Raw genomic sequence first — 57,298 nt, forward strand, 5'->3', positions numbered from 1 at the left:
GGCCCACGAACTGGACGCCCAACCGCTCCGGGAGGGGGACAAGAGGCGCACGGCTGCACAGTGGTACGGCGTGGACCTCAAGCCGCTGGAGGTCGGAGAGATCCTCCGTGGGGAGGAAGGCGAGTTCCCGGCGGAGGCCTCGCCCCTCCGCTGGCTGCATACTCCCGGCCATACCCCGGGCTCCATTTCCCTCTACCTGAACAACGGCCTGTACACGGTGCTTTTCGGGCAGGACATCCACGGCCCCTTCTACGCCTCCTTCGGTTCCGACCTCGACGCCTGGGCGGCTTCCATGCGCCGCCTACTGGAGCTGCAGGCCGACATCCTCTGCGAGGGGCACTTCGGGATCATCCGTCCCGCCTCCGAGGTGCGGAGGTACATCGAGGACTACCTGAGGAATTACGGGCGCCTTTGAGGACTCCTGGTCACCGCGGAGGGCCCAGAGCGGTAGATCACGAAACCCTCTCCTATCCCGCCTCGTTCGTATCGGCGGCGCGGCCAAAACCGGCCGGCTGGCACCTCTCCCGCTCTGTTTCGGCTACAGGGGCTCTGCAGAGGTTGCGCGGAGGGGGGATATGCGATAATATATCGTTATGATATATCGATATGATATATCGCCTCGATATCTCCGAATCGGATGACGTAGTAGATAATAACGCCGGAAGGAGAGGGTGTAAAGGTGCTCGAACTGGCCATATTGGGCGCTCTCAAGGAAAAACCCATGCACGGTTACGAGCTGAAGAAGCGGCTCTCTTTCCTCCTGGGGCACCTGTGGAAGATAAGCTTCGGGTCCCTTTACCCGGCCCTTAAGCGCCTGGAGGCCAAGGACGCCGTGGAAAGGGCCTACACGGTCAAGGAGAAGACCCGCAACCGCTACGTCTACCGCATCACCCCCAAGGGGGAGGAGATCTTCCGAAAGCTCCTGGAAGACACCGGTAAATCCTCGGAGATCACCGATTCCGACAAGTTCAGCCTCCGGCTGGCCTTCTTCCGTTACATGGAGCCCGAACTCAGGCTCTGGTTGCTGGAAAAAAGGCGCAACTACTTGGCCGAGAGGCTCGAGGAGATGAGCGGGACCGGGAAATCCCGCTATAAGGAGTCGGACAGCTATCGCCTGGGGCTCTACAGGCACCGCCAGGAACTGCTCCGCAGCGACATACAGTGGCTGGACGAACTCATCGAACAGGAGAGGAAACAGCTTCTGGAAAAGGAGCGGGGAGGGGGCTCCCCGAGGAAGGGGGAGAAGGGGGGTGAAAAGTTGCTGCTGGAAGGCGAATCGCTGGAGAAAGCCACGCCCATTCAGGCCTGACGGCCGACGGCGTGAACGGAGAGGAAAGCCTATCCCCAAGGGGATATGAATATAAGGAGTTAAAGGGAGGTTGAACATATGGGAAAGGTGAGGACGGCCATAATAGGCGTGGGGAACTGCGCCTCTTCGCTGGTGCAGGGCATCCAGTACTACCGTGACGCCGAGGAAGGCGACCTGGTTCCGGGCCTCATGCACGTGCGCATCGGGCCCTATCACATCCGGGACATCGAGATCGTCTGCGCCTTCGACGTGGATGCGGACAAGGTGGGCAGGGACGTCTCGGAGGCCATCTTCCGGGGCCGTAACAACACCATCAAGATAAGCGACGTCCCGCCCCTCGGGGCGCCCGTCTACCGCGGGCACACCCTGGACGGGTTCGGGAAATATTACCGCCAGGTGGCCGTGGAGGACGCCTCGGAGCCGGTGAACGTGGCCGAGACCCTCGCCCGGCACCAGGTGGACGTGGTCATCAACTACCTGCCGGTGGGCAGCGAGAAGGCCACCCACTTCTACGTGGAAGAGGCCCTCAAGGCGGGCTGCGGGGTGGTGAACTGCATACCCGTCTTCGTCGCCAAGGAGGAGATCTGGCAGGGACGCTTCCGCCGTTACGGCCTTCCCATCGTGGGCGACGACATCAAGTCCCAAGTGGGAGCGACCATAGTGCATCGCGTCCTGGCCAAACTCTTCAACGACCGCGGGGTGGTCCTGGACCGCACAGCCCAGTTGAACATCGGCGGCAACATGGACTTCATGAACATGCTGGAACGCGAGAGGTTGGAGTCCAAGAAGATCTCCAAGACCGACGCCGTGATCTCGCAGCTCAACCACAGCATCGACAGGGACGACGTGCACATCGGGCCCAGCGACTACGTGGCCTGGCTGCACGACCGCAAGTGGGCGTACATCCGTCTGGAGGGGCGCGAGTTCGGGGACGTACCGGTCTCCCTGGAGTTCAAGCTGGAGGTGTGGGATTCGCCCAACTCCGCCGGCATCGTCATCGATGCCGTTCGCTGCTGCAAGCTGGCCATGGACCGCGGGCTCTCCGGGGCCCTCATCGGGCCCTCCGCCTATTTCATGAAGTCGCCCCCGGTGCAGTATTCCGACGACGTCGCCCGGCAGATGGTGGAGGACTTCATCGCCGGCAAGCCGGAGGGGTTGCTCACCACCGCGGATTTCGGCAACGGCAAGGACCTGGAGAGCGCGCAAGGCCTCCTGTCCGGCCGCCCCAATCCCGGCGAGGATTGAATCCCATGCCTTGCCGCGAGGCTCCGAGTCCACTGGCGGGCGAATCCGAACTTCCGCTCCTCTCCTCAATGCCAGCGGAGCGAGCGCTCATGGGGTTGACTCTACCCCTCCGGGTGTTGTATTAGGCATAAGCAAGACATGGTGGGTGACGGAAACAGGGTTCTGGAGGATGGGGCCTTGAGCGAGACCGTGGAGATGTGGTACCCCGTGACCGAGGAAGCCAACTTCCCCGTCCAGGTCAAATGCTACTCCGGGTTCAAGGCCGACGAACGCCCCTTGAGCTTCGTGCTCAGCGGCCGCGAGCTCTCGGTCATGGACATCGAGGGAAGCTGGTTCGAGGAGGACGAGACCAGCCGCGAGCGGAGGGTCTGCTTCCGGGTGAGGGCCGACGACGGAGACCTCTACCTGCTAAGCCATCATCCGGAGGAGGGTTCCTGGATATTGCGCCGGGTCATACGGCTGGGCGGCATGCCTTGAGCAGGCGAGTCAGGACCGCGGCTGGATCATGAAGGTGGCCGTGGCCTTGGCCACCAGTTTACCCGAGGAATCGTAGAGACAGGACTCCCCGACGGCGATGGACCTCCCCTTCTGGATGACCTTTCCTTCCGCGCTCAGCTGACCGTCGCGCACCGGGGCCAGGTAGTTTATCTTCATCTCCACGGTTATCATGCCCTCCCTTTCCAGGTCCATGAGGGTGGCCAGGGCCGCGGCTATGGAGGCGTCGGCCAGGGAGGCCAGAGCCCCTCCGTGGACCACCCCCCCGGCGTTGAGGTGTTTTTTCTCCACCGGCAGGACCAGGCGCGACTTCCCCTCCTCCAGTCCTTCCACCCTCATTCCCAGGAGGGCGTAATAGGTGGAGGGGTCGGAGCGCAAGCGTACGATCCTTTCGTAACGTGATTCCCTGTCCTCCAACTCGTCTCCCTCCGCTCGTCACTTCTGGAACCATTCGACCGTGCGGCGCAGCCCTTCCTCCAGGGCGGTCGAAGGTTCCCATCCCAGAAGCTCCCGCGCCCGGGTGAGGTCGGGTTTCCTCCTGCGCGGATCGTCCCTGGGGAGGGGCATGAAGGTTATCCGCGAAGCGGAGCCCAGCATCTCCCTTATGCGATGCGCCAGCTCCAGCACGGTCATCTCCCGGTCGTTGCCCAGGTTGATGACTTCCCCCACGGCGCGCTCGCTGCGCAGGGCCAGACATATCCCCTCCACCAGGTCGTCCACATAGCAGAAGCTCCGGGTCTGGGAGCCGTCCCCGTAGACGGTAATGGGCTCGCCGGCCAGGGCCTGCTGGATGAAATTGGGAACGACCCTCCCGTCCTCCCGCCGCATTCGCGGGCCGTAGGTGTTGAAGATGCGCAAAATGACCGTCTCCGTCCCGTAAAGACGCCGGTAAGTCGAGGTGAGCGCCTCGGCGAACCGCTTGGACTCGTCGTAGCAGGCCCTCGGCCCCACCGGGTTGACGTTCCCCGTGTATTCCTCGTCCTGAGGAACCTTCAGGGGGTCGCCGTACACCTCGGAGGTGGAAGCCAGGAGAAAGCGGGCGCCGTTCTTCCTCGCCACCTCGAGAGCCTGGTAGGTGCCCACGGAATTGGCCATCATGGTCTCGACCGGCAGCCGCTGATAGTCGACCGGGCTGGCAGGGCTTGCCAGGTGAGCCACGGCGTCAACCTCGAGGGTCAGGGGTTCGGCCACGTCGGCCAGTATGAACCGGAAGCGGGGGTGCTCCTTGAGTCCCTTCAGGTTCTCCAGGCTCCCGGTGCACAGGTTGTCCAAGCACCAGACCTCGTGCCCCTCCTCCACCAGGCGTTCGCATAGGTGGGATCCGATGAATCCCGCGCCGCCGGTTACCAAAATCTTCAATACAACACTCCTCGCGTCCTACTACCGAATCTCCCGGCGCTCAAGAAAGCACCAGACCTCGTGCCCCTCCTCCACCAGGCGTTCGCACAGGTGGGATCCGATGAATCCCGCGCCGCCGGTTACCAAAATCTTCAATACAACACTCCTCGCGTCCTACTACCGAATCTCCCGGCGCTCAAGAAAAAGATTATAACAGGACCCGCGACGCACGGTAACCGCGTTCCGGGCATCTCGCCTCCTCCATAGGCGCGAAAACGGCCCGGGGACCGTCTTTTCATGGGGAGGCCTCCTCGGCCATGAAGAACCGGGCCCCCGAGGCCTCCAGGAAGGGGAGCGAACTTCCAGGGTCCATAGCCTCTTCCGGGGTGTAGACCCCCGGAGGGGGGTCGGCGAGCCGCAGCCACGCGACGGCAGCGGCGGCCACGGCGCCGGTGACCCGGTAATAATCGCCGGCGGCGGCCAGGTGCACGCGATACGGCCTCTTGCCGCGAAAGCCCTCCGCCGTGACCCGGAGAAAGGAGGGGCACGGCCTCTCCTTCTTCGAAGCCATGGCCTTTCCCGCAGCCAACTTCAGGAGATCGAGCAACAACTCCGCGTATCCCTCCTCCCCCAGCCGGGAAATGACCTGAAGGAGGAAATCCTCCCCCCTGCCGCTCAACCCCCCCTTGAAGAAGGACTCCCTCACTCCTTCGACGGCGCGGGTGAGGGTGAACGGCTCCGGCCTGTGCATGTAAGCCGCGATGCCGGGCCCCGCGGGTGGCGGGAAGTCCACCGCCTCCGCCCATCCTCCGGCCCTCACCCGCTCTTCCCGGCCGTCCCGGATGACCGCGGCTTTTCCGGATAAGGAACGAGCTAGGTGCCGGATGGTGGCCCATCCCAAGGCCGACAACCCATCCAGGCGCCAAAAGAAGCGCAGTCGGTCCACCCGATCCAGCCGGGAAGCGGCCCGGAGCGCCAGGAGGTTGGAGAGCCCGGGGGCCATCCCGCAGCCGAGGAGCACCCGCAAACCGCGGCCCGCGGCCTCCTCCCGGCGGGACAGGAGTTCCGCTGTGGCCTGGGCGTCGTCGCAGAGGGAGAGGTAGTCGCACCCCGCTTCCAGAGCAGCCTGGAAGACACCGGCCTCGTGAAGGTGGAAGGGGCCCAGGCATCCCAACGCCAGGTCGGCCTCGGAGAGGCGTTCGCGCAGGCAACGGTGATCCGCGGCCTCCAGGTATCGCATGTGCAACGGGAAGGGAGCGGGTTGCGAGGCCATCCTGGTGAGGGCCTCGACGTCCCCGTCGGCCAGGAAGACCGCCTCCACCCCGGAAAGCGGGAAGAGGGCGGCGAGCACCGCCCTTCCCGCCCGGCCCGCGGCGCCCAGGATGACGATCCTCATGGCCTTGCCCCGAATATCTCCGCCGCGCTCGACTCTTTCCAGGGAAGTGGGGATAACCCGGCAGCGTCGCTACGACGGCTTCTCCTCGATGCCCCGGCGCAGAGGAGGGCCAGCACGGCGAGGACCGAGAACGTGAGGAGCGCTTTCCCGCTCAACGGCCGCCCGCGCAACGGCCTCGAACGGGGGAGGAGGTGGTTGCGGGGCCAGAGGTTCATCACTTGCTCAGGAGGTCTTCCTCCACCTCCAGGCCCAGCTGCTTCACCGCCAGGGCGAAATCATGGGGGTTGGTGGCCGCCGACAGGGCGGTCTTGAAGTCCACCAGACCATAGCGGTAGAGATCCACCAGGGACTGGTCGAAGGTCTGCATCCCGTAGAACTCGCCCTCGGCTATGATCTCCCGGAGCACGGTGGTGGGCTCCTCGTTTATCAGGGCCTCGGCCATGCGTCCGGTCATGACCAGCACCTCCACCGCGGGCACCCTCCCGCTGTGATCCTTGAGAGGAAGGAGGCGCTGGGAGATGACCCCCTTGAGGACGCTGGCCAGGGTGAGGCGGATCTGCTTCTGCTGCTGCGGGGGGAAGAAGTCGATTATCCGGTTCACGGTCTCCGTGGTGTCGATGGTGTGGAAGGTGGAGAGCACCAGGTGCCCGGTCATGGCCACGTTCATGGCCGCGGTCACCGTCTCCGGGTCGCGCATCTCTCCAATGAGTATGACGTCGGGGTCCTGGCGGGTGATGTACTTCAGGGCGTCGGCGTAGCTCTCGGTGTCCGTCCCGATCTCCCTCTGGTGGATGATGCTCTTCTTGTCCACGTGCAGGACCTCGATGGGGTCCTCGATGGTGATGATGTTCAGCTGCTCGTTGCTGTTGATGTAATCGATGATCGCCGCCAGGGTGGTGGTCTTGCCCGCTCCGGCAGGGCCGGTGACCAGTATCATCCCCCTTCTCTCCATGGCCAGGCGCCTCAGCACGGGAGGAAGTCCCAGCTCCTCGAAGGAGGGCACCGAAGTCGTGAGCACGCGGCGTATGGCGATGCCCACCGTGCCTCTCTGCTTGAAGATGTTGGCCCTGAACCTGCCCAGGCCGGCGATGCTGTATGCGAAGTCCACTTCGTTGCGCTCGGCGAACTTCTTGGCCTGCTTCTCGTTCATCAGGGCGTAGGCGGCCTCCACGGTATCCGTGGGAGAGAGGCGCGGGAAGTCCGATTTGACCAGCTGGCCGTCGATGCGGAAATAAGGCGGGCCTCCGGCCTTGATGTGCAGGTCGGAAGCCTGCTTCTCCACCATGTACTGCAGAAGCGTCTGGATATCCATCTCCATCCCTCGCCCTTTTCTCGCCCAACCGTGCCTCTCGGCCGCCCTCCAACGAATTCATGATAGCACAGACCGAGCCCTCAACGGCAGGCGGGGAGATTCGCTTGCCGGCCTTTCCGCCGGTCTGATTGTTGGTTATATCTTCCAGTAAGGGCGGACGGCCCCCAGCACGGCCTCCACCACTTCCAAGCCCCGCTCGGAGGCGGGCAGCCCTCTTCCCGTGACCTCCTCGTCCTCCACGCGCAGCTCGTCTCCGGCGAGCACGGCGACGGTGTTGACGATGGACCTGGCCACAGCGGTGAGGTTGTACCCGCCCTCCAGGCAGACCAGCATCCTGCCGCCGCACACCTCCCCGGCCAGCCTCTTCAGTCTTTCGGCCATCTCCGCGTATGAAGTGGACTTGAGGAGCATGGAACATAGGGGGTCGCTGAAGTGGCCGTCGTAGCCCGCGGAAACCAGCACCAGTTCCGGCTGGTAGCGGAGGGCCAGGGGGACTATCACCCTGTCGAAGGCCTGCAGATAGACCTCCTCGCCGGTACGCGCCGGCAGTGGGAAGTTCACCGTGTAGCCCTCTCCCTTCCCCTCCCCCATCTCCCTGTAGCTCCCAGTGCCGGGATAATGCGGGTACTGGTGAAGGGATACGTAGAGCACCCGGTCGTCCCGGTAGAAGATGTCCTGGATGCCGTTGCCGTGATGGGCGTCCCAATCCAGGATGAAAACCCTCGATATGCCAAATCTTTCCATGGCGAACCTGGCCGCCACGGCATTGTTGTTGAAGAGGCAGAACCCCATGCCCCGGGTGGCGGTGGCGTGGTGGCCCGGCGGGCGGGCCAGGCAGAAAGCGTTGTCGATCTCGCCGGAGAAGATGCGCTCCAGCCCGTCCAGGGCCGCGCCCGCCGAACGCAGGGCGGCCTCGTAGGAGCGCGTGCCCACGTGGGTATCGGGGTCCAGCCACCCTCCACCGGAATCGGCCACCCTCTTCACGCTGTCGATGTAAGCTCTCGGGTGGACCAGCTCGATCTCCTCCACGGTGGCGTCCCGCGGAGAGAGCACGCGCACCTTGTCCACCAGGCGCGTGCTCTCCATCAGCTCCATGGCCCTTTCCAGCCGTTCCGCCCTTTCCGGGTGCCCCAGACCGGAGTCGTGTTCCAGGTAAAGGGGATCGTAAAATACGGCCGTGCGACTCATCTTATTACCCCCCGTGCCGTCTATTCCTCCCGGTATCGGCGCGGCGAAGCCGCCAGCGCCACCAAGTCCTCCGCCACCGGCGGACGTCACCGGCGTCCATGCAATCTCCCGGGACCTGGTACGCTACACCCCGTCAAGACGACGAGCGGTCAGACTCCGCAACGTGGCTCGCCAACAAGCCTGCCCGCCCCTTAGGGCTCACCTGGTGATGCGCACCGCCCCGCAGAAATCCCTTCTCCTGCCCAGGTCGGCGATGCGCACCACGTCCCCCGTGCGGGGTGCGTGGATATACTGCCCGTTCCCGATGTACAGCCCCACGTGTCCGTAACCGTGGAAGAATACAAGGTCCCCGGGTTGCAGCTCCGAGTAGGATACGGGCACGCCGCAGCGGGCCTGCATGTAGGAACTGTGCGGCAGCCTTATGCCCACCTGTGCGTAGCAGTACATCACCAATCCCGAGCAATCGAAGGCGTCGGGGCCGGCCGCCGCGTAACGGTAAGGTTTTCCAAGTTGAGCATATGCTACTTTGACCACGTCCGGAGCGTAGGGAGGAGCCGGCGGCGGGGGGGTGCGGGGACGGGTTGTGACCGTCGGTCGGGCCACGTTGACCGCCGCCCTCCGGGCTTCCTCCTCGGCGATCAGGCGGTTGACCTCCGCCTCCACGCCGGCCAGGAGCTCTTTTCTCCTCTGCAGGTCGGCTTCTATCTGTCTCTTCTGGTCCGCCAGCCGGGCCATCTCCGCGTCCAGGGCCGCGCGGTGCGTTTCCAGCTCTGCCCTGGCGGCCTCAACCTCCTGACGGGAGGAGATGAGGGAGACCAGGATATCCACGTCGTTCCCGCTGATGCGCCTGGCCCGGTCCAGGTTGGTATAGAGGTCGTCCACTGTCCGGCACTCGGTGAGGACCTCCAGGATGTCAGCGTTCCCCGATTTGTAGAGTTCCCTGACCCGCTGTCCCAGGATGTCCTTCCTTCTCTCCATCTCCGCGGTCAGCGCCGCCAGGCGCCTCTCCTTCTCCGCTATGGCCGCCCTGGTCTGCTGTACGCGGTAATTGGTCAAATTGTACTGCTCGACCACCGTCTCCAGCCTGGCGTCTATGCGCTGGACTTCCTCCTTTATCCGCTCCAGTTCCCGCCTCTTGTCCTGTACCGGGTCGGCCGGCGAGACCGCGGCGGTTAGGAGAAACATCACGGCGGCCAGGAGCAAGGCCGTCGCGCGATACGCCCCTTTCAGCGCGTGCTTCCTCCTAATCCCTGTATTTTCCATCTCCGGGCTCTTCATCAAACAACAACCTCCCAATAACAATTCAGTGAAAATGATAACATACCCTTCAACGGTATCGGAAATCAGGTGATCGCCGGAGCGCGGAAATCACAGCGTTTTGCCGCATTTCAAGCCGAGGTTGACGCCCTCTACCATGGAACGGGGGAAACCCTCCCGCGCCTTCGAGCGCAGCGAATCCCGGACGAGCACGGCTCTACCGTTTCCGGGTCGCGGCCTAACCCCGCCTCCCCCTCCGGCGTGCCGTGAAGACCAGGGTGACCTCGTTCCCCTCCCGGTTGAACCTGAGCTCGTCGGCATAATGCCTCACGATCATCAGGCCCCTCCCCCGTTCTGAGAGGACACCGGGAGGTTCCTCCGCCCTCGAGGCCAGCTTGCGGTGGTCGAAGCCCTCCCCCTCGTCCCTCACCCTGATCACCGCCCGCTTGGGTTCCGCCTTTACGGTTATATAGACTTTTTTCGTCCGGTCGCACCGGTTGCCGTGCTCCATGGCGTTATGCAGGAGCTCCTCGAGGCAGAGCCGGAGGATGAGGGGGTCGCTGAGGCCCTCGAAACCGCGTAGGGTCTCGAGCACGCTGTCGATGACGTATCTGATCTGGCGGACATCCGTTCCCACGGTCATGGTCAGGTCGTAGAGCTCTTCCAGCTCGAGTACCATGAGGGCGATGTCGTCGGGTTGTGGGGCATCGCCCGCGAAGAGCATTATCTCGTCCACCAGGGCGTCCAGGAAGTTCTCGATGTCCTCGCCGCCGTGCTCCAGCATAAGTCTTACCAGTTTTTTCCTCCCCAATACCTCGCCCCGCGCGTTGAGCGCCCCGGTAAGTCCGTCGGTGTAGAGGAGTAACCGGTCACCCCTTTTCAACCTGACCGTCCGCTCCTGGTATCCCCCGTCGTCCATGAGGCCCACCGGAAAGCCTTCCCCCTCCAGCACCTCGATCCTCCCGCCCTCCTTCCTCCACAGCAGGGGAGGCTCATGCCCCGCCCTGGCATAGGTCAGCGTGTTGTCGTTGTTGTCGTAGAAAGCGTAAAAGAGAGTGGCGAACCCGTACTGCGACTCGGAGAAGAAGCGGCGGAAGGCGGTGTTGGTCTCGTCCAGTATGGTACGCGGGGAGATATGATGCCTGCCCAGTTCGTAGAGCACGGTGGTGAGAACGGACATGATCAAGGCGGCCGGGAGGCCCTTGTTGGCCACGTCGCCGATCATCAACCCGAACTTCTGGGGGCAGAACTCGGTGCGCAGTTTCTGGCACCTGTCCTGCGTCTCCGGGGAACAGTAGAAGCAGAATCGCGAGTCCCGGGCCAGGGGTATGACGCTGAAGAAGTCGCCCCCCACCGCCGAGGCGGGCATCAGCCGTGAGACCATGCGCACCGAGGCGCAGGGCACATGGGTGGAGATGATGGAACGCTGTATGCGGCTCGCCAGGCGCAGCTCCTTTCCCACCTGTTCCTGTTCCCGCTTCAGTTCCCGGTAGAGTCGCGCGTTCTCGATGGCCACGGCGGCCATATCCGCGAAGGAGAGCAGGTGCTCCAAGTCCCGGCGGTTGAATCGGCGGGTCCTGGTGCGGTTGGAGACGTTGAGGACTCCGATGATCCTGTCGCCTGCCCGCAGCGGAACGGCCAGAGCGCTCCTCACCGAAGGGTCGGTGCCCTGAAAACGCCGGTCGGCCACCGCGTCCTGGAGGACGAGGGGTTCACCGCTCTCCGCCACCCACCCGGATATGCCCTGACCCAGAGGGACACGGATGTCCCGCTCCCCGTCCAGGCCACGGGCCGCCCTCACCACCAGCTCCCCGGAATCCTCCTCGAGGAGCATGATGCTACCCCTTTCCGCCTCCAGAAGCTCCATGGCCTGGTCCAAGACGCGGTCCAGCCGGTCCTCAAGGCTCAGAGCGGGGTTCGAGAATCTGCCCAGGCGAAATCCGGCCCCTCTCTCCACTGGGGACTCGCGCCCTCCGTGGACCTTCCCATCTTCCTCGCCTGGCATTCGAGCGCTCACTTGAAACTCGCCAGTGCCTCCCCTTCATCCTCGAACATATCGATGATCTTGGTGAAGCGCACCACGTCCAGGAGCTCCCGTATGGGCTCGGCCGCCCGCAGGATCTTGAGGCTGCCGCGGTTCTGGGAGCATTTCTTGAACGCGTCGGCGATGATGCTCAGGCCCGCCGTGTTTATGTAGGTAAGACCCTCGATGTCCAGGACCAGGTTATAGCACCCCTCTTCCATCACCCTTTCCAGCGTCTCGCCGAAAGCCTCCACGGTCTCGGAGTCCACCACCCCGGAGACCCTGACCACGGCGATCTCGCCCCCTTCGCCATGTCGGGACACCGCTATCTCCATCGAACTACCTCCTCTCCAGGAACCGAGCCAGCCCTCTTCAAGGGCCAAAACCGGAACCTGCCGAACTTCCGCCAGTGAAGTTATCGGCAATGGCGGGGGGCTGTTTAACCCGTGCCCCTCGAGGGAAGAGCGAGAACACCCTTGCTTCCGATTCCCGCCTCTTGGGAACCGAAAGGCAGGCGATAACCGACCAATACAACATATAGTATTGAATTTGCATTTTTAATTCTATATATTGTAGCAGAGGAAAGGAAGTCGGCATGACGGAGGATCGCGCCCTCTTTCCCTTCACGGCCATCGTAGGGCAGGAGCGACTTAAGCTCGCCCTGCTGGTCATCTCCGTGGACCCCAGCATCGGGGGGCTCCTGGTCAGAGGGGAGCGCGGGACCGGAAAATCCACGGCCGCCCGGGCCCTGGCTGAGCTCCTCCCGGAGATGGAGGTGGTCGCCGACTGCCCCTTCTCCTGCAACCCGCATGACGAGGAGGAGATGTGTTCCTCCTGCCTCTCCCGCTGGAGGCGGGGCGAGCCGCTCCCCGTGGCCAGGAGGCCCATGCGCTTCGTGACCCTTCCCCTCAACGCCAGCGAAGACCGCCTTGTGGGCACCCTGGACCTGGAAAAAGCCATGCGGGAGGGGGTGAAGGACTTCGAGCCCGGCATACTGGCCGCCGCCAACCGCGCCGTCCTCTACGTTGACGAGGTCAACCTGCTCGAGGACCATCTGGTGGACCTCCTCCTGGACGTGGCCGCCATGGGGGTGAACGTGGTGGAGCGGGAGGGGGTCTCCTTCACCCACCCCTCCCGGTTCATCATGGTGGGGACCATGAACCCTGAGGAGGGCGAGCTGCGGCCCCAGCTCGAGGACCGCTTCGGCCTGTGCGTGGAGGTCGGTGCGGAAAAGGACGTCGCCCGGCGCATGGAGATCATGCGCCTGCGCTGCCTCTTCCTCGAGGACCCCCATCTCCTCCGCGCCCGTTTTCAGCCCCGGCAGGAGGAGCTTCGCCGGAGGATAATCGAGGCGCGGGAAAACCTCTCGTCGGTGACCGTCCCGGACGAGCTCATGGAGCTCATCGCCCGTATCTGCGTGGAACTGGGGGTATGCGGCCACAGGGCGGACATCGCCACCTTACAGGCGGCGCGGGCCATAGCCGCCCTGGAGGGCAAGGGTAGAGTGGAGCAAGCTCACGTTAGGGAGGCCGCGGAGATGGCCCTCCTCCACCGCCTGCGCCGCACCCCCTTCGACGATCAACTCAAGGACTTGGAGCGCCTGGACCGCCTCATCCGGCGGGGCGGAAGATCCCTGGAGCTGCCCCTGCAGGACGCCTCCATTCCGGAGGAGACGGGCCTTACGGTAGCCTGCCCGGGAGAGGGCCCGCTTGCCCCCGCCCGGGAACAGGAGATGGAAAGGGCCTCTTCGGCCTCCTCCCCGGACCCGGAGGTCCCTCCCCTCCAGTCCCTGGTGGCGGGAGCCGTGAGGACGGGAAACGGAAAAAGGAGCACGGCGGTCACGGAGGCGGGAAACGGCAAGAAAGTGGGACACCGCCTGCCCCGACCGGACGAGAACCTGGGGACCGGCAACCTGGCCGTAGAGGCCACCCTGCGCGCCGCGGCGGGAAGGACGGCGACGAGCGGCGAACCGTTCAACATCCGCGGCGAGGACCTGCGCGCCTCCATACGCAAGCGGAAGGTGGGCAACCTGATCCTTTTCATCCTGGACGCCAGCGCCTCCATGGGATGCCGGGAGCGCATAGAGGCCACCAAGAAGGTGGTGCAACGCCTCCTTGTGGATGCCTACCAGAAGAGAGACCGGGTGGGCCTGATAACCTTCCGGGACCGCAAAGCCCATCTGGTACTCAATCCCACCTCCAGCGTCCACCTGGCCAACCTGCGCATCCGCGACCTGGCCACCGGGGGAGCGACGCCCCTGAACCACGGCCTGGCCATGGGGCTCACGGTGGCCCGCCGTGAACTGCGCCGTGATCCCGACATGGTCCCTCTCCTGGTGCTCATAACCGACGGGCACGGCAACGTGGGGCTGGCCTCCGAGGACCCCTGGAAGGAAAGCCTGGCCATCGCGGAAAAGATCCGTTCCGAGGGCCTGCAAAGCGTGGTCCTGGACACCTCCAACCCCGGCTTCCGTCTGGGAAGGCTGGCCGCAACACAGGCCCGGCGCATAGCCGAGGCTATGGGGGCCGCGTATTACCACCTCTCCTCCCTGCAGCCCGAGGAGATGCTGGAAAAAATAGGCAATCACCTCTGAGTCCGCCGGGTACACGCGTATGTCCGCCATGGGGCGGGAGGGGACGTGGCCAAGGCGGGTGGCGTGAATATCCGGAGCGTACCGTGGCCTATATCCGGTGTCCGGGACGAGACGGAGGGCGGACGGACCGCGCCTCCGGGTCATGATACACGGACGCACTCCGTACCACGCGGGGTGCCGGGGCGGTCAGGCGGAAGGTAAGGGTTCCGTGCCCATCCCTACCCTCAAAGGATGGAGGCCCAGCTGCCGATAAAGAGATTTGGACATCCGGGGGTAGGAGATGAAAAAGGAAAACCAGAGAGCTCCGGACGGCGGCCGGGAGAACCGCCGGCCGGAGAGATATTTACCGGTCCTCATGGCGGCGGTGGCCGCCGTGCTCGCCGCCGGGATGATGGCGGTGGCCGCAGCGATCAGCCCGCCGTACCGCTATCTGGTCGGTGGCGCTCTCGGGGCTTGCCTGGTGGGCCATCCGGGGGTAGGAGATGAAAAAGGAAGACCAGAGAGCTCCGGACGGCGGCCGGGAGAACCGCCGGCCGGAGAGATATTTACCGGTCCTCATGGCGGCGGTGGCCGCCGTGCTCGCCGCCGGGATGATGGCGGTGGCCGCGGCGATCAGCCCGCCGTACCGCTATCTGGTCGGTGGCGCTCTCGGGGCTTGCCTGGTGGGCCTCTGCGTCTTCCTGGCCTGGGACTGGTGGCGCTACCGGGAACAGAACAAGCAATACATAGAGGAGATAACCGACCTCAACCTGCGTTTCGGCATCCTCGCCGACGCGGTGAGCGCCGTAAGCTCCACCCTGGACCTCAAGGAGCTCGTGGAGAACATCCTGGGGGTCATGCTGGCTCTCACCAACTCGAGCATCGGGGTCGTGCTGGTCCCCGACGAGGAGGGCAAACACCTCCAGGTGCTCTCCCACCGCGGATTCCGCGAGGAGGCGGTACAGGGACTGAAGATACCCGTGGGCAGGGGAGCGGTAGGCAGGGCCTTCCTCACCGGTAGGATGGCCATCCGCGACAACCTCCCCCAGGATCCCCGGGCCGCGGAGACCTACAGCGAGGGGAGGAGTCCGCGTTCCCAGGTGATCATGCCCCTCAAGGCCAAAGGGCAAGTCGTGGGGCTTGCGGTCACCGCCACCTGCGAGGAACACGAGTACAAGCCGGAAGAGGTCTCCCTTCTCAACAGCCTGGGACACGAGCTCGCCGTGGCCATGATCAACGTGGAGCTCTACAAGAAGAGCCAGAAGACCCTGGAGTGGCTGGCGGATACCCAGGAATATACGGAACATTTCATCCAGGAGATGCTGGCCGGGGTGCTGGTGGTCAATGCGGAAGGGGATGTGATCTACTTCAACCGCGAGGCTTCGGAGATGCTGGGCCTGCAAGCCAAGGAGGTGCTGGGGATAAACTACCGGGACATGGTGAAGGAGCGCGAGAAGTTCCGCTCCCTGTCTTACCTCCAGCCCATCCTCCGCCTGTGCATGGAGGAAGGCCGCATATTCCGCCACCATGAGCTGGTCATAGAGGGCCCGGGGGGGAGGCGCATGACCCTGAACTTCAACGCCTTCCCCTTGCACCGGGCCAAGGGCGAGATGATGGGGGCCGCCGTGGTCTTCATGGACGTCACCGAGGTCAAGGAGATGGAACGGAGGCTGCGGCAGCAGGACCACCTGTCCATCCTGGGGCAGATGGCGGCCAAGATCGCGCACGAGGTCAAGAACCCCCTCTTCGCCATCATAGGCCTGGCCGACGAGCTGGAGGAGGAAGAAGAGGACCCCGAGAAGAAGCGCCTGCTGGCCATGATCCGGAGGGAGGCGGCCCTCAGCAACCAGTGGATCTCCGGCATGCTCACCTTCAGCCGCTCCTCCTTCCCGGCGGCGGAGGGGATATCCGTCCGGCTGCACGAGGAGGTGCCCTCTCTGATCGCCGACTTCCTCCGCTCCAGCGGGAGGGAAGACGTGGCGGTGGTCCCGGAGCTGCCCGAGGGCCTGCCCCCGGTCATGCTCACCAGGGACAACCTCCGCCACGTGCTCTTCAACCTCCTGGAGAACGCCTTCCACGCCATGCCCGAAGGCGGCACGGTCACGGTGCGGGCCAGGGACACGGGAAACGGGTTCGTGCAGATGACCGTGGAGGACACCGGCTGCGGCATTCCCGCGGACATCCTCCCCTCCATCTTCGACCCCTTCTTCACCACCAAGGAAGGGGGCACCGGGCTGGGGCTGTCCATCGTGCAGAAGATACTTCTGGACAGCGGGGGAGCTATAGATGTACGCTCACGACAGGACGGAGGAACGGTCTTCACCCTCAAACTCCCGACCCGAGGGGTCAGCAATGGATACCAAGCCTGAAGCCAAACTTCTCATCGTGGACGACAACGAGGGCGTCCGCCACCTCGTCTCCAGGTGGCTGGAGCGGGCCGGTTTTCGCGTCGAGGAGGCCAGCGACGGTGCGGAGGCGGTGGAGATGGTGAGGAAGAACCCGCCCGACGTGATCCTGGCCGACATCCGCATGCCCAAGATAGACGGCATAGAGCTGGCCCGCATCGTGAAGAGCGAGTTCCCCGGCATCAAGATAATCCTCATGACCGCCTACTCGTCACCCCAGACGATAGCCCAGGCGAAGAGGGAAGGAGTGGACGACTACCTGGAGAAACCCTTCACCAAGGACCAGGTGGAGAAGATGGCTCTGGATATTATTTCCAGGTAAAGGCCACGGGGCGAAGGCGCGGTCAGTCGGGGAGGGGAAGAGAGGTCCTGCGGCGCCGCTCGAAGAGGGCTATCTCACGGTATCCCACCCTTCGCAGCAAGGCCACCGCCGCCCGGTAATCCCTCCCCACCTCCCGGGGCGAATGGGCGTCGGAGCCGAGGGTGACGGGTATATCCCTTTCCCGGCAAAGGCGCAGAAAATCCTCGCCTGGATATATCTCCCCCACCGGCTTGCTCAATCCCGCCGTGCTCACCTCGACCGCCAGCCCCGCCGCCGCCACCCGGTCGAGGAAAGAGGCATAAAGATGCGTGACGTCTTCGCGGGGGCGGAAACCGAACTTCTTTATGAGGTCCGGGTGGGCCAGGACGTCGAAGAGCCCGCTACCGGCGGCATCTCCCAGGACCTGGAAATATCTGGCCCAGAGCTCGTAGAGGTCCCGCCCGCGGTAACCGTCCACGTACCGCGGGTCGTCGAAACCCCATCCGTCGAGGAAGTGCACCGCGCCCATGACGTAATCGAAGGTATGCGCGGCGAGTATCTCCGCCGTCCTCTCCTCGTAGCCCGGCAGGTAGTCCACCTCGATCCCCAGGCGGACCCTTACCCCGGAGACGCTTTCCGCGAGACGGCTCACCTCTCCCACGTACTCGGGGAGTTCCTCCAGGGCCATGCTCAAGCTGGGATCCCGCAGGTGAAGGAGGGGGAAGTGATCGGAGAACCCCACCTCGGAGAGCCCGATCTGCAGGGCCCTGGCCACGTACTCCTCCAGGTCACCAACGGCATGTCCGCACCGAGGGGTATGCAGATGGTAGTCCACAAGTCCCGACTTTCCCATGTTCCCGAGGATACCAGACGGCGGGCTCATGCGCATTCCCCACCGCGTCAGTGGACGGGGCGCCACGTTCACGCCCTCCGAGGGCCCAATGCGGACAAGTACCACGCCGACCGAGCCCTTCGACACCCGGGCTCCACACGGCCGGGCGAAGCCCTTTGCACATGCGGTGTCCGGTTTGGTGGCCGCAGCGGCCTGGTGTTATACTTTCTGAATGTATATGGTAAGACATTCCGGCATGTCGAAAGGAGGACCGGATGATGGGGAAGGCTCGTAAGTTGTCCAAGACCGAAAAGAGGATCGCCAAGCTGGAGAAGCTGAAGGGGAGGTTGCAGAAGAGGCTGGCCAAGCTGGAGAAGGATGAGGCCAAGCTGCAGAAAAAGGCGGACAAACTGAGCAAGAAGCTGGGCGGCTGAAGATAGCACCGGGAAAGACCGCCTTCCCCGTGCCCTCTTCCGGCGCGGGGAGGTTGCTTACATGCCTCCGGAACCGGCCGGAGGCCTCGTCGTCAGAAGCAGGTTATCCGCATGAATTCCCGGAACCGGGCATCGATCTCCTCCCGGGTCAGGGTACCCAGCCGCCGGCAGGAGAAATCCTCCACGGCGAATGAGGCAGTGACGCTCCCGTAGACCACGGCGCGCCGGACGGCTTCCTCGCTGGCCTCCGGTTCCCTGGAAAGCGCTCCCAGGAAACCGCCCCCGAAGGAGTCCCCGGCACCGGTGGGGTCGAAGACCGACTCCAGCGGATAGGCCGGTAGGGAGAAGAAAGACCCCTCGCCGAGCATGATCACCCCGTGTTCGCCCTTTTTGATGATCACCCTACTGGGCCCCATTTCCAGGAGTTTCCTGCCGGCGGATATCAAATTGGGCTCACCGGCCAGTTGCCGGGCCTCGGCGTCGTTGAGAAGGAGGTAATCCACACGGGAGATGGTCTTCAACAGCTCGTCGCGCCGGTTCTCTATCCAGTAGTTCATGGTGTCGCAGAGCACCAGGCGGGGAGAGCGCACCTGATCCAGCACTCCGGCCTGCAGGACGGGATCTATGTTGGCCAGGAAGACGAACTCCGAGTCCCGGTATTCTTCCGGTATCTCGGGCCGGAAGTCCTCGAAGACGTTGAGCTGGGTCTCCAGGGTATGGGCCTCGTTAAGGTCGTAGTCGTAGTAGCCGCGCCAGCGGAAGGTCCTACCGGGCGCCACCTGGAGGCCCCGCAGGTCCACGCCGCGCGAGCGAAGGAAATCCAGGTGTTCTTCCGGGAAGTCCTGCCCCACCACGGCCACCAATCTCACCCGGTTGAAGAAGGATGCCGCCAGGCTGAAGAAGGTGGCCGAACCGCCCAGTGCCTCCTCCACCTCCCCGAAGGGAGTGCGCACCGAATCCAGGGCCACGGAACCCACCACCAGTATGCTCATCCCGACCTCCGTTTCCCTCCGGCCTCTTCGGGGCGGTGCGGCATCTCCTCCGGCCGGCTCCCGCCCCGTTTCTCCCGCCCATAGCTTACCACGCCCGCCTCGCCGCATACTCGCGGGGGAGGCCCTCTCGCTTCTGCCGGGATCGCGGCCGGTCACCCTTTGGGAGATCCTTCATCGCCACTTGCCGCAACGCGCCTTCCGGACGCGGAAGGCCAGGCCATGCCCACCGCTTGCGGGGCTCCCCTCCCCTAGCGGGGACCCTCACCAGGTCCCTTTCCCCCACCGGCACCGCCCCTCTCCTCCCGCCCGCGACCGCGTTCTTCGCCGTACATTTTCCTCCCACGAAAGCCGCCGCAAGGCATATGCCCCGTTTCCCTATCCCCGGAGCCCTCTTCCGGGCGTTCCCCTTCGTCGCCCCATTGGCTTGAGGTGGTCGACTTCTTGCCTCCGCCACTTCAAGGTCCCCATGCCTTGCCGCCCACGCCCGTGCATAGAGACCCCCAGCCCGAGTCCCCCCGGACGCTGTATTCTGGATGAGGAAGCTCAACGATCCGCCCGTGGCTCCGGTGTAAAGTTGAACCGGCAGCGTCTAAACGGTATATTTTCAACTGCAAAAACAACGGAAGTGAGGTGATCGAACATGCCGACCTACGAGTACAAGTGCCTCGACTGCAGCGACGTGTTCGAGACCATGCACGGGATGAACGAGAGCGTGGAAAGCTGTCCCAGCTGCGGCGGCAAGGTGCGACGCCTCTTCCATCCCGTGGGGATAATCTTCAAGGGCTCCGGGTTCTACAAAACAGATTCCCGCGCCTCGGACAACGGAAAGGGAGGGGCGGGAACGGAAAAGGACGCCGGCGCGGCGGAAAAGGCGGAGGAAAAGGCCTCCGTCGGAGGCGAGTAGAGCCCCACCGGTAAAGAACGGGGCTCCGGAAGGCGTGAGGGGGGATCATGAGACTGCCCGAGGCCAGAATAGGGATATTCGGGGGATCCGGCTTCTATTCCCTTATCAAGGGAGGGAAGAGCTATGCCGTACACACCCCCTTCGGATCGCCCAGCGACCGTTTCGTCCACGGGGAGCTGGCCGGCATACCGGTGGTCTTTCTGCCCCGGCACGGGAGGTACCATCAGTTCCCTCCCCACCGCATCAATTACCGGGCCAACGTCTACGGGATGCGGGAATTCGGGGTGGAACGCATCATCTCCCCAGGCGCCTGTGGTTCTCTACAGCGTGAGATACCCCCGGGGACCTTCGTCCTCTGCGACCAGTTCGTCGATCGCACCGGACGTCAGGAATGCACCTTCTACGACGGACCGGCGGCGGTGCACATCAGCTGCGCCGAGCCCTACTGCCCGGAGATGAGGGAGACCTGCGCCCGGCTGGCCGAGGAACTCGGAATCCCGTGCCGCAACGGGGGGACGGCGGTGATCATAAACGGGCCGCGCTTCAGCACCCGGGCGGAGAGCCGCTGGTACCACGCCCAGGGCTGGGACGTCATCAACATGACCCAGTACCCCGAGGTGGTCCTGGTGCGGGAGCTGGGCATGTGCTACCTCAACATCTCCCTGGTCACCGACTGGGACGTGTGGGTGGCCGACGAGGAAGGAGCCAAGACGGTGACCGCGGAGGAAGTGGGGCGCGTCTTCCGGGAGAACAACGAAAGGCTGCTCCTCCTCCTGGAGAGACTGGTTCCCGCCCTTGCCGGGGAGCGCAAATGCGACTGTGCCTCCGTTCTTGACGAGGCCACCATAAGCCCTCTCGAGCTGGATGAATCTTCCTGAGAGAAGAAGGAAAAGGTGATTCCCAGAAAAGGACTGCGCGTAGCCACCTTCCGCGGCATCGGTATCTTCCTCCACTGGAGCTGGTTCTTCGTCTTCGCCCTTCTCTTCTGGGTGGTGGTGCAGTTCTTTCACGAGAACCTGGCCTCCGGACCGGCCTCCTACCTCCCCGCGGCCCTGGTGACGACCTTTCTTTTCTTCCTCTCCGTCCTGCTCCACGAGCTGGCGCACTCTCTGGTGGCCAACCGCAACGGGGTCCCCATCAACCGCATCACCCTGTTCGTCTTCGGGGGCGTGGCCCAGATGGGCAAGGAGATCACCTCCCCGGGGGTGGAGTTCAAGATGGCCGTGGCCGGCCCGCTCTGTTCTTATGTCTTGTGCCTGCTCTTCGGGGGCCTTGCCTACGCCGCCTATGTCCTGGGCCTGGAGACCGTCTCCTTCGGCTTCACCCTCCTGGCGGCGGTGAACTTCGGGCTGGGCACCTTCAACCTGATCCCGGGGTTTCCCTTGGACGGGGGGAGGATACTGCGCTCCCTCCTCTGGCATCACTGGGGAGACCTCGAGAGGAGCACCCGTACGGCCGGCCGTCTGGGCCAGGGGGTCGGCGCCCTTCTGGCCTTGGGAGGCGCCGCGATGCTCCTGGCGGACCTCTTTCACGGCGCCTATGACCTCCTCTTCTCCGGAAGCTGGTTCATCCTAATCGGCACCTTCCTCATCCAGGCGGCCGCAAGCAGCCTGCGCCAGGCCCGCCTGCGTTCCGCCCTCGAGGGGCGGCGGGTGGAAGAGATACTAAGGCCCGGAACCCCAGCCGTTGATCTCTCTGCTTCTCTGGAAGAAGTTTACAGGGTGTATCTGGAAAGAGCGCCGGGCAGCGTCATCCCCGTTCTGGGCCAGGGAAAGCTGGCGGGAGAGGTCCGGCTCTCCGACCTCAGGAAAGTGCGCCGCGACCTGTGGGAGGAGACACCGGTGAGCTCGGTGGCCGTTCCCGTGCGGGGATGGGAAGCATGCTCGCCCGGACAGCCCCTCTTGGAAGCCCTGGCCCTCCTGGAAAAAAGCGGAAGGGAATTCCTCTGGGTCGTCGAAGAGGGGCGCCTGAAGGGCGTCATACTCCGATCCGACGTGCGTCGCTTGGCGGGCAAGTAATATAATATTTAGACTTTGGACCGCGCGTACGCTCCTCTTGCCGGCAACGCCCGCCGGCGGAATGGGAGCGTCGGGGAGGGAAGGATTGAAGGTCCCACGGAGTGAGGAAGGAGCAGTCCCATGAAAACGCGCATCACCGAACTTTTGGGCATCGAGCACCCCATAATCCTCTCCGGCATGAGCTGGATAAGCGTGCCCAAGATGGTCGCCGCCGTCTCCAACGCCGGCGGGCTGGGCCTTCTGGCCACCGGGGTCCTGGATACGGAGGAGACCAGGAAGGCGGTGAGGGAGATCCGCGAGCTCACAGACAAGCCCTTCGGCGCCAACGTCTCGCTCCTATTCCCGGGCGCGGCGCAGAACGCCCAGGTGCTCCTGGAGGAGAAGGTGCCGGTCATCAACTTCTCCCTGGGCAAGGGCGACTGGATAGTGCAGGCCGCCCACCAGTACGGAGGCAAGGTGCTGGCCACGGTGACCAACCTCCGGCACGCTCGCCGGGCACAGGAGTACGGCTGTGACGCGGTCATCGCCACCGGTAACGAGGCGGCGGCCCACGGGGAGCAGGTGACCACCTTCTGCCTGGTGCCCAGCCTGGCCTCCAACCTGGACATACCGGTCATCGCCGCCGGCGGGGTGGGCGACGGGAGGGGCCTGGCCGCCGCCCTGGCGCTCGGAGCCGAGGGCGTGGCCATGGGCACCCGCTTCATGACCACCGTGGAGAGCCCCCTGCACGAGAACTACAAGCGCCTCTCCCTGGAAAAGGACGTCTACGACACCCTCTATTCCAAACGCTTCGACGGTCTGTGGTGCCGGGTGCTGGACACCGAGGGGGCGCGTAAGGCCATCAGGCGGGGCCTTAACCCCATCCAGATGCTCAAGGCCATTCCCAATTCCCGGGCCATCGCGCAGATGCTCAAACTGCCCTACTGGAAGCTCTTCATCGGGGTCCTGGCCTCGGGATGGAAGAACGCCAAGCAGCTCGCCTACATGGCCAACGCCTTCAAACTTATCCGCATAGCCACCGAGGAAGGGGACACGGTCAACGGGGTATTGCCCGTGGGGCAGGTGACCGGACTCCTCCATGACATCCCCACGGTCAAGGAGGTCATCGAGCGCACGGTGAGCGAGGCGGAGGAGGTCATCCGCAAGCTGGGCACAAAGGTCGGCTGAGCCCGCCGGCTGAACCCGGAAACCAACGCCCTCCCCTCGGGGACCGCGGAACCCCCGGTGGGGAAGAGACCGCCCGAGGACCGCACGCCACCCATAATGGCCGCGCGCTACGGCAAAGGCGTATGCCGCTCTCTCGGGCAGTTGCGTGGAGGTCGTTCCCGGGACTTGTGTATAAGTTGTATATGTTATATAATAACCGCATGAACGGCGGGCTGGTGGAGCTTCTTAGGAAGGCTTCCCGGGAGGAAGGGGGCTTCCGGGTGGTCCCTCAAGTCGCCCTGCGGGAAGCGGCGGAGCAGGCCGGGATCGCGCCCCTGGAGGCGGAGATGGCATGCCTGGAGGCCGGCCTGGTCCCCGCCCGCTACCAGCGCAACATGGGAACCCTGGGCATGGAGGGGCAGCTACGCCTCCTCCGTTCCTGCGTGGGGGTCTGCGGACTGGGAGGGCTGGGAGGTTACGTCGCCGAGATATTGGCCCGCTACGGCGTGGGCCACCTCGTCCTCGTCGATGGGGATGCCTTCGAGGAGAACAACCTCAACCGGCAGCTGCTGTGCCGGGAGGCGGACATCGGCCGCTCCAAGGCGGAGAGGGCCAGCGAGCGTGTCCGGGAGATAAATTCCTCCATCCGGGTCACCGCCCACCGGCTCCTGGTCACCCCGGAAAACGTGGCCGAGGTCTTCTACGGCAGCGAGGTGGTGGTGGACGCCCTGGACAACATCCCCTCCCGCCTGGTGCTCGAGGAAGGGTGCGCACGCCTGGGCGTGCCCATGGTACACGGAGCCATAGCCGGCTACGCCGGGCAGGTGATGACCGTCTATCCCGGGGACCCCGGCCTGAGGGAACTGTACGGGGGCGGTGGCGAGCGAGGCGTGGAGGTCATGGAGGGGAACCCTCCCACCACTCCCGCCCTGGTGGCCACCCTGCAGGCTCAGGAAGCGGTCAAGGTCATCTGCGGGGGAGAGACCATTCGGCACGGTTTTCTCTTCATGGACACTTCAACCAATATATTCCAGTTCATACCCCTGAAGTAGAGGGGCGTTTCGCCCACCCTCCACCGGCAACGACCCCCGCCGACGGGCGGCGGGTCCGAGAAAGGACAGGGAGAACGAGCTAAGGAAAGGAGAGGGGTTGGAATTCATCGGGCTGCGAAACCCGCGCTACTATCTCCTCGCTGCTGCAGTGGCCGCCGCTCTTTCCGCGCTCATCGCCTTCGCCTACCTCCGGGGTGTGGGGACCCGCGCGGCTCAGGCCGGGCGGCTGGTGCAGCTGGTGGTGGCGGCCAGGGACCTGGGTGGGGGAGAGGTCCTCGATCCCTCCTCCCTGCAACAGGTGCCCTTCCCCGACAAGTACCTCCTGCCCGGTACCTTCACCGAGATCTCCCGGCTGACCGGAAGGCGTCTGGCCCGCCCGGTGCGGCAGGGAGAGCCGGTCCTCGAAAGCGCCCTCTTCTCCGGCGACGCGGAGGCGCGCGAGTCCCTCACCCCGGGTTTCCGCGCCTTTCCTCTACCCCAGGAAACGGCGAACCTCCCTTTCTCTTCCCTTGTCCCGGAAGAGCGGGTGGACCTCGTGTTCCTGGAGGGCGACTCCGCCCGCCTGGGGCTGGAGGACGTGAAGGTACTGGGGACGATCGCCGCGGAAAATCTCGCCTCCACGTGGCAATCCTCCAACGAACAGGGTACCTCGCCCCCCGATTGCCTCCTCCTCGAGGTCACCCCCGAGGAGGCCTGCCGGCTGGCAGCCGCCCTGAAAGGAGGGCGGGTGGAGGTGCTTCTGCGTCCGAGAAAGGAGTGAGTCTCTAACCAAGTCGCTGAAGCGCCGGAGCCTCCGTTGTGTAAGGAGAGCTCATCCTTCCCCGGAGGGGCTTGTGGCGCCGCAATGGACGGCGCATCCCGCCGGTGGAGGAGGCTTGAGGGGCTCCCTCCATCCACAGAGGTGAGCACAAGTCCGGATCCCATGAGGCCATCGCCTCCACGGCCATGAAAACCCCTCACCACCCTGCGGGGCGAGCGGCATGAGGCTCTGACCGGCCCAAGGATTTAATTTCCCCGTTCCGCCCGCCGATAAATCAAGGGCGGAACGGCGAGGGGGCCTTGTTTATGGAAGACGGAAAGCATCTGCTCCTGGCGGACGACAACAAGCTGGTGGTCAAGGTCACCGGGTCCATACTGGAGAAGGCGGGCTACCGCGTGGACGTGGCTTGGGACGGGATCGAAGCGGCCATGAAGGCCTTCTCCCTCCTCCCCGACCTCATGATCCTGGACATAGAGATGCCCAAGATCAAGGGCTACCAGGTCTGCCGCCTGCTCAAGGAGGACCCCATGACCTCCTGGATGCCCATCATCATGCTCACCGGGCGCGAACACCAGACCGACATGTTCTGGGGCCTGAAGACCGGGGCCGACGCTTACATCACCAAGGGGTTCAAGCCGGAACACCTCCTTCAGGAGGTGGAGACCCTGCTCTCGGCATCGGAAAAGAACCGCGAGGCCCGGGACCTCGCCCGCCGGCGGCGCAAGGAGGTCAGCGAGGACTACGTGATAAACAAGATCACCGACCTCCTGGACCGCAAACTCTTCGAGACCACCATCCTCAACGACATCGCCTCCCTGGCCGGGTCCATGCAGGATTTCACGGAGACGGTGTCCTCCATCTTCCAGATACTGGATAAACTCTTCAATTACTACGTGGGGGCCCTTCTGCTCTTCGAGGAGAGGGAACTGTATCTCTACCTCAACCGCCCCGTGACCCCGGAAACGCTGGAGAACGTCATCTCCCAGACCATGGGGACCGCCACCGGGTATGCCTGGCAGCCCGGGGACGAGCAATCCGTGGGGCGGACGGTCCTCCAGGAGGACAACCTGGTCACCACGGCTCAGGAAAAACCGGCGGGTGACTCCTATATCCATATCCCCCTCATCGCCCACCAGATGCCCATCGGGCTGCTGCTCCTGGCCGGCCCCTCCACCCCTGCTTTCCGCCGCGATGCTCCCAGCATCCTCAACCTGGTGAGCAACCAGCTGGTGATGATCGTGGACAACTCCCGCCTCTACGAGGGGGCCAAACGCATGGCCATCACCGACGGCCTCACACGCATCTACAACCACCGTTTCTTCCAGGAGCTCTTCGAGAAGGAGTACAAGAGGTCCCTCCGCTACAACACCGTCTTCTCCTTCATCATGCTGGACATCGATTTCTTCAAGAGGATAAACGACACCTACGGCCATCTCTTCGGCGACGAGATCCTCAAGGAGACCGCCTCCCTGATCAAGGGATGCCTGCGCAGTATGGACATCCTCGCCCGCTACGGCGGGGAGGAGTTCGCCATCCTCCTCCCGGAGACGGACCTGGAGAGCGCCGTGCAGACCGCGGAGCGCATCCGCATGGCGGTGGAGAACCACGATTTCACGGCGCCCGGGGGGAAGCCGGTACGGGTCACCGTCAGCCAGGGCGTGACCTCCTTCCCTTCCCCCGGCGTGCAAGACCGCTCGGACATCGTGGCCAAGGCCGATGCCGCCCTCTACGAAGCCAAGGAATCCGGGCGCAACCTGGTGCGCTTCCGGGAGTGAGGAACCTGGTACGCTTCCGGAAACGCGAGCATAAGGGCCTCCCCTCACCCCGGCCTACTTGTCACCCCTCCGGGGTATCATGCCCCTGGAGGTGAAGGGAATGGATTACGACCTGATACGCGAACGCATGGAGGAGGCCTACCGAAGAACACCGGACGCGCAAACCTTCCTGCAGGAGATCCTCGTCCTGTGGTCGGAATACGGGGTGATGGAAGGCGAATGGTCCTGCGTCCTGGTCAAGGCCGGCTGATCCTCATCCCCGAGGACGAGGCTCAGGAGTCCACCGCTCAGGAATGGAGCAGCATCCTCCACAGGTTGAGGGCGCTGTCCGCGGCCATCTCCGTGCCCACACCGCGTCCCCCCGCATCGGCTCCCACCAAGTATAGCCCTTCCACGGGGGTTACGTGGGAGGGGCGGTTCTTCCCCACCTGGTGGCGGTTCTGGGCAAGCCCGATCACCTCTCCCGTCCGCCTGCCGGAAATGCGGGCGATGTAGCTGGTGTCCGTCCTTATCTTCCAGATGACGTGGTCCTCGATGTCCGGGAAGAGGTCGCGCATGGTGTTCTCGATGCGGTTCAGTATCTCCTCGCAGACGGCCGCCGCCTGCTCCCTGTCCTCCAGGCCGGGAGGGGCAAGGGATCCGGCCAGGACCAATTGGCAACCGGGAGGTGCGAGGGAAGGGTCGGCTGCGGAGGGCACGGGCACGAATATCGCCGCCTGCCTCTCCACGAGCTCCGGGTCCCGGAAATCGGGGAAATAGCAGAAAAGGTGGGGCTTCACCACCTCGGCGTCCAGGGCGTACTTCACGCTCACCGCACCGAAGGAGAGGCGGAGTGAATCCACCCAAGCCAGGTAGTTGTCTGGAAAATTATGCCTTCCGGCAAGGGCCACCGTCTCCTTCAGGCCGGTGTTGCTGATCACGAGGTCGGCGGGTATGAACCCTCCCGCCTCCACGCCGCGCGCCTTTCCAGATTCCACGACGATGCGCTCCACAGGGGTGGAGTAACGCACTTCCCCTCCCATGGATTCCAGGGCCTTCAGGTAAGCGGTGGGAACGGCACGCATCCCACCCAGCGGGTAACAAAGGCTCCTCTCCTTCACCTGGCTGGAGAAGCACAGGATGAACTCCGCCGCCGAGGCGGCCTTCCTGGAGATACACATGTACATGCCGGTGAAGCCGTCCAGCAAGCGGTTCAGCTGCTCGTCGTCCACGAACCTCGAGCAGTAATCGGAAAAGGACACCTCGTCCAGTTCCTCCAGTTCCCGCGGTGAGCGCTCACGCGCCAGGTCCTCGAAGAGCGCTCGCGCTCCCGGCCGGTTCTCGGGGAGCACCCCGATCTCCTCGAAGAGGCGCTCGAGGGCTTCCGGATCGTCCATTTCCTGATGGAGGATGGCCGTCCGGCCACCCGCGGTGAACTGCATGGCCGGTTCCAGAGAGCGGTAGCTCACCTCCGCCCCCACAAGGTCGGCGATCTCCCCCAGGGGGCCCTTGCCGCCCCGTGAGAGCCAATGGACTCCGGTGTCGTAAACGAACCCCTCGCGCTCGAAACTGGCCGCCTTCCCCCCCGGAAAGGGGTTTCTCTCCAGGACCAGAACCTTGGCCCCTTCCCTGGCCAGGAGGGCGGAAACCCCGGAACCTCCGATGCCCGTCCCGATGACCACCACTCTCTTTCCCGCCAGCCCGTCGGACATGAAGCACCTCCCTGGCTCACCGGCCCGCACCTGCAGGCAAGCGCGGGCACGAATAAAAAGTAGAAACCCAAGATACCTTTGGGACCGCCGGGCTTGAGGCCGCGACGTTTTCTACTCGGCATCCTGGGTTCCTACCAACGTTCCGGACGCACAAGATTATAGGCGTTTGGATTCGGTTTTCCCCCGAGCTCAGCCGGAACGCTTTCATATTATCACCGCTTTATCGCCTGTCAATAGGGTGGGGGGTAATTTCCGGTCCCCGAGAGCAATATTCCATAAAAAGGAAAAAGCGACTCTTCGTCAGTAACATTTTTTCGGCACTCATTCTGTTATCATTACACCTATACCGCCGCCGTAGGGAGGGGAAGGTTGCGGTAAAGGCGGGCCATGCCGGTGATCGGCACGCGGGAAACACGATCTCCGGATTCTCCGCGCCCGAAAGCCCGCTGAACGTGTCTCGCGTGGGAGGTCATCGGGGGCGACCCGCTCGCCAATGCGTAAGGCGGTCAAGCACCGCCTGAAGGGCAGGCGGTTCCCCGGCGGAACCGCGGGAGGGTCATCCGATGAGTGCTCTCCAGCCGTTTTGAGCACGGTGAATCGAGAGAGGAGGTCGGGAAGGTGGACTGGAACGTCAAGGGCTGTCTTATTCCCCTGGTCACCCCCTTCGACGAAAGAGGCCGGGTAGACGAACCGGCGCTGCGTAGGTTGGTCAACTTCCTCATCGAGGAGCAGGCGGCTGACGCCCTCATACCCTGCGGCACGACCGGTGAGTCTCCCACCCTGAGCCATGAAGAGCACATGAGGGTTATAGACCTCGTATACCAGGAGACGGCGGGCCGGGTGCCGGTCATCGCCGGCACCGGGAGCAACAGCACGGAGGAGGCCATCCAGATGACCATGGCCGCGGAGAAGATCGGCGTGGACGGGAGCCTCCAGGTCAGCCCCTATTACAACCGCCCCAGCCAGGAAGGGATCTACCGCCACTTCAAGGCCATCGCCGAGAGCACCTCGTTGCCCCTCATCCTCTACAATATCCCCTTCCGGACGGGCCGCAACGTGGAGGTGGAGACCGTGCTCCGCCTGGCCGAGCTGGAGAACATCGTGGGGATCAAGGAGGCCTCGGGCGACATCCTGCAGGTGAGCTCCATCATCGAGGAGACCCGCAGAGCCGGCCTGGACTTCGCGGTCTACTCCGGCGAGGATGCGGTGACCTTCCTGGTCCTCTGCTTGGGCGGGCAGGGATGCATCGCCGCCGTGGGGCACGTGCTGGGCAAGGAATTCAGCCGCATGTGCCGCCTGGTATGGGAGGGCAGGCTGGAGGAGGCCCGCGAGCTGCACTACCGAGTGCTCCCCCTGGTTCGCGCCCTGTTCTGCGAACCCAACCCCACGGCCATCAAACAGGCTCTCAACTGGATGGGCGTGGAGGTGGGCGGTGTGAGGCTCCCCTTGAGCGGCATGACGGAGAAGGGAAAGGAGACCCTGCGCCGGGCCCTGGTGGAACTGGGCAAGGCGGCGCCGGAGGCCTGCAGGTGATCAGGCACCCGACGCGCAACGGAATCGAAGGCCGTGCCGTCTTCGAATCGAGGCCCAATCCAGGAAGGCGTCGAGCCGCCGTTTGTGGGGTTGGGATCTTTCGCCTTGCCGCCCAAAGGTTGACTTTCAGACCTTCGGATTGTGGAATCGGTAAGTGAGAGGGGCCTGAAAGCCGGACCGGAGAACCGATCGAAAATCCCGCCGGCGAGGCAATGGAGGTGAATGCCATGTGCCGTGAAGGTATCGACCTGGTCAGCCTTAAGGTGGCCCTCAAACACGGGTCGGAACGCCTGGAGCGGGAAGCGGATCACCTGCGCCAGTGGGCCGCCCTGGCCTCCAACGCCAATCTGGTAGATGTTTCCAAGAAAATAACCGGCGCTCTGGAGCAGGTCGCGGCCGGCCGGGAGCTGCTGTCGGCTTGTGTGAGCGAACTCGCCGCCCTGCAGGTGGGCGGCACCACCCCCGGCGGAGGCGGGTTCACCGTCACCCCCCTCTGAACCCGGCACGTGCGGAGCGGCGCAGGCCGCCCGCCGGGGGCCGCCGGACGCCGGCTAACGCATTCCCCCGGCCCCCGGCCCCGGCTATCCCCCGGCCAGGGGAGGGAAGACGGAGACCTCGTCGTCCGCCTCCAGCCTGGTCCTCTTGCCCTTCAGGTATCCCACGTTCTGCCCGTTAACAAGGACGATGCAATCGCGCAGGTAACGGGACACTCCCTCGCCGTAACGCTCCTGCAGTTCCTTGAGCACCTGGCCCACGTCGCGCGCCTGGCTTCGGTACTCCTTCTCTCCCGCAGCTTTGCGCAGGGTGGCGTAGAGCTTTACCAGAGGCATCTCCTCATCCCCGCTCGGACGCAAGCCCCGCTCAACCGTGGAGTGCGTCGGCCACGTCCTTGAGGCCCAGTTCCTCCAACCTCCGGCGGCTGGGCCTCCCCTTCTCGTCTATATCCCGCAGCCGGTAGTACTCCTCCAGCATTTCCTCGAAGGCCACCGTCTTGCGCCTTATCTCCTCGGGGTCTTTCCTCTCCAGCCTCTTGCCCCGCGCGGAGAACACGGGCAGCTTGTTCAGCGAGGTGAGTATCTTGTCCATGTTGGGGAAGAGATATTTCTTCATCAGGCTCGCCGTGGTCTCCTTGACCCTCTCCACCCTGAGCTTGCCCATGGGCACCATGGACATGAACTGGGGGAAGACGGCCAGATGGAGGCTGGAGGTCACCCCCTCCAGGTGGGGCTCAAGGATGCGCCGCGGCAGGCGGTCGTCCTCCCGCGTGGCCCCGCAGAGGTTGCCGATGGCTCTCTTGATGTACCAGATGCGGTCTCCCACCCTGGCCAGCTCCTCCACCGTGTAGGGGAAACCGGTGAGGGTGCGGAGCGCCTCCGCCATCTCCGCCAGTGAACCTCCCGCCGCGTTCCAGGCGTACTCGCAGATGACCGCCGAGTTGGCGATGACCCCCTTCTTCTGGGAAGCCACCGTCTGGGCCGCTTTGCCCTTGGCCCGGTAAGGCCAACTCCTCTTCACTCCGAGCTCGTTGTGGTTGAGCAGCCCCAGTTCCACGTAGAGGTTGGCGTCCGCGCAGTGGCAGGCGCCGCGGATAGAGGTGGCGTAGGTGAGGGCCATGCCCCACAGGGCCCTCGGGTCGTGCATGGGACATTCCAGCCCCTTGACGTGGATGGCGAATTCCTCCCCCCCGTACTTTCGGGACATGGAGCGTACCCCTTCCGCCATCTCGTCCCCGATGCCCTCCCGGAAAGCGATCCTCTTGATGAGCTCGAGCACGGTATCCGGCTGGTTCCAGCCCAACCTGAGCCCGCCGGTGTCGGACTCCTTAATCAGGCCGGCCTCGAAGGCCTCGGTGGCGTAGGCTATCACGCTCCCGCAGGAGATGACGTCCATGCCGTAGCGGTTGCAGAGCTCGTTGGCCTTGTGGTTGGCCTCCATGGAATCCATCCTCTGGAGGGTCCCCAGGGCGGCGGCCGCCTCGTACTCCGAACCCGGCCCCTCCTCCATGCGGTAAGGCCCTTCCTTTATCTCCACGATGCGCTTGCAGGCGATGGGGCAGCCGAAGCAGGAATGGGTGCGCGTGAGGATGGTCTCCGCCACGGTGGTGCCGCCCAGCTTTTCCGGACCCTCCGCCCAGTAGGCCTCCCGCCAGTTCTTCGTAGGCACGTCGCCGATGGCCATGCCGTACTCCATGTGCACGTTGGATCCGAAGGCGTGGAGCCCCTCGGCGACCATGCTGAACTTGAGGGCCTCGGACATCTTGTCCCGCGCCGCCTTGAACCCCGCTTCGTCGGCCACCGGGAACTTCCTGTCCCCGCGAGCCACCACCGCCTTGAGGCGCTTGTAGCCCATGACCGCGCCCATGCCGCAACGCCCCGCCGTGGAGCCACGGTCGTTGATCACGTTGGCGAATTTTACCAGATTCTCGCCGGCCGGCCCGATGCACACCACCTGGGCGCGCTTGTCCCCCACCTCCTGCTTGAGGAGCTCTTCCGTCTCGTAGGTGTCCTTACCCCAGAGGTGAGAGGCGTCGCGGATCTCCGCCCCCTCGTCGGTGACGTAGAGGTAGACGGGCTTCTCAGAGGCTCCCAGGACGACGATCCCGTCGTACCCCGTCCGCTTGAGCTGAGGGGAGAAATGACCTCCCATGGAGGCCTCGCCCCATATCCCGGTGAGGGGAGAACGGGCGCATACCTCCAGCCTGGAGACCCCGGGGTAGTTGGTGCCCGACAAGGGGCCGTTCATGATCATCAAGGGATTCTCTGGAGACAGCGGCTCGGCTTCCCATCCCCGGTGGTCGAAGAACCACTTGGCGGCCAGTCCGCTCCCGCCCAGGAAATCACGGTAGTGTTCTTCCGGGATGGCCTCCTCCTCCACGGTCCGGTTCGTGAGATCCACCTTCAGGACCTTGCCCCAGTTACCGCCCATCATGAGACACTTCCCTCCTTCTTTCCTCCGTCGAGCCCGGGGGCAGCCGCTTTCTTTTCCCGGCCGCCGGAATCGCCGCCCTCCTGAAGGGTGCGGACAATAGGAAATACGGACGTCTAACCCCTGGCTCTCATGATATATCCAACCCGCCCGACGATCAAGGCCATTATAACAGAAGGTAGACGGTGCACCGCGCCGCGTAGGACTGCCTGCTCCCTCCTTCCCTTCGCCTCAAACGCGTCGCCACGTGTGGTCGCAAGCCCGGCGCGGATTCAGCCGCCCGGCGAAAGCCCTCCCGGAGAGGGTCAAGTCCTGGGCTTCTTCCCCTCCTTGCGGCCTGCCGCCTTACCCTGCGACCGGGGGCTTCGCCGCAGGAACTGGAATCGCCCACGGCGAACAACGGCCCGGAGCGGGTATCCAAAAAAACCGGGAAGTCAAAAAAACAATTAACTTGATTATTCCGCCGAAAAGGTGTATATATGTAAACCTGAGGGTAGCATTAATTATTAACAACCTGCCGGACTCCCAAGGGAGAACGGAAGGGAAGCTGATAAGGGTGTGACCTCATCCGTGCTCTGGTACCCCTACCGGAGCACCTCCCTCCCTGCTGACCCCGGTTTGCCGGAAACCGGGGTCCTCTATTTTTCAGTCCAACCGGTCTCGAGCCTCCAGGGCGGCGCCCGTCGGCACCCTCGCGAAGAACTGGGCTTTCCGCTCGAGAGCCCGTCATTCTCGAAGAGCGTAACTGGGAGAGGACATACCAGATAATGGTAAGGTTGCCGGGAGGACAGGCTCAGGGTGGCCGGCACAAACATAAGGGGGCCCGCGCATCGGGAAGTTTACGGACCCGTTGAGCCCTCAGCGGGAGAATATACGCCGTACCAGCTGGTCTACGGTGGCCCGAATCCTCGGGAGCTGTTCCCGGTCCGATCCGGAGACCAGGATGGCCACCGTCTGCCCCATTCCCACCAGTGCGTAGGCCACCGTCCTGAGGTCCTGGTAGGGAAATATCTCTCCCTCCCGCATTCCCCACTGCAGGTCTTCCTCTAACCGCTCCGCGAGCCGCTCGTAGACCTCGTGGAGCTGTTCCTGAAGGCGGCGGTTGCCCACCGTCTCCCCGAGGAGCATATAGAGGAGCTCGCTGTTCTCGAGGTAGAGTTCGAGGAGCTCCTCCCCTTTGGCCTCGATTCGGGTTATGAAATCGCTCTTTCCCTTGCCGCGCAGCTTGTCGTCTATCCTCTGCAGGGTCTCGTCGATAAGGTTCTTTATCACCTCGACCAGAAGGTCTTCCTTGCTCTCGAAATAGAGGTAAAAAGTCCCCTTGGCGATTCCCGTGGCCTGCACGATCTCGTCCACCGTGGTGCCGTGGTAACCCTTCGCGGCAAAGAGGCGTGCCGCGTTGTCGACGATCTTCCTCTTGCGGTCATCACCCCTCTCGGCCGCCCCCTCCCTGGTGGGCTCCTCGCGCCTGCCTTCCAGCACCCCGAATATCCCCGCCATGTCCCGCATGCTCATCCCGTAGCGGGAACGCAGGTGCTCGAGCATCTGCAGGCGCTCCAGGTGCCTCTCGCTGAAACGGCCGTCCTTTCCCGGGGGGAAGAGCAGCCCCTCCCGCAGGTACCTCTCCAGCCGGTTGCGTGTTACGGCGTTCCCCGTCCGGCCCTGGAAGACCTTCAGGAACTCCTCCATGTCCCAGGACGGCCCGGCCTCGCCCGCATTCTCCTTCCTCGCGGCCTTCTCCTTCTTCCGCGCCAAATGCCTCTTCCTCCGCGTGTGCGCTAAATTGTATCGGAAAATACTGGACAGTCAGTCATATAGTATGTAGCCTCCCGCGGCCTGTCAACAAGGTCAGGCGAGATATATAGCCATTTTCTCTCCCGCTTTCCCGCCTGTTCGGCCTGGGCGACAGCATGGTCTCCCGGCCCTTTTTTCGTCCACGATGCATCCGCCGGTACGACACGGTACCGGCTCTTCGCGGCTCAAACCCGGCATCTTATCGCCCGAACCCGGAAAGGGCGAGCGTCATAACGGTTGCCACGGTTCGCGCCCGGATGACGCCTTCCCCGTCACACGAGGCCCGAACGCCGCCCTCCCTAACGACCGGGCAGGGGATGGGAGGCGCGTTTACGGCGGCGGCCGCTATGCGAGAGGCCGTCTGTTTCAAACAGGTCCCGAAGGTGCGTATCGTTGAAGAGTCCCCTCATCGGCGAGCGGAAAACCGCAAGTATAGGTCCACACATGCCGCCGATGACGAAAGGGCACGGCCGTCCTCTCGAAACGAAGCGGTGCTCTGGAATGCGCTGCCACTCCACGGCGCGAAAAGTGTTTCATGCGAAGCAAAGCGGGGTAGATTAAATTCAGGAGTGCGCACGGTTCCGGAGGGAAACGGTGGAAGTTCGAGCCCTCGTGGTGGATGACGACCAGTTGCTCCTCCGTCTTGTGGAGATTAACTTGACCAAGATCGGGGTCAAGGTTCTCACCGCTCCCAGCGGCAGGGAGGCCCTTCGCCTGGCGTCTGCCGAAAGGCCGCACATCATCCTGCTGGACATCATGATGCCGGGGATGGACGGCTACGAGGTCCTCCGCCAACTCAAGGCCTCCGACGAGACCAGGGATATACCCATCATCATGCTCACCGCCAAGACCGGGATGGAGGACCGGGAGAAATGCCTGGAGATGGGTGCGGTGGTCTACATGACCAAGCCCTTCAAGCTCGAGGAGCTCCGCGAAATGGTGAAGAGGCTGGTGTTCTCCGGGGACAATCCGGGTCGCAACGGACGCCCTCCGCGTTGAAGGCCGTCCCTGACGGCTGATCCTCAACCCGTCGGGGTGAGCAATCTCTGAAAGCGAAGCATCTGCAGCGGCTTGCGCTGCACGCCCTTGATCTTGAACCGCCTGTCGCGTATGGCCTCGACTACCTTTCTCCCCTCCTCGGATTGCAGCCACTTCAAGAACTGGCTGCCCTTGCCCGCGCTGGCCAGGCTCAGGAGCAGCGCCAGCTCAGTCCCGACGTACACGTCGGCGTCCTCCGCCACGCCGTTGCTCACCGTGACGTCGCTCCCTTTGAAGCGCATGGTGGCGGCCAGCTCCGGATTGTTGAGGTCCTGCAGGGCGAGGGAGAAGTCCAGTCCGTCGGCCAGGGCTTTCTTCTGCGGGTCCTTGAGCAACCCCTTCATCAACTCGGCCATCATGGTGCTCAAAGGACCGGGCTGTTCATCGGCTATGATCACCCTTCCCGAGCCCGGCAACGGCCTCTCGAGGTAGGCACGGGCGACAAGGAATCCGGCTCCCGCTCCCAGTAGGAAAGCCGTCTTCCCGCCGCGACGCCTTCTCTCCCTCATCCTCGCCTGGTGTCTCTTGCGCCTTGTGTATTCCCGCCCCATCTGTCGGGCGACTATCTTGCGAAGTCTCTCCCTGGTCAATTCATCCTCCTTTCCCGACCCCTCCGAATCCCCGGCCGAGGAGCCGCCTCCCCACGGCAAGACCCGCTGTGCATGTCCGATCCTCGACGGCCCCGCCTCCTGCGGCTTTGTTTCCCCGGCCCAAGGCGGATACAGGGATAATCAAACCGGGAGAACCCGTCCTTCTCCCGGCTGGTCGCTGGCGGAAGGGGTGGGATTCGAACCCACGGTGCGGTTTTACCCGCACAATCGCTTAGCAGGCGATCACCTTAGGCCAGCTCGGTCACCCTTCCGCGTCTTGCCCGGCATTCGCCCACCGTCGTTAATTATAAGCCATGTGCATGTGGGGAGGCAGCCCTTCTGCCGGCTGTCCGGAGAAGGTTCGCCCTCGACCCCCGGCCGGTGAAGTCCTGGGCCGCGAGGGCACCGCGCTTCGGAAAGATCAAAGCCTGTCCCTGAGGGTGCTCAGCCCGAAGATGACCAGGCGGAAGAGGTCGACGATCTCCTCGATGACCCTTTCTTTTGGAGGCGGCGACTTGGAGTACACCCAGTCTATCATCAGCTCATTCACCGCTCCCGCCAAAGCCAGAGAGCCCATGGAATAATCCCTATCGGGGAGAGTCCCGCTCCGCTTCATCTCCTCCGCTTTTTCCTCTATGATGCGTGCGAAGCCGTGGATGAGCTCCCTGCGGTGCCGTTCCATCTCCGGGCTGATCCCCACCGCCTCCACCAGGACGACGCGCGCCCGGCGAGGGTCATCGAGGTAGGAGCGGACGAAAGCGGATATCCCGGCCCGCACCTCCTCCACGGGGTCCTTGAACTCGCCTCTCAGGGCCTCGAGCACCGCCCGTCGGGAATCCTCGATGAGGGTGTCCAGCAAGTCCCGGAAGAATTCCTCCTTCCCGGGATACAGCTCGTAGAAGTGGCGCGTGGCGACATGGGATCTCTCGCATATGCGCTCGATGGGGGTGCGGTGATAGCCCTCGCTGGAGAAGAGCTCCAGTCCGGCCTCCAGCAGCCGGCTCCTACGGGCCTCCCTCCGCTTCTCCTGCGTCAGCCCCCCGTATATCCTTCCCTTGGGCCTACCGCTTTCGGCGGAGCGAACGTGGTTCTCCCACTTCCCGTCGGCCACCATGGGTGTCTGCCCCTCCCCATACGAGACCTGCCGCGCCGGCAGCAACCCGGTGAAGGGTTTATCTTAAATTAAAGCATACCCCCAAGGGAAATCCCCGGTTCTCCGTCCCCCGCTATGCTCAAGGAACTGGCCACCTCCATTTCCCCCGCCGGAACTCCCCACGAACCGGCTCCCTCCGTAATAGGAGGGTTTCCGCAACCCCTTCGCCCGATTCAACCCGAAGGAAGAGGCCTCTCGCCGCCGGGGTCGAGCGCTCTCCGGGTGCCACTTCCATCCGAAAGGACCCAATACGGCTTAACATCGCCGGGCAGCGGCAAATATGCCCCATGCGCGGCCAAAGGTACGTCAACGCATCCGAGCCTTACCGTTGCGCCGGAATTCTCTCAAGGGCATAATTAATAAGCCACTGCATCGTCAGTGGCCGAAACAGCGGAGAACGTCCGGCGTTTCGCGTAAGTTGAGCCTATTCCTTCGGGCATCAGGGTAATCGATATGAAAGGGGGGGTTCCTCAATGGCGGTGGACTCGGCGACCCATTACGACGAAATCACCGACGCCTGGAAGGAGTTCATGGGGGATAACTTTCACTTCGGATACTTCCGCGGGCCGGAAACGGAGCTCTCTGAGGCCGCGGAGGCCATGATCGACAAGATGGCCGAATGGTGCGACATAACCGCCGATACCCGGGTGCTGGACGTGGGATGCGGCATAGGCACGCCCGCTTTCCGCCTCCACGAGAAGTACGGATGCTTCGTGGAGGGCATCAGCAACAGCGAACGGGGGGTGCGGCTGGCCGAGGAGGGAGCCAGGGAGCGGGGTTACGACAAGGTGCGATTCCGGGTGGCCGACGGCATGGACAACGGGTGCCCCGACCGTTCCTTCGACCTGGTCTGGATACTGGAGGCCGCCCACCTCATGCTGGACAAGCGCAAGCTCTTCTCCGAATGTCACCGCGTTCTGCGGGATGGCGGCACGCTGGTCATGTGCGACATAATGCAGCGCAAGCTTCTCTCGCCGCACAGGGGGTTGTTCTTCTTCCTCACTCATCTGGGAGAATATTACAAGCTCCTCAAGGCCTGGGGCCCCGGACAGCTCCCCACCATGGGCGCATACGCCGACCGGCTTGTGGAAGCGGGCTTCCGGGAGGTGACCGTCCTGGACGTCACGGAAAAGGTCCTCCCCACCCCCATGCGCTGGAGAGACAACGCCTTGCGTTTCCTCGACGAGAAGCGGGGGGCCTTTCCCGAGAAAAAGGTCCGGGACTTCGTGGCCGGGTGTGAGATCCTGGACTCCTTCTTCCGCAACGGCCTTTTCGGCTACGGGATGATCAAAGCCGTGAAGCCGTAGCCGTGAAAGGACATCTCCTCCGCCCTCGCCTCCTCTCCGGAAACGCGCCTCTCGCGCCGCCCCCGGATCGGAGATAAGGAGCGGAGTTTCGCCCAGGAAGCGCTTTTCCCATCCTGCGCCATAAACCGGCCGGCGATGCCGGGACGGGTTCTTGTCCGGCGATTCCAGGATGCCCGTTCCCGGACCGGTCACCTCATCCGGTCCACCGGAAACACGAGATGGGGCCGGAGGCGCCTTCCCGGAAGGCGAGGCGCAGACCGCCGTCTCGAGGCAAGGGGAGCCCTAAAAGAAAAGGGCCACGCTTCCGAAGATTAATACCAGAACAGGTGGGGGCGGCGACTCGTGCGGCGAAAGGAGGTGGAGAGCTGCAGAGGTCATGGAACGCCTTGCACGGCGTCTCGTCTTTGAGCTTTTTCTCTCTACAACTTGAGGGGGTGGTTTAATGCGGAGGAAGACCTCAATCGTGGCGCTATGCGCTGTCGTGGCCGCGCTTCTGGCGCTGAACTCGCTGGGCTGCGGGGGTTCGTCTCTGGCCGTCTACAAGGAAAAGGCGCTCGAGATCCACGGGGGGACAGCCGACCGGCTCTCCTCCATCTTCGAGGTCTTCTCGGAAACGGATTTCGGGGAGGACCCGGAAGGTTCCATGGCCCTTCTGGAGAGCGCGCTTGGCGAGGGCAAGGACGTGGCCTCGGATTCCTACGCCGAGCTTAAAGCACTGCAGGTGCCCAGTGAGGCGGAGAGCGTGCAGGCGGAACTGCTGGACTTCTACGGCAGGCTCGAGGAGCGCTTCGGTGAGCTGGAAAGGGAAGCCGCCTCGCTCGACATCGAGGACCTCACGGCGGTGATGGATTTCGTGGAAAACCTCCAGACGCTGCAGGACCTGGGTGACGAAGGGATGGAGCTCACCGAGGAACTCGAGAGGCTCTGAACGCCGGGCCCCCTGCGTCATCGGAAAGGGCCGTTCCTGGCTTAGAGCGCCGCGGGCCGCGGCATCCTTCTCAGGGTCCGGAGTGTGCAAGGGTCGATTCGCGCCCCCTGAACATACGGTGGTATCTCGAGTGCGGCCGGACGGTCCCGCGGCGACGGTGACCGGCTCCGCTCGACGTATTCCCGTGGTCTGAGGGGCACAAAGCACGCAGAGAGCGCCCCTTCCGATGCGGCATGCAGACGCTCCGGAGCAAGTGATCCGGCCCGGGAGACGGAGGCCCTCAGCCCTGCGGCGGGAAACCCCACTCCCGGGCGATGGTCTGGACGGCGATGCGGTTGCTGGGCCCGTCGCCCCGGGCCACGTTTACCCCCACGTTCTCCCCCACGGCCTCGGCTATGGCCGCCACGTCGGCATGGGTGAAGCCCGGGCAGAGGAGGACGGAGTGTATGCCTTCCTCCTCCACCATCCTCCGGCTCTGCTCCAGGGCCTGCTCCTGGTTGCTCACCACCACGACGATCAGGCGATACTTCCCGGTGTCAATCACGCAGCGGTGCTTCTCCGGGTCCGCGTCCGGAGCGTGAGCGATGAACCCGGCAACGAAAGCCATTTTTCCACCTCCTTCCAACCCGCGGCAGGCGCCGCCCTCAGGTCGCCCATCCCGAGAAGATGCGCACCGCCTCCACGGCGTCGCGCCCCAGCGCATCCACGCCGTAACGCCCCACCATCTCCGGGGTGGTGCAGGCGCCACCTATGGCCACTTTCACGCCCTCCCGAAGGCCGGCTCCCCGCAGCGCCTCCACCACCTCGCCGATGGAGCCGGTCATGGTGGTCAGAAGAACCGAGAGGCCCACGGCGAAGGCCGACTCCGACTTCACCGCCTCCACCACTTTCTCCGCCGGGACGTCAACGCCCAGGTCGACCACCCGGAAGCCGGCGCTTCTGAGCATCGTGCCCACCAGGTTCTTCCCGATGTCGTGGATGTCGCCCCTCACCGTGCACAGGACCACCGTCCCTCTCTTTCCGGTCTCCCCCACCTCAAGGTGAGGCTCGAGAACCCTGAGGCCCTCTTTCATCTCCTCCCCGGCAAGGACCAGGTCGGCCAGGTAGTACTCGCCGGCCTCGAAGCGCCTTCCGACCTCCACCATGCCCTCGCTCATGGCCCTCAGGAGGTCGGCGGCCTTCTCGCCGGCGGCCAGCGCCTCCCCGACCAGGGTGGCCATGTCCACCTCCGGATCGAGTTCCGCCATAGCCATGGTAACTTTTGCTAGATAGTCCCCCAACTCAACCTCCTTCCTCCCGCCCTCTCTCCCTTATCAACGCGCCTCGAGCCTCCCGGGCCGACCCTCGACGACACACGTCACCGCCCGATGGATCGAAGGACCGCCCCGCCATCCCATTTTATTACATCCGCGGAAAGGAAGACGGCATGCGAAGCTTGGGGCCGACAACCGGCAGCTCTCCGAGTAGCCCACGTTCCCCGGACATCGAAAATCCCTCAGGTCCTCGACCCTTTCTCCACCGGTCATCGAACCGGTTTCACGAAAAAGTCCCCCAGCCGGTGATAACAGCCTATGCCCTCATCCCCTACCGCACGAACGCTTGTCTTATCCATGGAGATAAACGCGCCCCCGGTGTGAGAACAATGCACCGACCCCTACTGGCCCGAAAGCCCAACCTGTATGGAAGCCCGATGTGTTTTCAAGGAAATGATCGGCCGCTTCTTGCCGCCCACCAGCGGGAAGAAGAAAATATCTTGCCCGCGGGAGCACAGGAACGGCCCCGACCTCGAAGGTTGTGAAAAGTAAGATCATTGCCCTTATCCGCCGGGTGGGGAATAATGGGTTAGTCGTGCTCGGCCAACGAAAGGAGAACCCCATGTTCTGTCCCGATTGCGGGAGGGAGATGTCGGAAAGCAGCGCTTTCTGCCCTAACTGCGGCGCCGCCCTGGGCGCGTCCCCTACGGCGGGCGTGCCCCCTCCGCCGCCCACCGCGGGCCTCACCCCGTCCGCGGGAGATGTGAGCCGGGAAATCCCTGGTGTTACGCCTCCCGCCCCTCAAGCCCCCCAAACCTACGGGATATCTCCCTCGCCCGAGGGCCAACTGGCCTCCTCGCCCCATGCCGGCCCTCCCGGGACGGCACCTTACCCGCATCCGGAGAAGAGGTCGGCTCTCCCCTGGGTGCTGGGTGGGCTGGGGCTGCTGGCGGCCGCCGCCCTGTCCCTAGTGTTGGTCTTCCTGGTATTGGGAGGAAAAGGCACCGCGACCGCGGGGCCCGAGGAAGCGGTGAGGGACTTCTTCCGAGCCCTGGAGCTGGAGGACGCGGGAATGTTGCTGGAGGCCATGGAGCCCTCCTTCCGCGAGGAACTGGAGAGGGCCCTGGGCGACCACCGAGATGCCTTCTTCGAGCTTTTCTTCTCCGCCGTACCCGACGACCTCCAGGTGGACATCCGCAAGATGACCACCGAACTGCGGGGCGACGAGGCCACGGTGACGGTTACCGACGGCACCATGACCTACACGGGCGACAACGGCGAAAAGGTGAGCGAAGAGGCATCCGCAGCCGAGGAGAGCTCCTTCGAGGTGGTACGGGTGGGAGGAAAATGGTACATGTCCGGCGACTTCCTCATGGAGGCGGGCCTGGACCCCAAGGAACTGGACTACCTTGACATGCTCGAGGAGATGGACAACGGGGAAAACGTTTCCGACTCCCTTGACCGTTCCGGCGGGCTTACCGGCGAGGAGGAGCTGGCCGCGGCCGAGGAAGCCATGCTCGAATACGTGCAAGAAAACGCCGAGGCGGGCCTTGAGTTCGCCGTCACCGGATTGCTCATCAACGGTGACGAGGCGGTTGGCATCGCCGTTTGTCTCAACCAGGAGCTGGAGAACGTGCCTGTGGTCATGGCCAGGGACGCATACGGATGGTACGGCGTTGATTTCGGTTCGGGGATTGAGTTGCCCGACTGGTTCCTGGCGGAGATGGCCGACGTGGAGGAGGTCATGCTGGACTTCGCCTACCTGAACTCCACGGGAGAGGTGGCGCTGGAGATAACCAACCTGGCCATCCGCGGGAACCAGGCGGCAGCCGCGGTGATGAGCACTGGCCGGGATGTGGAGACAGCGGCAATACTGGCCGAAAAAGGGCCTCGAGGATGGTACGTCGTGGACTTCGGCACGGGCATCGAGCTTCCGGAGTGGTACTGGCCCCAGGCTTATTGGTAAAGATTGGTATCCATTGCCCGGAAGGACCCGGGGGGAGAGCCACGCCCGGAAGGCCGTCTCTCAAGCTTCGGCCTGGTCCGTCCGACGCCTTTCCTTTCCTCTCCCCCACAGGCCCGACATGGCGGCATCCCGTCGCTGAGATGCTCATTCCACGCTTTCGAGGGTGAACTCGCAGCGTGGTGCCCCGGTTGCCGCACAACTTGTCTCGCGCGCCGCGTATCTCTTCCCCGCGATATGGCTCACGAAGGCGGCAAGTGACCCCGCCATGGCGTAGCATACCGGTTCCGCGGATGGTCGCATCCACACTGACTCCACGGATTTATGCACTGTCACCTTACTCGGGAGCGGCGTGGAATCGAACTCCGGCCTTCCCCACCCGGACTCACTGAAGAGCAACCTCAGGAGCATGCGCTCCATCTCCCCATACAGTCGCGCCAGCGTGGGATCGCTTTCCAGACGCTTCGCATCGGCGGGCTGGCGGAAGAGAGGGGCCAGGAACCTCGGGAAGATCTCCTCCAAATCGAGCTTCTGCAGTTGTTCCTCCATGATCCGGAAGTGCATATCGTACATGATCCTCTGCGCCTCCTCCTTTCCGGCGAGCTGGGCGAGATTTCGGAAGACGACCTCCGGGAACTCCGCACCCACGATCTGCCTGTCCACTCCGCCGAAGCTTATCTCGCCCTTCTGCTTATCCACGCGGTACGATTCCAGGATCCTCCCTCCCATGTAGATCCTCATGGACACGGGCAGAGCCCTTTTCAGCGGAGGGATCCTGTAGGCCAGCCAAAGCACCGCCCGGGAGAGGGCGGGATGTCTTCCCGTGAACTCGATGAACTTCAGGTAATGGTCTATCCTCTCACGCGAAACGCCCTCTTTCATCCACATCCTCCTCATCCATTTCGAACCCAGCCCACGGAAATCCTGACCACATCAGGATGCGGCCGCCTCCCTAAGCTCGAAGACGCAACGCGGTGCCCCCATGGCGGCGCATTCGACCTCCTCGGCGCGGAAGTCCCTGGCGAGCATGTAACTCATGGCGCCCTCCATCATGCCGCAACTGGCCGCGCACACCGGCCTCCCGGAACGGCCTGCGAGCCTGGCGGAGAGGGAATTGTCTATGGTTATCCGTATGGGGTCGGCCGCGAGGTCCACCCGGATGCAACCGTATCCGCCCTCGTCGTGGATGAACCGGTTGGTCAGAGCCAGGCCCTTGGACACCAGGCGGAGCAGGTCGGGGTCCGCTTTCATGGCCTCCAGAGCGGAGGGGTCACCGGCGAAAGCGAGGAAGCGCCTGGGAAACCAGCGGCCCTCCATGCCGAATCTGACCTCCATGTGCACTGCCTCCCGGGCGATCTTCCTGATGACTTCCTCCGCCTTCTCCTCGCCGAACCTCCGAACCAGAGTCTCCCTCATGACGGTGGTGAGGCATGAGGGATAGAAGGTCTCCTTCACCCCTCCGAAATCCACCTCCCCCTCCGCGGCATCGATGACGTGGCAGTCGAAGGCGGACGCTCCCATGAACCCCCTGATGCCCACCCAGAGGTAGCGACGCAGTAGGGGAGCATTGGCGATGGGCCGTAGCAGGCATCGGACCAGGCGTGGGTGCCGGTCCAGGAAATCCGTCACCAGCAGAGCCAACCTTACCTGGTATTTGGATGGCGCTCTTTCCATGACCACTCCTTTACTTTCTCCCCGCCGATCCCTCTCCTTCCTCATCGGCTCATACCCACTTCAAGACCACGGCGAAGACGACAAACGCCGTTATGAGCACGGCGTAGATGGCGCCCACAATCCTGCACCGGTCCCGGAAGGAGATCTCCGAATCCTGGAAGCGGATGAGCCCATACCAGGCGAGGGTGTAGAACACGAGTATCTGCGGCAGCGCATAGGGCCACTTGAACCACCACCACTGCCAGACCAGAAGCCCCGCCCTGTTGAGCAGCGCCTCGGTGCACATGCTGAAGAACCCGAAGGTCCCGGCGAATACGGCGCGGTTGGGAAGTCCCAGTATCTTCATCCCCCGGTCCTCCGGAAGCACCCTGGCGGCCGCCGCCCAGATTATGGAAAAACAGAGGATGATCTCGATGTTGATGCCCACGAAGATGAGGTAGGAGGACTCGCCAGCCGCGACCCAGAGCGCCGTCCTCCCCGTCCAGTGCATGATGAGTCCGTTGAGCATCTCCAGGAGCAGGCCGCATCCCGCGAAGGCCAGACAGGTGAACAGGGTGTTGTAGTTCTTCTCCTGTATCTCCCGGGCATAGACGTAGAGCAGGACGGCGACCAGGGGAAGGATGGACCACTGAAGGGCGGAGACGTTCCTCACCTGTTCGAGGGCTTGTTCCGCCTCCCGGGTATAGGGGATGAACATCTGTACCTCCTTTCCAAAGACTGCCGGTAATTCGCTCGTGCCTCAGGGACTCGGTTCAATCGACCCCGTGGAGTTGGGGTCCGTTTTACTGCCCGAACCGCGCCTTCGCCGCAGGAACCCCCAGGCCCCATCGGCTTCCAAAGGCTCTTGGATTCGGCCGGTCGCCCAGTCCCGCCGTATCCCCGCCCGATATCGCCCTTCCTTACGAAAAGTCAGAGGGTCTCGAACTCCGTGCGCGCTATGATGTCGTCCTGCAGCGCTCTGGGTAGCTCGACGAAGCGAGCCGAGTAACCTGAGACCTTGACCGTCAGATCCGGGTATCTCTCGGGGTGCGCCTGGGCGTCCCGCAGGGTCGCCGCGTCCACCGGGTTGAGTTGGACATGCCTCCCTCCGAGAGCGAAGTAGGCCTCGATCAGGGAGGCCAGCTTCTCCACGTTCTCGCCGCTCCTCAAGGCGAGGGGATTGACCCTCACGTTGAGCGCTGTGCCGTCGCTGTAGTCGGCGTCTCCCGCCACCGCCGCCGACTTAAGCACCGCGGTGAGCCCCGTCCTCTCCATCCCGTTGGAGGGCGACATGCTGTTGGAAACGGGTTCCAGGGCGCCACGCCCGTCGGGAGTGGCGGTACAGAAGTACCCCTCCACCAGCTGGGTGGCGGACGAGACGCAGCTGCACCGGTAGGCATCGCCTCGGAAGCTCCGGTACTTTCGGGCCTCCCCGGTGAAGGTCCGGGATATCCACTCCGCTATCCCGTCGGCCCGGGGATCGTCGTTCCCGTACTTGGGGGCTTTGCGCCGCAGGGTCTCCCTAAGTGATTCGTGACCCCTGAAGTCGCTGTCCAGGGCATGCAATAGTTCTTCCATGGTGACCGCCTTCTCGTCGAAGACGGCCCACTTGACGGCGGCCAGTGAATCGGCGACCGTGCCCAATCCCTGGATGTTGATGCACCCATGATTGTACCGGGCGCCGCCCCGCGTGGCGTCCATGCCCGATTCCAGGCATCCCTCAATGGTGGAGGAGAGGAGGGGGTTGGGGAAGGACTCGGCGAAGACCCTGTCGGAGGCCTCTTTCATGCGCACTGCCTTCTCCATGACGAAGGAGAGCTGTCTGGCGAAGGCCTCCTTGACGTCATCGAAGGACCGGAAGCTCCGCGGGTCCGGCGTGGGGACACCGATGAGGCGCGAACCGGTCACCTTCCTCCTCCCCCGGTTTAAGGCCATCTCCAGGACCCCCGCCATCCAGAAACCGTTCAGGGCGGTCGGGGAATAGCTGTCTCCCGTGCCGTGAGGCTCCACGCACCCGACTATGCTGTAGTTCCTGGCGTCCTCCAGCGCGTAGCCGTCCGCGGTCAGGTCGCGTATGATGACCTCGTCGTTGAAGAAGGAAACCCCGGCCGTTCGCCGGTTGACGGCACAGGCGCGTAGCAGGAAATCCCTGGGGGTCAGCCTGGAGATCCTCACTGAGAGGCCGTTTCCCATGCCCCCCAGGCTCTCGAGGGCCTCCAGGAATAGATAGGACAACTCGTTGGTGGCGTCCTTCCCCTCTTTGTCCAGCCCGCCGATGGTGATGTTGTTGGGACCGAAGAACCTGTTGCGCGATATCTTGATGAGGTACTCCTCCAGCGCCTCCAGGGCTTGTTCCCTGGTCATCCTTCCCTCTTCCAGGTCCTTCCGGTAGTAGGGATAAAGGTACTGGTCAACCCTTCCTGCAGAGAAGACATTGTCGAACCCGTAGCTGATGATCAGGACCACATGGGTCAGGTACAGGCTCTGCAGAGCCTCCATGAAATCCCGCGGCGGCTTCATGGGTACCCGCCGGCATCTCTCGGCGATGGCCAGGAGTTCCTCCTTTCGCTCTGGAACATCGGCGCTCTCCGCCATCCGTTCCGCTAGTTCGGCATAACGGCAGGCGAACTCCCTTACCGCCTCCGCGGAAACGATGACCGACTCGAGGAAATCGCGGCGCTGGTGATACTGGGGGTCTCCTTCCTCCAGCCGGGCCAACCTCTCCCTCGCCTGGCCAGCGAGGCCCTCGAAACCGATCTCCAGGACCCGATGGAATCCAGGTATAAGATGGCCCTGCATGGCGCCGCTGAACCACAGGAAATCCGGGAACCATTCGTTCATGAAGGCCATCACGCGCGAGGGCAGGCGCAGCGCGCTCCTGAGCCCCGAGATGCCCAGGGCCACACACGCATCTCCCCATCCCTGCCGCAGGCGCCGCAGCCCGTCCCGCAGCCCGAGCGGGAATCGCCCGGCGCCGTCTCTCCCCCTCTCTCCCTTTCCCTCGGCGCCGCCGTCATTCCTGGCCACCGAGGCCACGCTCTTCAATTTCTCCAGACCACCAAAAGCTCGGTAGGCCTTTACGATGTCCCATGGGGTCTTCAGGGGAAGCCTGACCGGCTTGTACAACCCCTCCCTCTTCCAGGCCTCCAGCTTCCTCTCTTGGACGGTCCTCCTCCTCCAGAAAGGCAGTATTTCCTTTTCCAGTTCCTCCCTGCAATCCCTCAAGGCGCGGATGAACTCCTTCTGGGTCGGCGGATTCATGGCGATGTAGAGGGGAAGCAGGGGAATGACGCTACAGCTGCCTTCGAAATTGTACCTCTCTATGGGGATGATGTCGGTCATGAGGCTGGCCCCTTTGCTCCCCACAAGACGGTCGTTCTCGCCGATGACCACGTCTATGGTGCGCAGGGTCTCGCGCAGCGCCAGGGCGGCGCGCATGCAGGGATTTCTCTCCCCTTCCTCCCCCGTCTCCCTCCACACCCTTGTATAGGCGCGTATGCGCGCCATATCTATATGCAGGGGACTGGAAAGGGCCTCCTCCTTGAGGCGTACGATCCTTGCGGAAAGAGTGCCGGTTTCGCTCTTCAAGCCCACGGATTCCATGCGCCGGACCCCCTTTCATCCCCACCATGCGCCAGCAACAGCCTCATTTCCCCATGCCGTATTTCACCGAATATATTCGCCGAATGTATTCTGTATTATGATAAGATGAAACGAAGCTGTCAAGGCCCCGAGGAGGACTCGATGCCGGAAAGCGCGAGAGACGGAAGGGGAGAGAAGGAGGAGCGGATTTCCAACCGCAGGAGGAAACAGGCGGAGGTATCGCGCCGGAAAATCCTGGAAACCGCCGTTCGCCTCTTCGACGAACGGGGTTACGAAAAGGTCACCGTGGCGGACATCTGCCGGGAGGCCGGGCTTTCCGTAGGCGCCTTCTACCACCATTTCAGGTCCAAAGACCAGATTCTCCTGGAGAGGTATCTTCCCTTCGCCAGGCAGGTGGACTCCTTCTACCAGGCCATAAACCATAAGGCCAGGGCGGAGAGCCGCGGCGCCCTGGAGAGGTTGGCCCGTTACCTGGACCTGTTCTTCAAATATATCGAGGAGGCGGGGCCGGAAGCCCTGAAGACGGCCTTCGCCACCCAGATCGAACCCGGCTTCAAGTATTCGCTGGCCACCGCCGACATGTTCCGCCCTCACCAGGAACTGGAAAGGATCATCGCCGACGGCCAGGGCTCGGGCGAGATCAGGACGGACATGAGCCCGGAGGAACTGGCAAGGGTGCTCTACCGCTCCATGGTAGGAACCCTCTTCGCCTGGTGCCTCGTCGGAGGCTCCTTTTCCCTCCGGGAAGCGGGCCGGCGGTGTTTCAAGCTCGCCGTGGAGGGCATGGCCAAGAAGTGAGGCGCCTTGAGAGAAGACGAGCGCGAGCCGCCATCAAGGCCTTGTCCCCGCCTCCCGCCTCTGATCATCGTCGGGGATTCTCCCTTCCGCCCGTCAGCCCAGCCAAACGTAACTCTTCCGTCCTTACCGCCATGAACTCGCCTCCCGATGTGAACCGCGGGACGACTCAGGATAAGGCGGTAAAAAGGGCGGGGGACCGAGAACAGGATCGCCCACCCACGGCGCGCGGAGAACATGTGTTATGCTCTTTATCACGATGCATGAATCGAGAGCAGGCGATACGGCTTTCGTGGCCGGGCGGTGGCCCCTGGACCCTGATCTGCCCACCGTGGTCTTCATCCACGGCTCCGGGGGGTCGAGCGTCCTGTGGCACGCCCAGGTGGAAGCCCTGGCCGGGGATATGAACACCGTAGCCCTGGACCTTCCCGGCCACGGCGCGAGCGGCGGTCAGGGCACGGACAGCGTTACCGCTTATGCCGCTTCCGTCGAGAGCTTCATCCTCGACCTGGAGGTGCCCCGGCCCGTCCCCTGCGGGTTGAGCCTGGGGGGCGCTGTGGCCCTGCAACTCCTCCTGGAAGGCAAGGCGAACTACAAGGCCGGCATCCTGGTGAACACGGGCGCCAGGCTGCGGGTAATGCCCCTCATCTTCGAGGCCATCGAGCGGGATTACCTGTCCTATGTCGCCGGCTCCAGGTCCATGTCCATAAGCCCCAAGACCGACCCGAGGAGGATAGAGCCGCTCCTCGAGAGCATGGCCGAGTGCCCTCCCGAGGTCACCCTCGGGGACTTCCGGGCCTGCGACACCTTCGACGTCATGGAGCGCTTGGGGGAGATAAGCGTTCCGGTGCTCGTCCTCGCGGCCTCCGACGACCGTCTGACCCCCGTCAAATACGGCGAGTACCTTGCGGAGCACATCCCCAATACCCGCCTGGTGCACATCGAGGATGCCGGCCATCTCTCCCCGATGGAGAGACCGGAAGAGGTGACGCGTGCCATACGCGATTTCGTCCTCTCGCTGTGAGGCCCCACCGCGAGTGTCGATTCAGCCCCACACGACACTACGCCGCGGTGTCCGGCCGAGGAGAGGGAACCCGTCCGGGACGTTCAGCCCAATACCTTGGAGACCGTGTGGGCCACCTCGATGGCCGTCTGAGCCGCTTTGTTGGTCCCCGACCAGCCCGGGGCGCGGACCCCCTCGCCCACGTTGTAAAGGTTCCTTATCGACGTCTCCGGCGGCATGTCATATCCGGGCCAGGCGCGGGCGCCGGGAAGCTCGCTGTCCACGTCGTGCGCCTCCATGCGCAGTATCTCGCCGTGCTCCCTGATGTCCGGGAAATGTTCCTCGAGGTCCCTCCGACACTGTATCTCCTCCCACTCCACCTCCATGGGAAGGAGCGAATTGAGCGGGTACCCGCAGTAGTAGGAAAGGTGTTTTCCCGGCGGTGCCAGGCCCGGGCAGAGGATGGCCAGCTCTCCGCCCACGACCAGGCGACGGGCGCCCACGATGAGCAGGAAGGGAGCGCCCTCGGGCAGCACCGGCCTGTCGCTCCCCACAAGGATGAGCATGGCCGGGCCGGCGCGTAGCCTCATCCTCACCTCCCGCAGGTAACGGTCGTCGAAATTGTCGCTTCCGGCGAGCTCCACGGTCCTCTTAGGGCCGGTGTCGCTGATCACCGCCCGACAGCTCACCTCGACCTCCCGGCCTTCCCTCTCCACCACCACCCCCCGGGCGGAGCCTCTCTTCACCACTATCCTCCTGGCCGGGCTGTTCAACCATGCCTCGCCCTTCTCCCTCACGGCATCCACCAGCCCCTGGACGAGGCGCACGTTGCCCTTTGGCGCTACGCCCGCATCGGCCAGCGACCCCAGTCGGGTCATGTAGTAGAAGAACTGGGAGGCCGGCAGTTCCCAGGAACGGCAGGCTAGCACGCCGACGATGATGGCGTCGAATACCTTGTGGACAACCTCGTTGTCGGTGTATTGCATGAGCCATTCCCGGAAGGTCAGGTTGCTCCCGCCACCCAGGGGATCCTCCACCCCTTTTCCGAAGGCCTTAAGGACCCTCTTCTTGCCGATCTCCCTGGCCAGGCTCCCGCCCAGCCTGACCAGCCCACCGCGTGATATCTCGAGGTCGGCGGCCACATCGATGAGGCTCAAAGGGTTGTTCAACCTCATGGGGTAATCCTTGCCCTCGATCCTGCAGTGGAGGGTCTTGGGAAGATTGACCACCTCGAACTCCACGCCCACCTCTTTGAAGACCGCCTCCAGCGGACCGTTGCGGTGAAGTAGTATGGCCCCGGTGGGGAGAAGGAAGCCGTTTTCCTCCACCGTGGAAAACCTCCCGCCCCAGCGGTCCAGGGTTTCCGTCAGGAGTGTCCGGTAACCTCTTCTCGCCAGCAGCGCCCCCGCGCAAAGACCGCCCACGCCGGAGCCGATGACCGCCACGTCGAAATCGTATTCCATCGCCTTTCCCCCCCCTCCAATCCGCATGCGTATGGCGTTCGGAGATTCGCCGTGATGCCGGGGAGCCAAGCCCTCGAGCCTGAGCCCGCAACCTCCGTGCGAATGGGCGAATCGCGTGTCAATTAATGGTAATGATTTCCTTATCGATCATCGACTACGAGTTTGCACTGCGTCAGCTCCTCGGCGACGAATCCGAGCCCCAGTTCCCTGAGGCGCGACTTTCTCTGCAACCCGCTGGCCACATCCCATCCCCTCAGCGCGTAGTACTCGTCCTTCATCCTCTCGAACTCCACCCGGTCCACCACCTCTCCCTTCCGCGATATGGGCTCGCCGCCCTTTCCCGGCACCAGGCACCCAGGGTTGAAATGGTCGGCCTGCAGGGGCTGAGTGTGGAAGGTTTCGGGGAGCACATCCCTCTCCCTCCCGGCGCGGCCCTCTCGGGCGTGGATGGCCCGCTGCAGGTTAAAGACCCTCTCGCCGATGCGGTAGAGGCCCTCTTCGCCGACCTCCCTCCCGGTGACCGCCGAGAGGACCATGCTCTCCACGGCGGGATCGCCGACATGGTCCGGCGAGCCCTCAACGAGCATGAGGGGCCAGGCGAAGTTACAGAGGATGAGGCACTCGTAGGCATACTGGCGGTCCTGGATCATCCTGGCGGCCAGGGCCTTGCCGTCATAGGTCGAAAAATCCGCTGCCTCCTCGCTACCCCAGAACCTACTGGCCATGTCCCGGATCACCTTCCCCGTGGCATAGCTCCCCGGCAGGCCATAGGTGGTCAACAACCAGGAGAGCAGCGGGTTGAACACCTCGTGCAGCTGCTGGATGGGCTGCCTGGTCTCCATGGCGTAGAGGAGGCCGGTGATCAGATATAACCTGGGATCGTAGGCCGTGTCCTGCCCGGCCCTGATGGTATAACCTTCCAGAACCCTAGCCGCCTCTCCCCCTATCTCCTTCGCCGCCCGCGAGCTCCCGCGAGCCAGCAGGTCGCCGAAGCCCTGCCTGAGGGAGATCTGGCGAACCAGGGTCTCGATGAACTCCAGGCTTCCCACCTTGGAAAGGGGGAGACCCGTATCCTTTTCGTCCACTATGCCCGACTGGTAACAACTGGTAAGCCAGTTGATGATCACCTCCAGGGCGTTGGTGTCCAGCCCGTAGTCGTCGCACAGGCGGTTGGCGGCGAAGGCCACCTCGTCCCATTCCATGACGCTGGTAACCCTGCCCCGCGGCTGGGAGAAGTCCTCGGCCGGCCGCGACTGGTAGAAGAGGCCGGACTGACACATCACCTTCCCTTTTCTGCCGCCTCGCGCCCTGTAGACACTTCTCACGCAGCCCCTCGAACACCCGTAACAGATGAAGGGTTTCACGCCGGGATTCACGACCATGGGGATGGGGGAACCGCTTCCCATCCGGCCTATCAATTTCCGCAGCTCCTCCAGCCTTGCCGGGTCGGTGACGGTGGCCCTTCTCCTCCCGCGTACCGCTATGGCCTTCAATCTCTTTCGCCCCATGACCGCCCCCAAGCCACCCGAGCCGCTGGAGTCGTCGTCCGCCAGAAGGTTGGCGAAGACCACCCCGTTCTCCCCGGCGATCCCCGTGGCCACCACTCCGATGGAGCCCCCCAGCTCACCCTTGACGATCTCCCGCACCTCGGCGGCACCTCTACCCCACAGGTGGGAGGCGTCCTTCAACTCGGCCCTCCCGTCCTCGACCAGAAGGTAGACCGGGCTCTCCGCTTCCCCCCGGACGACGATCCCGTCAAAGCCCGCGGATTTGAGCTTGGCTCCCCATCTCCCTCCCAGGTTGGAATGGCAGAACGTCTCGGGGTCGGTAGCGGGGGACCTTCCGCACACCTGCCAGCGGGAACCCGCCAACCCGGCGACGCCCGCCAGGGGACCGGTGATGAAGATGAGGCTGTTCTCTGGGTCGAAGGCCCCTATGTGCGGCGGCACCTCATCCCAGTATATCCTGGCCGCTATGCCCCGGCCCCCCACCCAGGCTTCTGCGTACTCGGCGGTCGCCAGCTTGTTGATATTCCGCGTGGAAAGATCAACCATAAGGATGTCGCCCGTGTAACCGTATTCCCCTGCCATGCCTAACCTCCTTGAAGAGCGGCCAAAAGGGCTTCCATGGAATGGGGAAGCTTGGTCAATTCCTGTAACGGGAAGAGTTGGCCTTTTTGTGTTGGCGACGTGAATTCCGAAAACTGACGCGATAATAAACCGTTTTTATGCCCGGAGATCAATGCCCGCTCTCGCCCCTCACCCCGCCCGGCACAACCATGGTCCGCCGACCCCTATCCTGCGCCCTCTCACATGAACAAGCAGTAACTTACTACTCGGGATCCCTACTGGTCAAGCGGCCGCAGGACTACCCTCACCTCTTTTCAACCCCTTTACGCCCCCCGATCCGGCATCGTGGCTCGGAGACATAAGAAGGCTTCCTTGCCCTTCCCGTCGCATGGCAGCCACAAAGCTCTTTCCTGTATGTCCTAGGGGCGTGGCCTTAATCTCGCCCACCTATCCCCATAACAGGAGCTGCGAAATAAGTGGCAAGCCGGATTACGAAACGCCTCCGAGAATTCGTATCCCCCGGCGGGAAGCACCTCTTTCAGTCGCGAGTTTAGCAATCGCCTCGGCGGCGAATAATTCGATATGGAGGCAATGAAAAGTTTACATGGAGGTTTCCGCGCCCAGCGGATTAAGACTTCGCCTTAGGGGGAGATGGTGGTGATGAGAGATGAAGCGCACGAGGATGAATCCATGCATTGGGTGCACAAGGGCATGGAACTCAAGGCCCGAGGTGAGTTGGCAGAGGCGCTGGAGTGTTTCGACCGCGCCCTGGAGATCGATCCCCGTAACCTTAACGCATGGAATAACAAGGGCTCCCTGCTCGGAGAGCTCGCGACGATGAACGCGGCCGAAGAGCCAGGTCAATCCCAGAGGCTGGGTGAGGCGCTGGAGTGCTTCGACCGCGCCCTGGAGATCGATCCCACCGACGGCGAATTATGGAGCAACAAGGCGAAGGCCCTCCTTCTGGCCGGCAGACGTGACGAAGCCCTTGACTGTTACGACCGCTCAACGGACCTGTGTCCCGGCAGCGCCCTTCTATGGTTAAACAAAGGCCTGGCCATGGAGGGACTGGAGTATTATGCCGATGCCATGCACTGCTACGACAAGGTCGTGGAGTTGGACCCGAAAAACAAGCAGGCATGGGTCCGGAAGTACTGGATACACCGCAGATGGGACGAGCTCTGGGATATGGCGGAATGTATAGAGCATATCAAGGCCATAGAAAGGGAGGAGGAGGGTTGAGAGAGATCATCCTCCCCCGGTCTGGGCCAGCCAGGCCAGGATGGTGTCCAGCGCCAGGCGGATGTTGCCCACGTTGCAGTGGTTCTCGGCGCTTTCCCTCTCCGTGAAAAGCCTGAAGGTCAGGGACCTCACGCTACTGAGGGCGTCTATCTCCGCCTTGTAGAAATCCGGGGGCACGAAATGGTCCCGGGTGGACCCGAGGAGCAGGAAATCCTGGGTGATACGGTCGGCGATGTCCAGCATCTGGAACCTGTCCGCCATTACCAGGAAATGGTAAGGCGAGTCCACCCCGAAGGCGTAGCATCCGTGTTTTACGCCCCACTCCGCAAGGGGGTCCCGGGCCATTTGCTGCCTGGCCGCCAGGTCGACAAGGGGCTTGAGCCTCAGGCGGAGTGAGACCCTGGTCAGTGAGCGAAGGGCTCTCGGCCTGGTGGAGAGGACGACGTCCAGGAAATTGGGAAGGACTCCCCAAGCCACCACCCTCCTGATGCGGGGCTCGAAAGCCGCGGCGCGGGGGGCGAGCATGCCCCCCAACGAGATCCCCACTATGGCCACCTCGTCAAGGCCGTAACGATCGAGGACTGCCTTCACCGGCCTCTCCCACTCATGGGTGAAGGGTATCCCGCATCTCCTCAAGACCTCTCCCTGTCCGGGCCCCTCGAAGAGGTAAACGGTATAGCCCCTTTCCCTCAGATACAGGACGGTCCGGAGAAACTCCTCCTTGCAGGAGTCGTAACCCCCGTGCACGAGTATCCTGCCCAGGCTCCCCTGGGGCTCGGCGATCCACACCGGGAGATAACCGTTGCCGTAGGGCACTCGATCCGTCGCTATCACCCCGTCCTCAAAGACGCGGGAGTAATGGTCATAGAAGAGGTCCATGGCCCTCTCATAGATTCGGTGCTTCGCCCGGACGTCCCCGTACATGAAGAACTCGGCGCCGCGGAAGTAGGAGATGGCTTGCGCCGTGCGCCCCTCGCGCAGGGCCCTCTCCCCCAGCTCGAGGAAGGTGGAGACCCAGGAGGCCATGTCGGTTATCTTCCTCGCCGCCTCCTTCACCTCCTCCAGGTCGCCGTCGGCGTACATGACCATCCTGTTCAACTGGAAGTTGAAGTTGGCCTCGGGGTGAAGGTCGTAGGTGCCCACCTTGAATTCCATGGCATCGAATTCCATTACCCCTCCCTCGTACACATCGCCGTATCCGAGGCGGACGAACATCGCGACAGATGAACGTCACATACGCCTTCTTCTCCTGCGGGTGGAGCCCGCCAGGGAGAGAAGCCCGAAGGCCAAGCCGAGCATGAGCGTGGCGGTCCCGCCACCCTGGCCGCAGAGGTTGGTGATACGGAAGCCCTTCTCCAGCCTTCCCTCCTGGGCGTCGGGGTTCCTCACCACCACATCATAATCGCCGAGCGGAGCTCCGGCGAGGTCGAGCGTGCAGGCCATCATGCTTCCGGAGAACACCGACTCCGCTCCGGCCTCTATAACCGTCCCCGTGCCCGCCTGTTCCAGCCTCACCTCGGCACCGGGCCGGAACCCGCTCCCCTCAACGACCAGGTTCACGCTGCGGCTTCCTTCCAATGCGTTCTCCGGCGAGACGGAGAAGACCCACACGCCGGGGGCGGTCACGTTGAAGGCAACGCCGTTGGAGGTCCCGGCTTCCGTACTCACCCTGACCTCCGTCTCCCCCGCCGCCGCGTCCGGCACACGGCACCTGATCCTCGTCTCGTTCCACGACAGGTATTCGGTCGCCTTGGCGGTTCCGAAGGAAACGCTGGAGCTGCCGCGGCTGGAGCCGAAGCCCGACCCGCAGACGATCACCTCCGTCCCGGGAGAGCCCGCCGAGGGTATGAGCGAGGCCACCACCGGCGCATCGGAATAACGGAAACGCCATATTCCCATGCCGTCGGATCCCGCATAGAGGTTAGGGCCGTCGCAGGCCAGGGGATACTTCTCATAGGATCCCCTCGCCCCTCCCAGGTTGGTCCACACGCTCCACATGGGATCGTAGGACCAGATGCCCGATCCCGACCCCAGGGCGAAGAGCCTCGATCCGCTCCAGGCCATGGAATATACGCTGACGCCCTTGATGCCTCCGCCGGTGTTCGACCAGGCCCCGATGAGAGGGGAATAGCGCCAGACCCCGTTGTATTCGGCTCCCGCGTAGAGGTAGCTGCCGTCCCACTCCAGCGAGGTTACGGTGACGTTCTTCAGGTTTCCGGCGGGGTCGGTATCCGTCCACAAGCCCGTTCCCGGGTCATACCGCCAGGCGATGTACCCGCTGCCCGTAGCGAGGCCGTACATGTATAGGTACGGCCCGCCACACTTCATGATGTAGGGAACGGGGAATTTATAGGAGAGGGAGAAGATGAGCATGCTCCAGGAACCGGAAGCCGGGTCGTAACGGTAGATCCCGTTGAGATAAAACAACGGGTACGAAGGGATCAAGGGCATGGAGGTACTGGCGTAGAGCACGGAGCCTCCGTAGGCCAGGTGGTATATCGTGCCGGGAAGCCCCCCTTTGACGTCCTCGAGAGACCCGAT

The 57,298-nt window shown here is 63.6% G+C and carries 50 protein-coding genes, 1 tRNA gene and 1 pseudogene (1 of these 52 running past the window's edge); 25 read left to right on the forward strand and 27 right to left on the reverse strand.

Annotated elements, in window-relative coordinates; all coding sequences use genetic code 11:
- The 4 genes from H7007_RS10845 to H7007_RS10860 form a co-directional block, all read left to right on the forward strand.
- Positions 1–415, forward strand: partial view of an MBL fold metallo-hydrolase gene (locus tag H7007_RS10845; protein WP_287155287.1) — the 3' portion only. Its footprint begins 269 nt before the window's first position; 415 of the gene's 684 nt are visible here — the last part of the coding sequence; its start codon lies off the left edge, out of view; the stop codon is at positions 413–415.
- Between the two features lie 264 nt (positions 416–679).
- Positions 680–1,309 (forward strand): PadR family transcriptional regulator, encoded by a 630-nt coding sequence (locus H7007_RS10850; RefSeq protein ID WP_287155288.1) that lies wholly within the window; start codon positions 680–682, stop codon positions 1,307–1,309.
- 78 nt (positions 1,310–1,387) lie between these two features.
- The gene (locus tag H7007_RS10855; protein WP_287155289.1) at positions 1,388–2,554 is read left to right on the forward strand and encodes an inositol-3-phosphate synthase; all 1,167 of its coding nucleotides are present in this window, start codon (positions 1,388–1,390) and stop codon (positions 2,552–2,554) included.
- Between the two features lie 177 nt (positions 2,555–2,731).
- Positions 2,732–3,031, forward strand: coding sequence for a hypothetical protein (locus H7007_RS10860; protein ID WP_287155290.1), 300 nt, complete (start codon positions 2,732–2,734; stop codon positions 3,029–3,031).
- Positions 3,032–3,040: 9 nt separating this feature from the next.
- On the opposite strand, the gene H7007_RS10865 is transcribed toward H7007_RS10860, so the two are convergent.
- The 8 genes and pseudogenes from H7007_RS10865 to H7007_RS10905 all read right to left on the reverse strand — a co-directional run bounded on the left by H7007_RS10865 (position 3,041) and on the right by H7007_RS10905 (position 11,898).
- Positions 3,041–3,466, reverse strand: coding sequence for a PaaI family thioesterase (locus H7007_RS10865; protein WP_287155291.1), 426 nt, complete (start codon positions 3,464–3,466; stop codon positions 3,041–3,043).
- 18 nt (positions 3,467–3,484) lie between these two features.
- A pseudogene (locus H7007_RS10870) lies at positions 3,485–4,543 on the reverse strand (UDP-glucuronic acid decarboxylase family protein).
- A 139-nt stretch (positions 4,544–4,682) separates the two neighbouring features.
- Complete coding sequence (locus H7007_RS10880; protein ID WP_287155294.1) at positions 4,683–5,783, reverse strand: saccharopine dehydrogenase family protein; 1,101 nt, start codon at positions 5,781–5,783, stop codon at positions 4,683–4,685.
- A gap of 214 nt (positions 5,784–5,997) precedes the next feature.
- The gene (locus tag H7007_RS10885; protein ID WP_287155295.1) at positions 5,998–7,101 is read right to left on the reverse strand and encodes a type IV pilus twitching motility protein PilT; all 1,104 of its coding nucleotides are present in this window, start codon (positions 7,099–7,101) and stop codon (positions 5,998–6,000) included.
- A gap of 129 nt (positions 7,102–7,230) precedes the next feature.
- Positions 7,231–8,283, reverse strand: a complete 1,053-nt coding sequence (locus tag H7007_RS10890; protein WP_287155296.1) for a histone deacetylase family protein — start codon at positions 8,281–8,283, stop codon at positions 7,231–7,233.
- A 198-nt stretch (positions 8,284–8,481) separates the two neighbouring features.
- Positions 8,482–9,561 (reverse strand): C40 family peptidase, encoded by a 1,080-nt coding sequence (locus H7007_RS10895; RefSeq protein ID WP_287155297.1) that lies wholly within the window; start codon positions 9,559–9,561, stop codon positions 8,482–8,484.
- A gap of 217 nt (positions 9,562–9,778) precedes the next feature.
- Positions 9,779–11,545 (reverse strand): ATP-binding SpoIIE family protein phosphatase, encoded by a 1,767-nt coding sequence (locus tag H7007_RS10900; protein ID WP_287155298.1) that lies wholly within the window; start codon positions 11,543–11,545, stop codon positions 9,779–9,781.
- Positions 11,546–11,553: 8 nt separating this feature from the next.
- On the reverse strand, positions 11,554–11,898 hold the full coding sequence (locus H7007_RS10905) for an STAS domain-containing protein (RefSeq protein ID WP_287155300.1): 345 nt from the start codon (positions 11,896–11,898) through the stop codon (positions 11,554–11,556).
- Positions 11,899–12,158: 260 nt separating this feature from the next.
- Between H7007_RS10905 and H7007_RS10910 the strand changes: the two genes are divergently transcribed.
- The 3 genes from H7007_RS10910 to H7007_RS10920 all read left to right on the forward strand — a co-directional run bounded on the left by H7007_RS10910 (position 12,159) and on the right by H7007_RS10920 (position 16,862).
- The gene (locus tag H7007_RS10910) at positions 12,159–14,156 is read left to right on the forward strand and encodes a magnesium chelatase subunit D family protein (protein ID WP_287155301.1); all 1,998 of its coding nucleotides are present in this window, start codon (positions 12,159–12,161) and stop codon (positions 14,154–14,156) included.
- 482 nt (positions 14,157–14,638) lie between these two features.
- A complete protein-coding gene (locus H7007_RS10915; protein WP_287155302.1) occupies positions 14,639–16,504 on the forward strand; it encodes an ATP-binding protein in 1,866 nt (621 codons plus the stop codon).
- Positions 16,488–16,862 carry a response regulator gene (locus H7007_RS10920; protein ID WP_287155303.1) on the forward strand — a complete coding sequence of 125 codons (375 nt, stop codon included), beginning with the start codon at positions 16,488–16,490 and terminating at the stop codon, positions 16,860–16,862. Before H7007_RS10915 ends, H7007_RS10920 begins: the two co-directional genes overlap by 17 nt.
- Before the next feature lie 22 nt (positions 16,863–16,884).
- Here H7007_RS10920 and H7007_RS10925 read toward each other — a convergent pair whose 3' ends face one another.
- On the reverse strand, positions 16,885–17,724 hold the full coding sequence (locus tag H7007_RS10925) for a histidinol-phosphatase HisJ family protein (RefSeq protein WP_287155304.1): 840 nt from the start codon (positions 17,722–17,724) through the stop codon (positions 16,885–16,887).
- A 224-nt stretch (positions 17,725–17,948) separates the two neighbouring features.
- Here H7007_RS10925 and H7007_RS10930 point away from each other — a divergent pair, with 224 nt between their 5' ends.
- Positions 17,949–18,107, forward strand: a complete 159-nt coding sequence (locus tag H7007_RS10930) for a hypothetical protein (protein ID WP_287155305.1) — start codon at positions 17,949–17,951, stop codon at positions 18,105–18,107.
- Positions 18,108–18,199: 92 nt separating this feature from the next.
- Here H7007_RS10930 and H7007_RS10935 read toward each other — a convergent pair whose 3' ends face one another.
- A complete protein-coding gene (locus H7007_RS10935) occupies positions 18,200–19,099 on the reverse strand; it encodes a PfkB family carbohydrate kinase (protein WP_287155306.1) in 900 nt (299 codons plus the stop codon).
- 640 nt (positions 19,100–19,739) lie between these two features.
- Here H7007_RS10935 and H7007_RS10940 point away from each other — a divergent pair.
- The 8 genes from H7007_RS10940 to H7007_RS10975 all read left to right on the forward strand — a co-directional run bounded on the left by H7007_RS10940 (position 19,740) and on the right by H7007_RS10975 (position 27,004).
- Positions 19,740–20,003, forward strand: coding sequence for an FmdB family zinc ribbon protein (locus tag H7007_RS10940; RefSeq protein ID WP_287155308.1), 264 nt, complete (start codon positions 19,740–19,742; stop codon positions 20,001–20,003).
- Positions 20,004–20,050: 47 nt separating this feature from the next.
- Entirely contained in the window at positions 20,051–20,881 is an 831-nt protein-coding gene (locus tag H7007_RS10945; protein ID WP_287155309.1) for an MTAP family purine nucleoside phosphorylase, read from the forward strand.
- 15 nt (positions 20,882–20,896) lie between these two features.
- Complete coding sequence (locus H7007_RS10950; protein ID WP_287155310.1) at positions 20,897–22,021, forward strand: site-2 protease family protein; 1,125 nt, start codon at positions 20,897–20,899, stop codon at positions 22,019–22,021.
- Between the two features lie 120 nt (positions 22,022–22,141).
- Positions 22,142–23,188 carry an NAD(P)H-dependent flavin oxidoreductase gene (locus H7007_RS10955; RefSeq protein WP_287155311.1) on the forward strand — a complete coding sequence of 349 codons (1,047 nt, stop codon included), beginning with the start codon at positions 22,142–22,144 and terminating at the stop codon, positions 23,186–23,188.
- Positions 23,189–23,388: 200 nt separating this feature from the next.
- Positions 23,389–24,219 (forward strand): HesA/MoeB/ThiF family protein, encoded by an 831-nt coding sequence (locus tag H7007_RS10960; RefSeq protein WP_287155312.1) that lies wholly within the window; start codon positions 23,389–23,391, stop codon positions 24,217–24,219.
- A gap of 97 nt (positions 24,220–24,316) precedes the next feature.
- A complete protein-coding gene (gene cpaB, locus H7007_RS10965; RefSeq protein ID WP_287155313.1) occupies positions 24,317–24,979 on the forward strand; it encodes a Flp pilus assembly protein CpaB in 663 nt (220 codons plus the stop codon).
- A 305-nt stretch (positions 24,980–25,284) separates the two neighbouring features.
- Positions 25,285–26,754, forward strand: a complete 1,470-nt coding sequence (locus H7007_RS10970; RefSeq protein ID WP_287155314.1) for a GGDEF domain-containing response regulator — start codon at positions 25,285–25,287, stop codon at positions 26,752–26,754.
- 100 nt (positions 26,755–26,854) lie between these two features.
- Positions 26,855–27,004 carry a hypothetical protein gene (locus H7007_RS10975; RefSeq protein ID WP_287155315.1) on the forward strand — a complete coding sequence of 50 codons (150 nt, stop codon included), beginning with the start codon at positions 26,855–26,857 and terminating at the stop codon, positions 27,002–27,004.
- Positions 27,005–27,041: 37 nt separating this feature from the next.
- Here H7007_RS10975 and H7007_RS10980 read toward each other — a convergent pair whose 3' ends face one another.
- Positions 27,042–28,445 (reverse strand): phytoene desaturase family protein, encoded by a 1,404-nt coding sequence (locus tag H7007_RS10980; RefSeq protein WP_287155317.1) that lies wholly within the window; start codon positions 28,443–28,445, stop codon positions 27,042–27,044.
- Between the two features lie 618 nt (positions 28,446–29,063).
- Between H7007_RS10980 and dapA the strand changes: the two genes are divergently transcribed.
- Together dapA and H7007_RS10990 are read left to right on the forward strand one after the other, a co-directional pair.
- Positions 29,064–29,978: a 4-hydroxy-tetrahydrodipicolinate synthase gene (dapA, locus tag H7007_RS10985; protein WP_287155318.1), complete on the forward strand. Its 915-nt coding sequence runs from the start codon at positions 29,064–29,066 to the stop codon at positions 29,976–29,978.
- Positions 29,979–30,205: 227 nt separating this feature from the next.
- On the forward strand, positions 30,206–30,475 hold the full coding sequence (locus H7007_RS10990; RefSeq protein ID WP_287155319.1) for a hypothetical protein: 270 nt from the start codon (positions 30,206–30,208) through the stop codon (positions 30,473–30,475).
- A gap of 84 nt (positions 30,476–30,559) precedes the next feature.
- Here H7007_RS10990 and H7007_RS10995 read toward each other — a convergent pair whose 3' ends face one another.
- The 3 genes from H7007_RS10995 to H7007_RS11005 form a co-directional block, all read right to left on the reverse strand.
- Positions 30,560–30,808: a MoaD family protein gene (locus tag H7007_RS10995; protein WP_287155320.1), complete on the reverse strand. Its 249-nt coding sequence runs from the start codon at positions 30,806–30,808 to the stop codon at positions 30,560–30,562.
- Between the two features lie 31 nt (positions 30,809–30,839).
- On the reverse strand, positions 30,840–32,906 hold the full coding sequence (locus H7007_RS11000; protein WP_287155321.1) for an aldehyde ferredoxin oxidoreductase family protein: 2,067 nt from the start codon (positions 32,904–32,906) through the stop codon (positions 30,840–30,842).
- An 855-nt stretch (positions 32,907–33,761) separates the two neighbouring features.
- Entirely contained in the window at positions 33,762–34,658 is an 897-nt protein-coding gene (locus H7007_RS11005; RefSeq protein ID WP_287155322.1) for a TetR family transcriptional regulator, read from the reverse strand.
- A gap of 633 nt (positions 34,659–35,291) precedes the next feature.
- On the opposite strand from H7007_RS11005, the gene H7007_RS11010 reads away from it, so the two are divergent.
- Positions 35,292–35,696 carry a response regulator gene (locus tag H7007_RS11010; RefSeq protein ID WP_287155323.1) on the forward strand — a complete coding sequence of 135 codons (405 nt, stop codon included), beginning with the start codon at positions 35,292–35,294 and terminating at the stop codon, positions 35,694–35,696.
- A 23-nt stretch (positions 35,697–35,719) separates the two neighbouring features.
- Here the strand turns inward: H7007_RS11010 and H7007_RS11015 are convergent, their stop codons facing one another.
- From H7007_RS11015 to H7007_RS11025, 3 genes are all read right to left on the reverse strand, one after another.
- Positions 35,720–36,325, reverse strand: coding sequence for a hypothetical protein (locus H7007_RS11015; protein WP_287155325.1), 606 nt, complete (start codon positions 36,323–36,325; stop codon positions 35,720–35,722).
- Between the two features lie 179 nt (positions 36,326–36,504).
- Positions 36,505–36,597 (reverse strand) — tRNA-Ser (locus H7007_RS11020).
- A gap of 149 nt (positions 36,598–36,746) precedes the next feature.
- Positions 36,747–37,439: a TetR/AcrR family transcriptional regulator gene (locus H7007_RS11025; RefSeq protein ID WP_287155326.1), complete on the reverse strand. Its 693-nt coding sequence runs from the start codon at positions 37,437–37,439 to the stop codon at positions 36,747–36,749.
- 512 nt (positions 37,440–37,951) lie between these two features.
- Between H7007_RS11025 and H7007_RS11030 the strand changes: the two genes are divergently transcribed.
- Together H7007_RS11030 and H7007_RS11035 are read left to right on the forward strand one after the other, a co-directional pair.
- Positions 37,952–38,785 (forward strand): methyltransferase domain-containing protein, encoded by an 834-nt coding sequence (locus H7007_RS11030; RefSeq protein WP_287155327.1) that lies wholly within the window; start codon positions 37,952–37,954, stop codon positions 38,783–38,785.
- Between the two features lie 463 nt (positions 38,786–39,248).
- On the forward strand, positions 39,249–39,713 hold the full coding sequence (locus H7007_RS11035; RefSeq protein WP_287155328.1) for a hypothetical protein: 465 nt from the start codon (positions 39,249–39,251) through the stop codon (positions 39,711–39,713).
- Positions 39,714–39,993: 280 nt separating this feature from the next.
- Here the strand turns inward: H7007_RS11035 and H7007_RS11040 are convergent, their stop codons facing one another.
- Both H7007_RS11040 and H7007_RS11045 read right to left on the reverse strand, forming a co-directional pair.
- Positions 39,994–40,320, reverse strand: coding sequence for a DUF6506 family protein (locus H7007_RS11040; protein ID WP_287155329.1), 327 nt, complete (start codon positions 40,318–40,320; stop codon positions 39,994–39,996).
- A gap of 37 nt (positions 40,321–40,357) precedes the next feature.
- Positions 40,358–40,993: a cobalamin-dependent protein gene (locus H7007_RS11045; protein WP_287155330.1), complete on the reverse strand. Its 636-nt coding sequence runs from the start codon at positions 40,991–40,993 to the stop codon at positions 40,358–40,360.
- A gap of 595 nt (positions 40,994–41,588) precedes the next feature.
- Between H7007_RS11045 and H7007_RS11050 the strand changes: the two genes are divergently transcribed.
- Positions 41,589–42,932 (forward strand): zinc ribbon domain-containing protein, encoded by a 1,344-nt coding sequence (locus tag H7007_RS11050; RefSeq protein WP_287155331.1) that lies wholly within the window; start codon positions 41,589–41,591, stop codon positions 42,930–42,932.
- Positions 42,933–43,076: 144 nt separating this feature from the next.
- Here the strand turns inward: H7007_RS11050 and H7007_RS11055 are convergent, their stop codons facing one another.
- From H7007_RS11055 to H7007_RS11070, 4 genes are all read right to left on the reverse strand, one after another.
- On the reverse strand, positions 43,077–43,811 hold the full coding sequence (locus tag H7007_RS11055) for a V4R domain-containing protein (protein ID WP_287155333.1): 735 nt from the start codon (positions 43,809–43,811) through the stop codon (positions 43,077–43,079).
- 51 nt (positions 43,812–43,862) lie between these two features.
- Positions 43,863–44,603 carry a V4R domain-containing protein gene (locus tag H7007_RS11060; protein WP_287155334.1) on the reverse strand — a complete coding sequence of 247 codons (741 nt, stop codon included), beginning with the start codon at positions 44,601–44,603 and terminating at the stop codon, positions 43,863–43,865.
- 49 nt (positions 44,604–44,652) lie between these two features.
- Positions 44,653–45,300, reverse strand: coding sequence for an AF_1327 family membrane protein (locus H7007_RS11065; protein WP_287155335.1), 648 nt, complete (start codon positions 45,298–45,300; stop codon positions 44,653–44,655).
- 212 nt (positions 45,301–45,512) lie between these two features.
- Positions 45,513–48,185 (reverse strand): pyruvate formate lyase family protein, encoded by a 2,673-nt coding sequence (locus H7007_RS11070; RefSeq protein ID WP_287155336.1) that lies wholly within the window; start codon positions 48,183–48,185, stop codon positions 45,513–45,515.
- A 141-nt stretch (positions 48,186–48,326) separates the two neighbouring features.
- Here H7007_RS11070 and H7007_RS11075 point away from each other — a divergent pair, with 141 nt between their 5' ends.
- Positions 48,327–48,983 (forward strand): TetR/AcrR family transcriptional regulator, encoded by a 657-nt coding sequence (locus H7007_RS11075; RefSeq protein ID WP_287155337.1) that lies wholly within the window; start codon positions 48,327–48,329, stop codon positions 48,981–48,983.
- A 241-nt stretch (positions 48,984–49,224) separates the two neighbouring features.
- Positions 49,225–50,004 carry an alpha/beta fold hydrolase gene (locus tag H7007_RS11080; RefSeq protein WP_287155339.1) on the forward strand — a complete coding sequence of 260 codons (780 nt, stop codon included), beginning with the start codon at positions 49,225–49,227 and terminating at the stop codon, positions 50,002–50,004.
- 83 nt (positions 50,005–50,087) lie between these two features.
- Here the strand turns inward: H7007_RS11080 and H7007_RS11085 are convergent, their stop codons facing one another.
- Complete coding sequence (locus H7007_RS11085) at positions 50,088–51,446, reverse strand: phytoene desaturase family protein (protein ID WP_287155340.1); 1,359 nt, start codon at positions 51,444–51,446, stop codon at positions 50,088–50,090.
- Between the two features lie 140 nt (positions 51,447–51,586).
- On the reverse strand, positions 51,587–53,536 hold the full coding sequence (locus H7007_RS11090; protein WP_287155341.1) for an aldehyde ferredoxin oxidoreductase N-terminal domain-containing protein: 1,950 nt from the start codon (positions 53,534–53,536) through the stop codon (positions 51,587–51,589).
- Between the two features lie 639 nt (positions 53,537–54,175).
- On the opposite strand from H7007_RS11090, the gene H7007_RS11095 reads away from it, so the two are divergent.
- A complete protein-coding gene (locus H7007_RS11095; RefSeq protein ID WP_287155342.1) occupies positions 54,176–54,757 on the forward strand; it encodes a tetratricopeptide repeat protein in 582 nt (193 codons plus the stop codon).
- Positions 54,758–54,763: 6 nt separating this feature from the next.
- Here H7007_RS11095 and H7007_RS11100 read toward each other — a convergent pair whose 3' ends face one another.
- Positions 54,764–55,927 (reverse strand): alpha/beta hydrolase family protein, encoded by a 1,164-nt coding sequence (locus H7007_RS11100; RefSeq protein ID WP_287155343.1) that lies wholly within the window; start codon positions 55,925–55,927, stop codon positions 54,764–54,766.
- Positions 55,928–55,987: 60 nt separating this feature from the next.
- On the reverse strand, positions 55,988–57,298 hold a 1,311-nt coding region (locus H7007_RS11105; RefSeq protein ID WP_287155344.1), incomplete at its 5' end, for a choice-of-anchor Z repeating domain-containing protein.

The organism is Candidatus Solincola tengchongensis (assembly GCF_015711935.1).
In the GTDB taxonomy this organism is placed as follows: Bacteria; Actinomycetota; Geothermincolia; order Geothermincolales; family RBG-13-55-18; genus Solincola_A; species Solincola_A tengchongensis.

What these genes read in the sequence shown, in the direction of transcription:
- H7007_RS10855 (WP_287155289.1), top strand. Translation starts at nt 1,388, where the DNA reads ATGGGAAAGGTGAGGACGGCCATAATAGGCGTGGGGAACTGCGCCTCT.
- H7007_RS10880 (WP_287155294.1), bottom strand. Translation starts at nt 5,783, where the DNA reads ATGAGGATCGTCATCCTGGGCGCCGCGGGCCGGGCGGGAAGGGCGGTG.
- H7007_RS10885 (WP_287155295.1), bottom strand. Translation starts at nt 7,101, where the DNA reads ATGGAGATGGATATCCAGACGCTTCTGCAGTACATGGTGGAGAAGCAG.
- H7007_RS10890 (WP_287155296.1), bottom strand. Translation starts at nt 8,283, where the DNA reads ATGAGTCGCACGGCCGTATTTTACGATCCCCTTTACCTGGAACACGAC.
- H7007_RS10895 (WP_287155297.1), bottom strand. Translation starts at nt 9,561, where the DNA reads ATGAAGAGCCCGGAGATGGAAAATACAGGGATTAGGAGGAAGCACGCG.
- H7007_RS10900 (WP_287155298.1), bottom strand. Translation starts at nt 11,545, where the DNA reads ATGCCAGGCGAGGAAGATGGGAAGGTCCACGGAGGGCGCGAGTCCCCA.
- H7007_RS10905 (WP_287155300.1), bottom strand. Translation starts at nt 11,898, where the DNA reads ATGGAGATAGCGGTGTCCCGACATGGCGAAGGGGGCGAGATCGCCGTG.
- H7007_RS10910 (WP_287155301.1), top strand. Translation starts at nt 12,159, where the DNA reads ATGACGGAGGATCGCGCCCTCTTTCCCTTCACGGCCATCGTAGGGCAG.
- H7007_RS10915 (WP_287155302.1), top strand. Translation starts at nt 14,639, where the DNA reads ATGAAAAAGGAAGACCAGAGAGCTCCGGACGGCGGCCGGGAGAACCGC.
- H7007_RS10920 (WP_287155303.1), top strand. Translation starts at nt 16,488, where the DNA reads ATGGATACCAAGCCTGAAGCCAAACTTCTCATCGTGGACGACAACGAG.
- H7007_RS10925 (WP_287155304.1), bottom strand. Translation starts at nt 17,724, where the DNA reads ATGAGCCCGCCGTCTGGTATCCTCGGGAACATGGGAAAGTCGGGACTT.
- H7007_RS10930 (WP_287155305.1), top strand. Translation starts at nt 17,949, where the DNA reads ATGATGGGGAAGGCTCGTAAGTTGTCCAAGACCGAAAAGAGGATCGCC.
- H7007_RS10935 (WP_287155306.1), bottom strand. Translation starts at nt 19,099, where the DNA reads ATGAGCATACTGGTGGTGGGTTCCGTGGCCCTGGATTCGGTGCGCACT.
- H7007_RS10940 (WP_287155308.1), top strand. Translation starts at nt 19,740, where the DNA reads ATGCCGACCTACGAGTACAAGTGCCTCGACTGCAGCGACGTGTTCGAG.
- H7007_RS10945 (WP_287155309.1), top strand. Translation starts at nt 20,051, where the DNA reads ATGAGACTGCCCGAGGCCAGAATAGGGATATTCGGGGGATCCGGCTTC.
- H7007_RS10955 (WP_287155311.1), top strand. Translation starts at nt 22,142, where the DNA reads ATGAAAACGCGCATCACCGAACTTTTGGGCATCGAGCACCCCATAATC.
- H7007_RS10960 (WP_287155312.1), top strand. Translation starts at nt 23,389, where the DNA reads ATGAACGGCGGGCTGGTGGAGCTTCTTAGGAAGGCTTCCCGGGAGGAA.
- H7007_RS10970 (WP_287155314.1), top strand. Translation starts at nt 25,285, where the DNA reads ATGGAAGACGGAAAGCATCTGCTCCTGGCGGACGACAACAAGCTGGTG.
- H7007_RS10975 (WP_287155315.1), top strand. Translation starts at nt 26,855, where the DNA reads ATGGATTACGACCTGATACGCGAACGCATGGAGGAGGCCTACCGAAGA.
- H7007_RS10980 (WP_287155317.1), bottom strand. Translation starts at nt 28,445, where the DNA reads ATGTCCGACGGGCTGGCGGGAAAGAGAGTGGTGGTCATCGGGACGGGC.
- H7007_RS10990 (WP_287155319.1), top strand. Translation starts at nt 30,206, where the DNA reads ATGTGCCGTGAAGGTATCGACCTGGTCAGCCTTAAGGTGGCCCTCAAA.
- H7007_RS10995 (WP_287155320.1), bottom strand. Translation starts at nt 30,808, where the DNA reads ATGCCTCTGGTAAAGCTCTACGCCACCCTGCGCAAAGCTGCGGGAGAG.
- H7007_RS11000 (WP_287155321.1), bottom strand. Translation starts at nt 32,906, where the DNA reads ATGATGGGCGGTAACTGGGGCAAGGTCCTGAAGGTGGATCTCACGAAC.
- H7007_RS11025 (WP_287155326.1), bottom strand. Translation starts at nt 37,439, where the DNA reads ATGGTGGCCGACGGGAAGTGGGAGAACCACGTTCGCTCCGCCGAAAGC.
- H7007_RS11030 (WP_287155327.1), top strand. Translation starts at nt 37,952, where the DNA reads ATGGCGGTGGACTCGGCGACCCATTACGACGAAATCACCGACGCCTGG.
- H7007_RS11040 (WP_287155329.1), bottom strand. Translation starts at nt 40,320, where the DNA reads ATGGCTTTCGTTGCCGGGTTCATCGCTCACGCTCCGGACGCGGACCCG.
- H7007_RS11050 (WP_287155331.1), top strand. Translation starts at nt 41,589, where the DNA reads ATGTTCTGTCCCGATTGCGGGAGGGAGATGTCGGAAAGCAGCGCTTTC.
- H7007_RS11055 (WP_287155333.1), bottom strand. Translation starts at nt 43,811, where the DNA reads ATGAAAGAGGGCGTTTCGCGTGAGAGGATAGACCATTACCTGAAGTTC.
- H7007_RS11060 (WP_287155334.1), bottom strand. Translation starts at nt 44,603, where the DNA reads ATGGAAAGAGCGCCATCCAAATACCAGGTAAGGTTGGCTCTGCTGGTG.
- H7007_RS11065 (WP_287155335.1), bottom strand. Translation starts at nt 45,300, where the DNA reads ATGTTCATCCCCTATACCCGGGAGGCGGAACAAGCCCTCGAACAGGTG.
- H7007_RS11070 (WP_287155336.1), bottom strand. Translation starts at nt 48,185, where the DNA reads ATGGAATCCGTGGGCTTGAAGAGCGAAACCGGCACTCTTTCCGCAAGG.
- H7007_RS11075 (WP_287155337.1), top strand. Translation starts at nt 48,327, where the DNA reads ATGCCGGAAAGCGCGAGAGACGGAAGGGGAGAGAAGGAGGAGCGGATT.
- H7007_RS11080 (WP_287155339.1), top strand. Translation starts at nt 49,225, where the DNA reads ATGCTCTTTATCACGATGCATGAATCGAGAGCAGGCGATACGGCTTTC.
- H7007_RS11085 (WP_287155340.1), bottom strand. Translation starts at nt 51,446, where the DNA reads ATGGAATACGATTTCGACGTGGCGGTCATCGGCTCCGGCGTGGGCGGT.
- H7007_RS11090 (WP_287155341.1), bottom strand. Translation starts at nt 53,536, where the DNA reads ATGGCAGGGGAATACGGTTACACGGGCGACATCCTTATGGTTGATCTT.
- H7007_RS11095 (WP_287155342.1), top strand. Translation starts at nt 54,176, where the DNA reads ATGAGAGATGAAGCGCACGAGGATGAATCCATGCATTGGGTGCACAAG.
- H7007_RS11100 (WP_287155343.1), bottom strand. Translation starts at nt 55,927, where the DNA reads ATGGAATTCGATGCCATGGAATTCAAGGTGGGCACCTACGACCTTCAC.